Genomic DNA, 55,023 nt, shown 5'->3' with positions numbered 1-55,023 from the left:
AGCTCATCCTCACGAGGAAGACGGCCCTCAAATGAGCCTGACGATCGACGGCATCGAGTTCGCCTACGGCAAGCACAAGGTGCTGAAGGGCGTGAGCCTCGAGGTGCAGGACGGAACGTTCTGCGCGCTCCTCGGCCCCAACGGCTCCGGCAAGTCGACGCTGACGAAGGTCATCGCCCGCGTGCACAAGCCGAGCGAGGGCACCGTGACGTTCGACGGCACGGACGTGCTGAGCCTCGGCAGGCGCGAGCACGCCAGGACGGTGGCCTACGTGCCGCAGTCCGGCGAAGCTCCGTTCGACCTGACCGTCCGGGAGGCGGTGCTCCTCGGCCGGACCCCCCACTACGGCATGGCCCCCGGCGCCGAGGACTGGCGGCACGTGCAGGACGCCATCACGCTGCTCAACCTCGACGAGCTCGTCGACCGCAACATGTCGGAGCTGTCCGGCGGGCAGGCGCAGCGTGTGCTCGTGGCCAGGGCGCTCGCGCAGGACCCGAAGGTGCTGCTGCTCGACGAGCCGACCAGCGCCCTCGACCTGCGCTACCAGATCGAGACGCTGCAGATCGTGCGCCGCATCACCCGCACGAAAGGCATCACCGCGCTCATCGCCATCCACGACCTGAACCACGCCGGTCGCTTCTGCGACCAGATCGTCATGCTCGACCAGGGCACGATCATCAAGAGCGGCACTCCAGCCGAGGCGCTGCAGGAGGACACGCTCAAGCAGGTCTACGGACTGCGCGTGACCGTCGAGGAGCGCGAGGGCTTCGTCGAGGTGCGCCCCGTCGTCGAGGACGACCTGGAGTACCGCATCTGATGTTCGACGCCGTCATCGTCGGGGGAGGGCCGCGCGCCGTCGCCACGGCGCTCCGGGTGGCGGCTCGCCGGCCCGCGACGCGCATCCGCATCGCCATCGTCGACGCGATCGACGTCGGCGCCGGGGCGACCTGGCGCATCGACCAGCCGGCCGAGTTCCTCAACAACACGACGTCCGGCTCGACGACCATCCACGCCGATGAGTCGACCAGGATGTCCGGGCCGGTCGTGCCCGGCCCAGACCTCGTCGACTGGGCGGCGGCGATCGTGGAGCGCGGTGCGCACCCGACCCCATGGGTTCTCGAGGAGGCCCGGGGCGTCCGGCCCGGGAGCTTCCCTTCGAGACGCCTGCAGGGCGTCTACTTCCGCGAGCAGCTGGACGCCGCCGAAGCGAGCGGAGACGTCAGCGTCACCCGCATCGACGGGACGGCAGTGGATCTGCGAGCCGATGACGCCGAGACGCGCACCGTGGTCCTCGCCGACGGCACCGAGCTGACGGCATCGGTCGTGGTGCTCGCCCAGGGCATGGTGCAAGCTCTGCCGAGCGAGGAGACGGAGCGGTTCGAGCGAGCCGCTCGCGAGCGGGGCCTCGTCTACATTGCGCCGGGAATGCCGGCCGAGCAGGACTGGTCGGCCGTCCCCCGGGGTGAGCACGTCATCGTCCGCGGACTCGGAGCGAACTTCTTCGATGTCGTCGCCGTGCTCACGGCGGGCCGGGGCGGCAGGTTCGAGCCCATCGCGGGCGACACGAGGGGCAGACTGCGGTACCTGCCCTCCGGCCGCGAGCCGATCCTGCACGCCGGCTCGCGCCGCGGCGTGCCGTATCGCGCGAAGGCCGACGGCTGGGCGGAAGCGACGCCCTTCTCCGCCCGCGTAGCTGACCGCGCCTGGTTCGACGCGCTCGCCGCGGCGGAACCCGCGTCGCTCGACTTCCGCCGAGACGTGTGGCCCGGGATCGCCCGGGAGCTCGCCGTCGCGTACCTGACGGCACTCGCCGGGTGGGCCCCGGAAGCGATGCTGGTGCCGTTGCAAGCCGCCCTCGAGGAACTCGACGGTGCGCAGGACGTGGCCGCTCTCGACGCGGTGCTCACCGCATCGATCGACCAGGACCTGGACGATGGAGCGCACGCCTTCACGATCGACTCCCTTCGCCGGCCCACGCGAGGCGAGCAGGTCACAGCAGAGCAGTGGGCACGGCAGGTCGCGCAGCTCGTCGAAGCGGAACTCGGCTCGATGTCCACACCGGACACGCACCCGCGCGCCGCCGTCAACCGCGCGATGGGCGCGCTCCGGGGCCAGGCCGGACGCCTCTCCGCCGCCGGCGTCCTCGAGGGGCGATCGGCAGTCCTGGACTTCGAGGGGTGGTTCAACGCCGACGGCTTGTTCCTCGCATCCGGTCCGCCCTCAGGGCGCACCCGCGAGGTCCTCTCGCTCATCGACGCCGGGATCCTCCACCTCACCGGACCCGAGACCGAGGTCTGGCTCGACGAGGCGGCTGGCGAGTTCGTAGCGCGCTCGGCGATCACCGGCATCGTCGTCCGGGCACGTGCGCTCATCGAGCCCCGAATGTCGAAGGGCAAGGTGCCGGCGACCAACGACCCGCTGCTCCGAGTACTGCTCGACTCGGGCCGCGCCCGCGTGCACACGCGGCGCTCCCGGGACGGCGTCGACGTGGAGACGGACAGCATGGAGGCGACGGGGGCAGCGCTGGACGATCAAGCGCCAGGCCTCAACCTCGTGGGTCGCGACGGCGCCGTGGACGAGCGTGTCGTCGTGCTCGGGATACCGGCGCTCAGCACGCAGCCTGGCAGTGCGATCGGCGCGACCCCGGGCAAGCCGTCGCCGCTGCTTGCGGGTGCGGATGTCGCGGCCAGGCAGATTATCGCCGCCGCGCAGTCGCAGTCGCAGGATGTGGGACAGCTGCGGGCCTGAGACGGGCCCAGCCGCGCCGCGCATCCACCCATCCCGAGACCGAGACCGAGCCCAGCGCGGGCTCAGACCTGGACGGGCTCCGGGCGTCGATCGTGCGCGCCCCGGCTGGCCCAGGTCAGTGCGGCGATGACCGTCGCGACAAGACTCAGCCCGCCGAGTACCGCGGCGGTCGGCGCGAGTCCGAGCCAGGCGCCGAGGAGTCCCGCCGCCGGGTAGCAGAGTATGTAGCAGGCATGCGAGAGCGAGAACTGGGCCGCGAAGACGGCCGGCCGCTCATCGCTCGTCGCCGCTCGGCGCAGCAGGCGAGACGACGGGGTCAGCACGAGTGAAGTGGCCGCGCCAAGGAGCCCCCACACGGGGAGGGAGAGTAACCACCCCAGCTCGCTCGACGTCGAGAGGGTGCCAGCCGCAGCGAGGAGCCCGACGGGGACCAACGCGGCTCCTGTGAGCATCACGCTGCGGTCGGAGACTCGCTCGAGCACGCGAGGCAGGCCGAGGGCGACGAGCATGGACCCCGCGCCTGAGCACGCGAGGAGCACGGCGAGGTCGGACTGCGGCCGCCCGAGCTGCGCCTGCACGAACACGACGGAGTTGACGATGACCATCGCCGTCCCCGCGGCGACCGCGAGGTTCAGAGCCAGGAGCGCCCTGAGGTCTCGGGTGCGCCAGAAGACCCGGATGCCGGAGGTCAGGCGAGCGAGGAAGGGGCTCGGCACGGCGGGCGCAACGCTCGGGAACCTGGTCGCGGCGACGAGCGTCGCCGAGACGAGGAAGCCGACGACAGTGCCGACGAACAGCGAGTTGTAGGTGACCACCGTCAGCAGCAGGGCAGCGAGGACTGGGCTTGCGAGCGCCTCGAGGTCGTAGGCGAGGCGGGAGAGCGAGAGTGCGCGTGTGTAGCGGCGCTCGTCCGGGAGCACGTCGGGGATCACAGCCTGGAACGTCGGCGTGAAGGTCGCCGACGCCGCCTGCAGCACGAAGATCAGCAGGTAGACCTGCCAGACCTCGCCGACGAACGGCAGCCCGAGGGCGATGGTGGCGCGGATGAGGTCGGCTGAGATGAGAACTCGCTTCCTCGACCACCGGCTCGTCACTGCGGCCATGACTGGAGAGACCACGACGTAGGCGATCATCTTGATCGTGAGGGCCGTGCCGAGCACGATGCCGGCGTCGCCGCCCGCGAGGTCGAAGGCGAGGAGGCCGAGCGCGACCGTGAGGAGGCCCGTCCCGACGAGGGCGACGACCTGCGCCCCGAAGAGGTGCCGGAACGCCCGGTTCGCGAGCAGCTCAGGCATCGGAGTCCCCATCGGCGACCAGGCCGCGCGCGGCGCCGTTCCGGTGGTGCGGCGGGATGGCGTCGGCGCCGCCGACTCCAGCGACGGAGTGCTCGGCCTGGAAGATGGCGTCCGCGACGAGACGCCTGGCGTGCCCGTTGATGAGCCGGTAGAAGACGCGTGTGCCCTCCTGTCTGGTGGCGACGATCCTCGCGAGTCGCAGCTTCGCGAGGTGCTGCGAGACGCTCGCCGGCGTCTTCCCGACGGCTTCGGCGAGGTCGTTGACCGCGTGCTCACCGGTGTCCAGGATCAGCACGATGCGCACGCGGGTCGCGTCGGCGAGCATCCCGAAGACCTCGGCCGCGAGTTCGACGGTGGGGCTGTCCAGCTCGACGAGCGGTGAGGTGTCGGCGGGACCGAGTGATGCGCTCGGCCCTGCCTGCTTATCTGCATGCATACGCAGATAGTGTCACACGATCTACGCTTGGTCCAACGCGACAGCGGCACCGCACCGGCGCGCGATCCGGCGCGCCGCGCCAGAACGTGCTCAGGAGCCGCGCGCCTCGCGGGACCTACGCTGGAGGCATGTCCGCAGTTGAAGATTTCACGCGTTTCCCGATCGACGAGACCTCGAGGGCGAGGCTCGCCGAATCCGGCCTGCGCTACGAGACGCTGGAGGCGAGCGACGTGGCTGGCTTCGCGGCCTGGGCGCGGGCGGACCTGCGCGGGTTCCTCGCCGCAGAGCCCAGCGAGAAGTACCTCGAGGGCATGCGGGCATCGCTCGGCTACCGGCGCACGACTGGCGTCTGGGACGATTCCGCTCCCCAAGCGGATGAGCCCGTCGCGACCACGAGCTCGTGGCCGGCCGAGCTCACACTGCCCGGCTGCACCCAGCTTCGGGTGTGGGCCATCAGCTCGGTCACCGTCTCGCAGGCGCGCCGCAGGCGGGGGATCGCCAGGAACCTGCTCGAAGGCGAGCTGCGCACGGCGGCTGCGCTCGGCATCCCGCTCGCGGCGCTCACCGTCTCCGAGTCGACGATCTACGGGCGCTTCGGGTTCGGGCCCGCGACCTTCGCGTCGAATCTCAGCATCGACACCCGTCGTGTGCGATGGAGCGGCCCCACGCCGAGCGGCCGCGTCGACGACGTGACCCGCGAGCAGTGGGCGGGTCAGATCGCGGGCCTCTTCGACAGCGTCCGCACGTCGACGGTCGGCGAGATCGAGGGCTGGGACGGCATGTGGCCGCGCCTGGCAGGTACCGTGCACGACGAGGAGGGCGAGGGCAAGAAGCTTCGAGCCGTCACCTACACCTCGGAGTCCGGCGAGCTGCAGGGGGCGGCGCTCTTCAAGTACGAGGGCGGCGACCACGACTACGCGAGCCACACGCTCAGCGTCGAGTTCCTCCGCACGGTGAGCGACGACGCGTACGCGGCACTCTGGCGCTTCTTCCTCGAAGCCGACCTCGTCTCCACCGTCAAGGCGGAGCACGTCGCCGTCGACGAGCCGGTCAGGTGGATGCTCGGCGACCAGCGGGCGGCGACCGTCACGACGACGGATCACCAGTGGCTGCGCATCCTCGACGCCAAGGCGGCGCTCGAGGCCAGAAGCTACGCGTCGCCAGGAGTGCTCGGCCTCGAGGTCGAGGATGCGCTCGGATTCGCGGACGGGGCGTTCCTCCTCACGGTCGCCTCGGACGGGGTCGGACGCGTCGAAGCGGTCGAGCGCCTCCCGGAGGAGGTGCCCGCCGTGCGCCTGCGCGTGGATGCTCTCTCGTCGCTCCTGCTCGGTGGGGTCGCGCCCGCCGCGCTTCGCGCAGCGGGTGTGCTCAGCGAGCTCACGGAGGGGGCGAGCGCTCAGGCCGCGCGCCTGCTGCGGGTCTCGCCGGAACCTGCTCCCGGCATCTGGTATTGAGCCGAGCCGCCTGGCGCTCCGCCGGCGGTGAACATCGCCAGCTTCCCCCGGTGACGCGCAACTAGAATCTGCGGCATGGCATCTGGATTCTGGGGGCGCGCTCGCCGCGCGAAGCAAGCGCAGCAGGCCGAGATCGACGCTCACGATAAGGACCTGGCGATGAAGGCGGGAGTCGCGCTCGTCGACGCCGACGAGCGCATCCGCCTCATGAACGACGAGCTGTCGTTCGCGGAGGCGGAGCTCGGCTCCGGTGCCACGCAGGATCTGAAGGACACGCTCGTCAACGTGCGGAAGTACATGGGCGAGGCCTTCCATCTGAACCAGCTCAACGTCGACGACATCCCGGACACGCCAGAGGAGCTGCGCACCAGGAACGCGCGCATCGTGCAGATCTGCGAGTGGGCGATGGGCCTGCTCGAGGAGAAGTCGTCGGTGCTCGAGGAGGCCGTCGCGGTGGTTCGCCAGACACCGGCCGTGCTCGAGGGCGTCAAGCGCGACTCGGAGCGCCTTCGTGCCCGCATCCCTGACGCGCAGGCCAGCATCGATCGGCTGGCGCTCCGGTACTCGGATGCCGCACTCCATCAGGTCGGCGACAACCCGGCTGAGGCGGCGCAGCTGCTCACCTTCGCCGAGCACAGCGCCGACGTGTCGCTGCGCCGACGCGAGGCTGGGCAGAACGAGCAGTCCCGGCTCGCGCTCGAGGCGGCGACGGAGGCCGTGCGTCGGGTGCACACGCTGCTGGATGCCGTGGAGAACTACGAGATCGAGGCGCTTCGTGCCGAGTCGACGCTCGCAGCGGTCATCGCCGACTCCCGCGGCGACCTCGTCGCGGCGCGCGACGTGCCGCGCAGTCGCGAGGTCGAGGAGGCCGCCGAGCGGCTCACCGATGCGCTCGCCTCGCTTCCTCCGGCGGGGGAGCGCACTGACCCGTTCGCGTCGCTCTCGCGACTCCGAGCTGCGAACACGGCGCTCGACGAGGCGGTTGCGAAGGCAAGAGATCGAGCGGCGCGCCCCATCCCGTCGCAGACGCAGGTTGCGACGGCGATCGACGACGCGGACCGGCAGATCGCGGTCGCGAACGATGTGATCTCCGGACACCGAGGGTGGATCGGCTCCGCGCCGCGCACGCGCCTGGCTGAGGCCGAGCGCATCCGGAACGAGCTCGTCAGCTATCGAGGCGGGGAGGATGAGCGTGAGCAGGCCCTCGCCCTGGCACGGCGCGCGGGGTCGCTGGCGAGTGAGGCGCTGCAGCTCGCGCAGCGCGACATCGACCAGTCGCGCCCGCAACAGCAGCAGGGGTACGACGAGTGGGGGCAGCCGCGCGGTGGCGGATACCAGGGTGGCTACGGCGGTCGCGGTGGTCGGCGTGGCGGCGACATGGGCGACGTCGTCGGCGGTGTCCTCGGCGGCCTGATGATCGGCGGACTGCTCGATGGCATGTTCGACTAGCGAGACCGCGAGGGTCTCCGTGCCCGGACGCTACTTGGCGGAGCGGACCGAGAGCAGCTCGTACCCCTCCGGCACCATGGACTCGATCTTCGACTTCGCCTCCTCGTAGGAGTCGGCTTCCGCCTCGATCGTCTCGCTCGCGACGGGACGGATGACTGCAATGACCTTGACCATCCGCTGATCATAAGGCGGGCGGCAACCGCTTTCGGGCAGGACGCGACTCCCGCTAGCCCGAGTCGGCGTCGCGGAGGATGCGCTGCGTCGCTCTCGCCCGCCACGCCTCCTCCAGAACCTCGGCGAGTCTCACCGCGGTCACCGCCTCGAGCCGCACGAGCACGCTCGGATGCCCGTCGTAGTGCGGGGTGGTGAAGAACTCCTCCGGCTCGCCCTGCAGGAGCGCGTCGCGCTCGCCCAGGTCCGCGCGCCAGCAGACGAGCACACCCGGCTGTTCGTGGAGGCGCGCGAACATCTTCCGCCCGACGTAGAACGCGGGAGTGCCGTAGGCGGTGCGCTCCTGCGTCTCGGGGAGCTCCAGCGCCATCCGTCGAACGTCGTCTTCGCTGATCATGGCCCCATCGTGCCACCGCTGCGATCTCGCGGCCAGGGGTGGGCGTGCGACGCGTGCACGGGGGTAGCCGGTCGGCGCGCCCGGCGGGGGAATAGCTCGAGTCCGCGACGTGCTGGACCAGGTATGAAGGCAATCGTCTACGCATCCACCGGCCCGTCCGACGTCCTCACCCTGGTCGAGCGCGAGGTCGCGCAACCGGGTTCCGGGGAGGTGCGGGTCAGAGTCGTCGCCTCCGGCGTGAACCCGACGGACTGGAAGGCTCGCGAAGGAGGCGGAGCCGGAAGCGCGCTCGGCTTCGACGAGGTCGTCCCGAACCAGGACGGCGCCGGGGTCGTGGATGCGCTGGGCGAGGGGGTCACGGGCCTGACGGTCGGCGACCGCGTCTGGCTGTACCTCGCGGCGCACCAGCGTCCGACCGGAACCGCGCAGGAGTTCACGGTGCTGCCCGCCGACCGCGTCGTCGCCCTCCCGGATGGCATCGACTTCGATGTGGCTGCGAGCCTCGGCGTACCGGCCATGACGGCGCACCGGGCACTGACCGTGCACGAGCACGGGCCCGCACGCCTCTCGCCCGAGGCGCTCGCTGGCCGCACCGTGCTCGTGCACGGTGGTGCCGGCGCGGTCGGTCACGCGGCGATCCAGCTCTCGGCGTGGGCAGGCGCGACGGTCATCACCTCGGTCAGCAGTGACGAGAAGGAGGCACTGGCCCGTGCTGCCGGGGCGCACCACGTGGTTCGCTACCCCGACCCCGCGCTCGCCGAGCGCATCCAGGAACTCGCTCCGAACGGCGTCGACCACATCGTGGAGGTCTCGCCGACGCAGAACGCGGCGCTCGACGTCGAGGTCGTCGCCAACCACGGCAGCATCGCCTACTACGCGAACAACAACGGGGACGACTTCACGGTGCCCATCATCGCGAGCTTCGCGAAGAACGTCCGCTGGCAGGGCTTGCTGCTCTACACGGTGGGGCCGGATGCGCTGCACGCGGCCGCCGAGGACGTGACGGCGGCGCTGATCGACGGCGCGCTGCCCGTGGGGGAATCGGCAGGTCTGCCCATCACGTGGTTCCCGCTGGAGGACACCGCGGCGGCGCACGACGCGGTCGAGGGTGGCGCGGTCGGGAAGGTGCTGATCCGCGTGGCCGCCGACGCCTAGCAGTTCGATGTGCATCGTCCGTATTCGCAGGGCGCGTGCGGTACACGGGACTCCGAAGTTCATGTTCGTTCACTGAGCTGACTACAGTCGTCACCAGGCTCCCCGGCTTTCTGTTGCTGATGCACATGCCTGAGGAGAACCTCGATGAACTCACCCGTCTCACGTCGATCGGTCCTAGCCGGTGCCGCTGCCGCCGCTGGACTCGCCGTCGCAACGTCGGTCGCGGGCGCCGCGCCCGTCGCGGCCAGACCGCTGCCAGGCGGAACACCCCACCCGGATGGCCGGTACCGCCTCCTTGTCCCGGGGCTCTACAAGGCGCCCCCAACGGTCGCCGATCACGTCCCGGTGCTCGTGATCGGGTCCGGCTTCGGCGCGAGCGTGGCGGCGCTGAGGTTGGCGCAGGCGGGGGAATCGGTCGCGATGCTCGAACGCGGCTCGCGCTGGCCGCGCGACAACTGGCGCCAGATTTTCTCGGATGACGCGATTCCAGATGGTCGCGCGCAATGGTTCCGCACCTCCTTCACCGGCGTCAGCGGCACTCCCTCGTACTTCGACCGCTTCGGCGGCGTCCTCGATGTCACCGACTATGCGGGCATCTCGGTGTGGCGCGGAGCGGCTGTCGGGGGAGGCTCCGTCGTCTTCACGGGCGCACTCGTACAACCCGAGCAGCGATTCTTCGACCACGTCTTCAACGGTGCCGTTCCTTACGAAGAGATGAACTCCGTCTACTACCCGAGAGCCCTCGCGATGCTGCGTGGCAGCACCATGCCGGATGACGTGTACCAGAGCGCACCGTTCGGGCATTCGCGCCGATGGGACAGTGACGTCGCCAAGGCCGGCTACACCTCGCAGCGAATCAAGTCGATCTTCTCCTGGGACGTCGTTCGCAAGGAGCTCCGGTTCCAGAGCCGCCGCTCGGCCGTGCGAGGTGAGAGCAACTATGGCAACTCCAACGGAGCGAAGTACGACCTCACGCAGAACTACCTGGCGCAGGCTGAGGCGACCGGGCGAGTCACCATCCACTTCCGCCACGTCGTCCAAGCGATCGGCCAGCAGGCAGACGGTCGCTATTGGCTGAGGATCGACCTCATCGAGCCGAACGGCGCGGTGGTCTTGTCGAAGACGATCACGTGCGACAGGCTCTTCCTCGGGGCGGGCTCCGTCGGCACATCCGAACTGCTCGTCCGTGCCCGCGCAGACGGATCCCTGCCGAACCTCAACGAGCATGTCGGCGAGGGCTGGGGCAGCAACGGCGACGCGGCGGTCACACGAAGCTTCCAGCTGTCCAGCGGATTCGTGCAAGGCGCCCCGTCCGCGTCCAGAATCCTGGACGAGTCGGGAATGCCGGTCACGCTCGAGAACTGGTACGTGCCCGGCCTGCCTACCAACCTCGGCATCATCGGCTCGCTCGGCATGACACTCGACGACACCCGAGCGGCGTTCCGCTACGACGCTGCGACCGACAACGTCGTCCTCGACTGGCCGAAGACCGGCAACGACGAGAGCGTCAAGGCGCTCCGTGCCGTGAACAACCGCATCGTCTCAGCGGCGGGCGGCGTGGCGGGCTTCCCGCTCCTGGCTCCCGACGTCAACGCATCCTTCACCGCGCATCCGCTGGGCGGGGCGGTGCTGGGCAAGGCGACCGACTCGTATGGGCGCGTTGCGGGGCACGCGGGGCTGTACGTTGTCGATGCTGCCGCCATCCCAGGGTCGACGGGCACGGTGAACCCCTCGCTCACCATCACTGCCCTCGCCGAACGGGCCATCGAGCGCATCATCGCGGATGGGAGCTGATCGCGCCGCCTGCTACTCGCCCACGCTTCCGTCGATGGCCTGGCGAAGCAGATCGGCGTGCCCGTTGTGCCGCGAGTACTCCTCCACCATGTGGATGAGGATCCACCGCAGCCGCGGGATGCGCCCGTCCGAGAAGCCGCTCGCCGCGGGGTGCTCGAGGCCGCCGAGCTGGAAGGCGCGCTCGGCCGCGGCTCGTGACCGCGACACGGCGGCCTCCCACGCTGCGAGGAGCTCGGAGGGCTCGCTGTCTCGCGCGGTGTCCCATTCCCAGTCGGGCGTGGCCTTCCAGTCGATCGAGGCCCACGGTTCGCGCGGCTCCTCCCCGAGGAGGACGACGCCGAACCAGTCGTCCGCGACGTACGTGAGGTGCTTGACGAGGCCACCGAGGGTCATGGTGCTGGGTGGCAGCGTCTTCGCAAGGTCATCCGCGGTGGGTCCTGACACCTTCCAGGCGAGTGTGGCCCGGTGGAAGTCGAGGAAGCCGTTCAACGTCGACCACTCATCCTCACCGAGCGGCGGCTCCGGGCGATGCTGCTCGTCGAAGATCGTCGTCATGGTCCGATCCTACGGACCAACTCGTGCCGGCACGGGATAGCGACCGCTGCGATGCACCGAAGAACTGGTGCCCCTGGAGGGACTCGAACCCCCAACCGTTTGCTTAGGACGCAACTGCTCTTCCATTGAGCTACAGAGGCTGGCGCGACAATGCTACCGGTGCTCGCGGACTTCCGCGCGCACCGCGCGTCCCTGCAGTCTGGGAGCAGCCGCAAGTTCATCGGGAGCAGGTCAGGTACCGCCGCACGGCATCGACCCCGAGTCGCGTGAAAACGAGGCCAAGCTCGACGCAACCCACGCGCGCCTCCACCCCCCGACCGGCCGAGACACTTACAGTGTCACGCGTGTGGGGTCTGTTTCGTAAACGAGGTTCAGAGCCGGGCGACGCGAAGAGCGACGATCACGGCTCCGGCAAGGGTGCGCCCACAAACAATGAGACGGAGCCGATTCCCGACCTGAGTCCGGTGCGGGAACGCCTCGAGCGCGAGCGTGCCGAGCGCGAGGGCGACCGCGAAGACCGCGACGACGGCCAGTCCCTCGACCTCGGACGCGACCACGAAGACGGGGTGCGCGCACGAAACGCCGACGGTCCGAGTCTCACTCGCGGCCGCTCCTGGGTTGCGGATGCGGTAGCTCACGAACGCAAGACCCACCCGGTGCCATCCGCGGACGAGCAGGCGCTCACCGCGCTGGACCTCGAACGCGCCGAGCAGGCGCGGGCGCTCGAAGCGGCCGTCGACGCGGCCCAGGACGCCTGGCTGCACGAGCTCGCGCAACTCGGCGGACCATCCCCGCTCCTCGACTTCGCCGACGAGCCGGGCACGTCCGTCGAGCTCACCAGCGCGCACCCCGGGGGGATCGCGCCATTCGCCGCGGGCAAGACCGTGCTGCTGTCGGCGCTCGTGCGCGAGAACTCCTCGTTCCGTGGCGCTCGGGACGCCGCCGACCTCATCGCGCAGAAGGGCACCGAGCTGCTCGCCGGCCGCGGCATGAGCACGATTCAGCTCGCTACGGGCTTCGCCGAGTGGACGCAGGACGGGAAGCACTTCCGCGCGCCCATCCTCACCCGCACGGTCGACCTGCGCCGCGCGGGTCGCGACTACGAGTTCACGCTCAAGGGCCCGAGTCGCGTGAACGCCTCCCTCGTGCGCCACCTCGCGCAGCACTTCGGCGTGCGTCTCCCAGTGGCCGAGGTCCTCGAGCTCGCGAAGTCCAACGACGCCTTCCTGCCGCAGCAGGTCTTCGACCGCATGCGAGCGCTCGGCGCGTCCATTCCGCAGTTCACGGTCTCGGCTCGCGCGGTCATCTCGAGCTTCGGCGAGGTGGCGAGCGCCATGCTCCGCGACACGAACGAGCTCACCCACCCGGTGCTTCGCGCCCTCGCGGGCGACGAGGAGGCACGCCGCCAGGTCGCCGCGCCGCGGCCCGCCACGCAGCGACCCAGCCCGGACCGTCGTGACCCGGTCGGGGACCGGTTCCTGCTGGACGCGGACACCGAGCAGGAGCGCGTCGTCGACGCGATCGCGGCCGGCAACTCAGCCGTCATCAACACGATGCCGGGCACCGGCCTCACGCAGACCGTCATCAACGCGCTCGGTCTGCTCGTCTCCGACGGCAAGCGCGTCCTCGTCGTCACGCCACGCTCAGCGAGCATCCGCGCCATCAGGGCTCGCCTCAAGAGCGTGGGACTCGAGGGCCTCGCCGTGACGCCTCGAACCCTCCGCCGGGACGCCATCGCATCCATCTCGCGCAACGAGAAGGCCCGCAAGCCCGCGATGCACGAGCTCGACGACGCCCTCGTCCGTCTGCGCCACGTGCTCGCCGACTACCGGGACGCACTCGTGCACCCTGACCCGGCACTCGGCGTCTCCGCGCTCGACGCCCTCGAAGAACTCTCCCGCCTCGAACTGCGAGAGCACCCACCCATCACGACGGCGCGCCTCGACCGCGACGCCATCGAGGCGATCGCCACGGGCCGCGACGCCATCGCACGTCAGCTTCGCGCCGCCGGGGAGCTCGGCCAGTTCAAGTACGGCCCGGACGACTCGCCCTGGTACGGCGTCTCGTTCGAGTCGACCGACGAAGCGAACCGGGCGCAAGAGGCCGCGGTCGAGCTCGACGCGGGAGTGCTGGTCGAGGTCATCGACCGGGCGCAGGAGCTCGTCGGCCGAACCCGGATGCGCCCCGCCGAGACCTACGGCGAGCTGGGCATCTACCTCCGACTGCTGCTCGACCTGCGCGAGACGCTCGACCGGTTCCGCCCGGCGGTCTTCGACCACTCGCTGACGGACGTCATCCACGCCACGAACCCCAAGCGGGAGGGCAGCGACCTGACGTCCGCGCGCCGCCGCCAGCTGCGGCAGCTCGCGAAGGACTACGTGCGGCCCGGCGTCGTCGTGGAGGACCTCCACGAGTCGCTCAAGCTGGCCCAGCGCCAGCGCATCCTCTGGCACCGCTACGTCACCGATGGCTCAACCCCCACCGTCCCCACCGGCATCTCCGACGTCAGGAAGTTCCACCGCGAGGTCGCCGAGAAGCTGCGCCTCCTCGACGAGCCGCTCGTCGACGCCGGTGCCGTCTCGCTGAGCGAGCTGCCGCTTGCCGACCTCCCGGCCCGCATCACGGAGCTCGCGGCCGACAGCGAGGTGCTGCACAACATCGTCGAGCGCCTCACCATCATCGAGCGCCTCGAGAACCTCGGCCTCACCCCGCTGCTCGAAGACCTCTCCGAGCGTCACGTCGAGGCGGATGCGCTCGGCGACGAGCTCGAGCTGGCCTGGTGGCAGTCGGTGCTGGAGGACCTCCTCGACCGCGACAAGGCCCTCCTCAACGCCAACACCCGCGTCGTGACGCGACTCGAGAGCGACTTCAGGGTCGTCGACCAGGCGCACACCGATCACTCGGCCGCGCAGCTCGCCTGGCAGCTCGCCGAGGCGTGGAAGGTCGCGATCGTCGACTACAGCGAGCAGGCGGATGCGTTGCGGCAGCTGCTGCGACGCCCCGGCGTGCCCTCCACGAAGCTCGCCCTCGAAGCGGGCGACGTCTCGAAGAGCATCGCTCAGCTGTGGCTCACGACTCCGTACGATGTGCCGCTGGTCAGCGAGCGCATCCACTTCGACACCGTCGTCCTGGTGGATGCGGGAACGATGTCGATCGCCGAGAGCATCGGGGCGATCCGTCGAGGCGACCAGGTCGTCGCGTTCGGAGACCCCGTCACCCAGTACCCGACGCCGTTCACGGTCGCCGTGACCCGGCCCTCGGCCGACAGCACGGACACGTGGGGCCTGCGGCACACCGACCAGGTCGGCGAGTCCGTGTACTCGCGGCTCGCCGAGTTCCTGCCGGAGCATGCGCTCACGCGCAGCTACCGCGCGGGCGGCGAGGACCTCGCTGAACTCGTCAACCGGCGCTTCTACAAGGGTCGCATCCGCTCCATGCCCTGGGCCGGAACGTTGCTCGGACACTCGAGCCTCAGCTTCTCGTTCGTGGAGAACGGAACGGGGCTTCCCGACCCGATAACCGGTGGCGTCGAATCGACGGACGCCGAGGTGAGCCGCGTCGTCGAGCTCGTCGTCGACCACGCCGTGCACCGCCCCCGCGAATCGCTCATGGTCGTCACCGCGTCAGCCCTGCACGCCCGCCGAGTCGAGCAGGCCGTCTACTCGGCGGCTTCCCGACGGAGCGACATCGCCGAGTTCTTCACGGCAGCCCGCGGCGAGCCGTTCACCGTCACGACGATCGAGCTGGCCACCGCCCAGTCGCGCGACCGCGTGATCTTCTCGATCGGCTTCGGCCGAACGCCGCACGGCCGCGTCCTCGCGAACTTCGGAGTGCTCGGCACGGAGCTCGGCGAGCGTGCGCTTGCCGTCGCCATGACGCGTGCCCGCCGGTCTCTCGTGGTCGTCTCCTGCATCCGGCCCGGCGAGCTCGACCCGTCGCGCATGTCGCGGGGCGTCCTCGGCCTGGCGCAGATCCTCGGTGAAGCCGACCCGGACGCCGCCAAGTCAGGCGCGCCCGCTGGCACCCCCGCACCGTCTGAGTCCACGGCGGGAGAATCCGTGCCCGACGAGGAGGGTGACGGCGAGGCACGCGACGTCGAGGCGCCTCCCATGCTGCTCGACCTCGCGAACCGACTCGAGTCCTTCGGCATGACCGTCGAGCTCTTCCACCGCGGACGCATCCCGCTGGCCGCCGCCTACCGCGGCCGGGCGATCGCGATCGACACGGACGGCCTCGACCTGCGCATCGCCGGCTCTGCGGATGCGACGCTGCGCGAGACGCTGCGCCTCCGCCCAGAACTCCTCAAGCGCCTCGGCTGGTACTACCTCCGCGTGCACTCCTTCGAGCTGTTCGCGCACCCGGAGGCCGTCGCGCGTCGCATCGGCAAGGCCCTCAAGGTGCCGCTGCCCGCTGAGTCGGCCGGGATCGCGGCTGGCTCGATGCAGGGAGAGCTGGGGGAGCTGACGTCAGGCCGGTCGAAGACGGATGCGGGCGCCGCGGCAAGCGCGAGCCTCGCGTCGGTCACGTTGCCGGATGGCAATCAGCAGATCGCGATCGCTCGCCCGGGCGAGCCCGGCGGTGCGAGCTGAGCGTGACCCACTCGAACGACCAGGACGAGACGGCAGGAACTCGCATCGGGCGCAAGCCGCGCCGCCGCGTGACGACGACGCCGCCGCCCGGCAGCGACCCAGCACCACAGTCGGCTGACGGCAGGCGCGAGCCCGCCGTGCTCGCCGGCGAGGACTCTCCGAGCGCCTGGGGTGACACCGACGTGCGCTACGCGGACGACCGTGCTGCGAGCCCCAGGGGGCCGAACGACGACCGGCTGCGCGCCGACAAGCCACCGCACTATGGCTGAGCGGGCCATCGAACCGAACGACCCCAACGTGCCTGGTTCGGATCCCGAGCATCCCACCACCGGGCAGACCCCCGTCATCTCGAGCGTGGATGGGCCCAGGCCTCCGATCCCCGCAGAGATCTGGGTGCTGCTCGTCGCCACGTTCTTCATCGCGATCGGCTTCGCGCTCATCGTGCCGGTGCTGCCGCAGTACGCCCTGAGCTTCGGGGTCGGTGCGACGCTGGTCTCGGTTGTCGTGAGCGCGTTCGCGTTCATGAGGCTCGTGTTCGCCCCCGGTGCGGGCGCCCTCATCAACAAGCTGGGGGAGCGGCGCATCTACGTCGCGGGACTTCTTATCGTGGCGGCGTCGACGGCCGCCGTGGCGTTCGCTCAGGACTACTGGCAGCTGCTCGTCTTCCGGGGGCTCGGCGGCGTCGGGTCCGTGATGTTCACGATCTCCGCCGCCGGCATGATCGCCCGCTACTCGCCGCCGCAGATCCGCGGGCGCATCTCGGCCCTCTGGGGCGGCATCTTCCTCGTCGGCAACATCGCCGGCCCCGCGGTCGGCGGGGCGCTCGCGCAGTTCGGCATCGGCGTGCCGTTCCTCGTCTACTCGGGCACCCTCGTCATCGCCGCGGCCATCGTCGGGGTCATGATGGGGCGCGCGCATCGCGTCACCGCGAGGAAGGCGGCCGAGGAGGCCGGACTGCACGACGCCGGCGACGACCGTGCCCCCGGCATGAGGAAGCTCGAGCCGAAGTCCCTGCGCGAGGCGCTCCAGGACTCCGCCTATCGTGCCTCGCTCGTGTTCGGCTTCGCGAACGGATGGGCGAACTTCGGGGTGCGGACGGCGATCCTTCCGCTGTTCGTCGCGACCAGCATCAGCCAGGAGCCCTGGGTGATCGGGGTCGTCATCGCCGTCGGCGCGGTCGGCAACGTCGTCTCGCTGCAGTATGCGGGGCGGAAGACGGACCGTGTCGGGCGTCGCCCGTTCATCCTCATCGGCCTCGGCGTCTCGGCGGTGGCGATGTTCGCGACGGCGTTCGCCAGCGATATCGTCACGATGCTCGCGCTGAGCTTCGTACTCGGACTGGGCTCGGGGCTCGCGGCCCCGGCGGAGCAGGCCGTGATCTCCGACATCATCGGCTATGGACGCAGCGGCGGCCAGGTGCTCTCCACGTACCAGATGACGCAGGACGGCGGGAGCATCCTCGGGCCGATCGTGGCCGGCGTCATCGCCGACCTCTTCGGGTTCACCTGGGCGATCATCGTCTCGTCGCTGATGCTCGCCATCGCGTGTCTCTCCTGGGTGTGGGGCCGCGAGACGTTCCGTTCGTCCTGATCGGCCGATCGATCGCCTGCCCCTGAGACGGTGCGGAGACGCAGGAACGCCGCCGGGGTGACCGGCGGCGTTCCTGCGCAGCGCTTCAGACTGCGAGACTGCGGTGGTGTGGCGCTTCTTACCTAGGCGCGCGTCTCGGGGCCTTCGCCCTGGAGCTTCGCGGGCGACTCCTGCTGCGCCTTGAGGAGGTCGCGGATCTCCTCGAGGATGTCCTTCTCGGTGACGGCGGCCTCGACGGCGGGCTTCGGCTTGCCGTGGATGAGGCGGTAGCTCATGTCGTTGAGCTTGTTGATCGGCACGATGATCGCGAAGTACACGACCGCGGCGATCAGGACGAACTGGATGATCGCGGCGATGACCGCGCCGAAGCCGATCTGAGCCCCGGCGATGTTGACGGTCGCGGCTGCGATGTCGTCAGCCTGGAAGATGGTGGCGATGATCGGGTTGAAGATGCCATCGACGATGGCGGTGACGATGCCGGTGAACGCGGCACCGATGATGACGGCGACGGCAAGCTCGATGACGTTGCCACGCATGATGAATTCGCGGAATCCCTTCACGGGTCCCCTTTCGTCTTGTACTCGCGTACGGAGAGGTCGTCAGTTCAGGAAGAAGCTGAAGTGCTGCTGCTGGATGCCGCAGCTGGTGCCGGGTCCTTCTTGGCGGGTGCGGGCTTCGACTCCGAGGTGGCTCCCGAGGAGGAAGCGGAGCCGGAGCTCTTCTTGGCGCTGGCCGCGGAGTCGGTCCGGTAGAAGCCGGATCCCTTGAAGGAGACACCGACGGCACCGAAGACCTTGCGCAGCTTGCCTCCGCACGCGTCGCAGACCGTGAGGCTTGCGTCGGCGAACCCCTGCTGGATGTCGAAGGCGTTGTCACATTCGGTGCAACGGTAGGAATAGGTAGGCATAATCTCGCTTTCGGGGACCAGGACAGCATAAACGCGCTGGAAGGCCCGCGGGGTAATGCGTCAGAAACGTCTGATCCCGGAGGGCGTGACGACGCCATCCACCCGTTCGTCGTGCACCTCTCGGGGGACGGCGCCGACGAGTTCGTCGTCGAAGACCACGGCGAAGATGGGCGGCCTGTCGGCCATCGAGCCGAGCGTCCGGTCGTAGTAGCCGCGCCCCCAGCCCATCCGGTAGCCCTCCAGGTCGATGGATGCGGCGGGCACGATGAGCAGGTCCGCGTCGCCGAGCGCGATGGGCCCGAGGAGCTCGCCGATGGCTTCGGGGAAGCCGAGTTCGTGCGCGTGCTCCGACTCGCCGTCGGAGACGACCCAGTCGAGGAGTCCGTCTTCACGTGTGACGGGGAGCAGCACGGTGATGCCCGCCTCGCTTGCCCAGCTGAGGAACGGTCTCGTGCTCGGCTCGAACTCGCCGGAGAGGTAGCAGGAGATGCGGGTCGCGCCGTGGGCGACGACGAGCTCTCGCAGGTGGTGCGAGAGGTGTTCGGCGTGCTCCGAGAGCTGCAGCTCTCCGTGACTGCGTCGTCGCTGTCGGATCTCCGCGCGGAGGGCGCGCTTCTCGGTCTTCGCGTCGGTCGCCATGACAGGGAGCCTAGCGAAACGCCCTGGAGTCGCTTGTGCAGAACTGGGGCGGGAACCCGCAGATGTGCCCCAACCCGCGCGCCTTCGGCCCTCCGTTTCTCCAGAGCACGCGGGGGCCATACGATACGGCCTATGTCCTCGCGCATCACAAAGGCCGTTATTCCTGCTGCGGGTCTCGGGACGAGGTTCCTGCCCGCGACGAAAGCCATACCGAAGGAGATGCTGCCGGTGGTCGACCGGCCGGCGATCCAGTACGTGGTCGAGGAAGCAGTCGACGCGGGGCTGACCGACGTGCTCATGATCACCGGACGCAACAAGACGACCCTCGAGAACCACTTCGATCGGGTCGCCGAGATCGAGGCGCTGCTCGAGGCGCGGGGCGAGACGGAGAAGCTCGCGAGGGTGCGGGCCGCGACGAATCTCGCCGACGTGCACTATCTGCGTCAGGGGGACCCGCTCGGGCTTGGGCACGCGGTGCTGCGCGCGCGTCAGCACGTCGGTGACGAGGCGTTCGCTGTGCTGCTCGGTGACGACATCATGGCGGGTGGCGGTTCGCTGCTCACGCGCATGGTCCGGGTCCACGAGGCGACGGGCGCGAGCGTCGTCGCCCTGCAGGAGGTCGACCCGGCCATGATCTCCTCCTATGGTGTCGTCGCCTACGATGCGGCCTCGAGCGTCGCGGAGGGTGTGCCTGGCGCCGGTCCGGACACGATTCAGATCACGGGTCTCGTCGAGAAGCCGTCTCTCGAGGACGCCCCCTCGAACTTCGCGGTCATCGGCCGGTACCTGCTGCGCCCCGAGGTCTTCGCCGTGCTCGAGCAGACGAAGCCGGGCGCCGGGGGAGAGATCCAGCTCACCGACGCCCTCCAGGTGCTCGCCGCGAACCGCGAGGAGCTCGGCGGTGTCGTGGGCGTGGTCTACCGCGAGCGTCGCTTCGACACGGGCAACAAGCTCGACTACATCAAGGCGATCGTCGAGCTCGCCATCGACGACCCCAAGCTGGGGCCGGCGCTCAGCCCGTGGCTGCAGCAGTTCGCGAGGTCGCTCGCAGAGTAGACTCCGCTTCCTATGAGCGCTTCCGTTCCCACGCTGACGCACGGCCCGGTGTCGCTGCGTCCCATCAGGGTCAGGGATGCGCGTGAGCTCGAGTCCGTCCTGCTCGCGAACCGCGAGTGGCTGCAGCCGTGGGAGGCGACGAGCCCGGGTGGTGGCGGTCGCTGGGACGTGCGCGGCGGCATCCGTTCTCTGCTGTCCCAGGCCTCGGCGCACACCGCCCTGCCGTTCGTGATCACGTACGAGGGTCGATTCGCCGGCCAGCTCACGGTGTCGGGCATCAGCTACGGCGCTCTCTCCTCGGCGACGCTCGGCTACTGGGTCGCCCGCGACTTCGCGGGGAAGGGGCTCGCGACGATCGCGACGGCGATGGCCACCGACCACTGCCTGCAGGGGCTCGGGCTGCACCGCATGGAGGTGTGCATCAGGCCGGAAAACGCGAAGTCTCTGCGGGTTGTCGAGAAGCTGGGCTTCCGATACGAAGGATTGCGCCGTCGGTACATCCATATCGACGGCGACTGGCGCGACCACTTCTGCTTCGCCGTCGTGCGCGAGGAGGTGCCGCAGGGCGTGTTGCGACGGTGGCGCGAGGGTGGCGCTGACGAGCGCGAGGCGCAGGTGCCCGAGGCTGATTGGGAGCGGACGTCGCAGCCTCTTCGCTGAGGTTCCGCCCGCGCGTCGCAAGAAGTTCCGATTCCCGAATCTGACACTCCGCAGCAATCGGCGGCCGCGGGTGCGTCCGCGCTTAATGTTGACGCCATGCAGTTCGGCAGCAGTCTCGTCCTCGCCCTGGCGGTGACGCTCTGGCTTGCCTATTTCGTGCCGACGTGGGTGCGCCGCCGCAACTACCTCGCCACCGAGCAGAACGCCATCCGCATGCAGCAGGCGCTGCATTCGCTCGCGACCACGAGCGATCTCAGCGGGGCTCGCGTGCGGGCCGACGGGCGTGGCGTGAGCGAGCAGGAGCGTCGCATCAAGCGTGCGAGGGCCGAGGCCGAGCGCGCGGAACGTGAACGCGATGAGGCGGCTCGTCGGGCCCTGCCCGCCGTGACCGTGCCTCGCTCTGCGGAAGACCGCCAGCGCGCCGCGCGTGCGACCCGGCGCGGTCGTCTCGTCACCTCGCTGGTGACGCTCCTGGGCATTGTCGCGGTCGGAGTGGGCATCTCGCTCGGCGCGACCGCCGGGTTCTGGTGGGTGCTGGTCGCCGGTGTCGTGACGGTGCTTGCCGGCGTCGCGGGCCTGCAGCGCCTCGCTCGCATCGCGAACGCGCAGCGTCTCGCGGCTCGGGTCGCGGTTGCTGCCGAGCGCCAGCCGAGGGCTGAACGACAGGCTGACGCAACGATCGATTTCTCGGTGAGCGACGCGGCCCGTCCCGCAGCTCAGCCGACCGCCGAGGCCCAGGTCACTGAGTCACTTGATGGCTGGGTACCCGTTCCGGTGCCGAAGCCCCTGTATCTCGAGCGTTCGTCCTCGGAGTCGCTGGCTGCTCTTGAAGAGGAGTCGGGGACACCCGGGCGACCCGGTCCGGACGGTCCTGGAGGTGGGGTGGAAGTCGAGAAGGTCGACCATCTCGAGCTGCTTCGCGAGGCGGCCCGTCGGTCCGAGCAGAAGATCCGGGATGCGCACGCGCAGCCAGGGATCGCGACGTTCTCGACCCGCGCGTCCGCAGCGATGCAGGGAGTGCCCCTCGCGCAGACCGCAGCAACTCGTGCCGGGCTGGCCCAGTCGTCCCCGCAACTGAGCGAAGCCGTGCTGAACCCCATCGTCGTGGCCCCGGTCGAGAAACGACCGAGCCGCTGGGCCAGCATGGGCGTCCTGGACGAGGTCGAGCCTGGCATGGGCGATCTTGACGCTGCGCTGCGGCGGCGTCGCGTCGGCTAGTCGCCGCTGGGTGGTGCGGGCGATCCACTAGTGTGGTCGGATCATGGCAACACCAGTAGACGGCGACCCGTTCGCGAAGACCGACGACTCATCGATCGATGTGCCGAACGGGATCTTCGCTGCCGGAGACGAGACGCTCGACCGCACCGGCGCGACGAACGCTCGTCTGCTCCTCGGCGGTCCTTTCGCGCGGTTCCGCGCCGCTCCGGCTGCTGCTCGGGTGAGCTGGTTCCTGGCTGCCGTCGCACTTGTTGTCGTCGTCGTGGTGATCCCCGTCTCGATCGGCTCATTCGCCGCGGTTCGCAAGGAGTCGCTGGCGGCGTCCACGGCTGCGCCCGCCCAGCCGGCTGTCGTTGTCCTGAGTCCGGAGACGCTCGCCGTGAGTGCCCAGGTGGACGCGATCGAGCCGGCGTACGTCATGTCGAACGGTCTTGTGACGGACGAGTCGAAGAGCAAGATGGGCGACCTGCTCGCCACGGCTCGGGATCAGATCGACGCGAACGACGCGGCCGGTGCCACTTCGACGATGCAATCCGCCGTGCCGTACTTCGTCGCGGAGTACTCGCAGCGTGTTGCGACCGCCGCGGAGACCGAGGTCGAAGAGTACGACCAGTCCGAGTGGGAGACCGATGAGCGGCTCGCTGAGCTCATCGAGATCGTCCGCGCGAACGCGCAGGGTCAGGACCTGACGGCGCTGGTCGCCGCGGTCATCGAGATCCCGCAGGTGGTGGGCGATGCCCGAGCCGAGCACTTCGGCAACCGTCGCACGTATGTCCCGCCTGCTCCGACGACCGCTGCGCCTGCCCCGTCGGCGCCGGCAGCGACGCAGCCGCCGGCGACCGAGGCACCGCAGATGACGCAGGCGCCTGCGCCGTCGCAGGCTCCGGAGCCGGAAGAGACGAAGCCCCCGGAGCCGAAGCCCGAGCCGCAGCCCAGCGGCGGCCCCAACTTCACGTCAGCCCCCAACGGCGACTGACGCGACAGGGCCTCAGTTCTCTGCGCGGCCGATCTTCCAGTATCCGGAGAAGGTGATCGAGCTCGGCGGCAGGTCGCATTGGCGGACGAGGTGCCGGCGGATGACCTTCACCGTCGACGATTCGCCGGCCAGCCACGCGTAGAACGAACCCGAGATCTCCGTCGCTACGGCCCAGGCATCCACGGCTTGCGTGAGCCGCTCGCCGTATGGGTGCTCTCCTCGTACGAGCCACGTGACGACGACGTCCGCGTTGCCGGTGGGGAGGGGGACGCAGTCGGCTGCTGACGGGACTTCGAGGAACACGCTCGCCGCGGTGGTCTTCGGGAGGCGCTGCAGGATGTTGCGCACGGCTGGTAGCCCCGTCTCGTCGGCGGCGAGCAGGAGGCGCCGCGCCCCGTGGGGTTGGAAGTCCATGCCGCCGGTCGAATCCTCCGCCCGGATGTCGGGGCCGACGACGATGAGCTCGTCCCCGGGCCTGGCGTTCGCCGCCCACGCGGTGGCGGGGCCGGCTGGCTGGTGGAGGACGAAGTCGATGTCGATCTCCCGGAGGGACGGGCGCGTCGCACTGGGCGTGTAGGTGCGGATGGGGTTGCGCTGCTCGTCTGGCAGCGTGCGCCACTTCGAGTGCCAGTCGGTGAGCGCGGGCGCTGGTGAGTCGGTGATGCCGAAGTCGCCGTAGGTGCCATCGGCGTGCTGGAAGACGAGCTTGATCCGGTGGTCGTTGCCGTGCGGCGCGAAGTGCTGGAGGCTGTCGGCGCCGAGCGTGATCCGGACGTAGCTGGGGGAGACGCGGGTCACCCGCTTGACCTGGGTGACGAACGGCGGGAATGGCGTGTATGCCTCGGTCATGCAGGCGTCGTCGTGGGAGAGCGTTGCACGATGGCGGAGTGCGCGAGCGGAACGACGAGCGGAGTGCCCGTCTCGGGGTCCGGGACGATTCGTGCTCGGACGCCGAAGACGTCAGCGACGAGCTCCTCGGTGACCACGTCTGCCGGCGGCCCTTCGGCGACGAGCTCGCCTGCCTTCAACGCGATGAGGTGCGTCGCGTAGCGTGCTGCCTGATTGAGGTCGTGCAGGACTGCGATGAGGGTCTTGCCTTGGCGGTGCAGCTCGGCGCAGAGCTCGAGGACGTCGATCTGGTGCGCCAGGTCGAGGTACGTGGTCGGCTCGTCGAGGAGCACGACGGGGGTGTCCTGTGCCAGCACCATGGCGATCCACACGCGCTGGCGCTGACCGCCAGACAGTTCGTCGACGCTGCGGTCCGCGAGGTCGGTGAGGCCGGTCCGCACGAGGGCTTCCTCGACGGCCTCGTCGTCGTCATGAGACCACCGCTGGAGGATGCCCTGGTGCGGGTGGCGGCCGCGCGACACGAGGTCGGCGACGGTGATGGTGTCGGGGGCGATCGAGGACTGGGGGAGCAGGCCTATGCGCTTGGCGAGCTCCCTGGCCTTGAGGGTTCGGATGTCGGTGGAGTCGAGGAGCACGCTGCCGCCGGCCGCGGGGAGCAGGCGGGCGAGCGAGCGCAAGAGAGTGGATTTGCCGCACGCGTTTGGCCCGACGATGACGGTGAAGGAGTTCGCGGGGATGGTGACGTCGAACCCATCGAGGATGGTGCGCTGGTCGTAGGCAACCGTGAGGTCTGCGGCGCGGAGCTCTCCGCTCACGCGAGGCTGCGCCTGCGGGCGTCGGCGATCGGTGATCGACTCGCGAGGGCGAGCTCGGTGGGGTCTCTCATGTCGTGGACCTACTTCGTCTGAAGGGCACAGGCAAGGCTTGCCTTGCTCCCGAGTATCCCACGGTTCGGCTGTGTCCGGTGTTGAGCGTCCGGTCCTGTGCCTCTCGGGACGCTCCGCGGTTCAGGCGATGAGGGCGTGCGCGCGGTACTGGCCCGGGGTCATCGCGAGCACTCGCCTGAAGGCGTCGATGAACGTGCTGGTCTGCGCGTATCCCAGTGATCGTGCGACGAGCGCGACGCTCTGCCCGTGCGAGAGCTGCTCAAGCGCCGATTGCACGCGGACCAGCTGGCGCCAGCCGTGGAACGAGACGCCCGTCTCGTTCTGGAAGATCCTGGCGAGCGTCTTGCTGCTCACCTCGAGCGATGCCGCCCATTCGTCGAGCGATCGGCGGTCGCCCGGGTCTGCGTTCAGCACGTCGGCGATGGGCAGGATGCGCTGGTCGCGTGGCATGCGGACGCGGAGGTCGTGCGACGTGGGGGCGAGGTTGTCGAACAGGACCCGCTCGATGTTGCGGCGCTGCACCTGCGTGAGGTCGGCGGCCTGGAGGCGGGCCAGCAGCTCTTGCAGCAGCGGAGTGACCGTCACTCCGTAGGCGTCTCGGGGGCGGAGGAACGACTCCCGCTCCGAGAAGAACGTCGCCTGGAACTCGCAGTCCGCGGAGACTCGACTCGTGTGGACGATGCCTGCAGGCACCCAGACGGCGAAGTGAGGCGGCACCACCCAGACGCTTCGTTCCACCACGAGCTTCATGATCCCGCGCTGCACGGAGAGGAGCTGGCTCACGGGATGCGAGTGCGGCTCCCACTGGACTGCGTGGCCCTGCTCTTGCCTTGGAAGGGTTCTCGCGGCGGGAAGCAAGGCGAGAGGCGGGGAGACGTCCGGCTCGATCACGGCGGCGTTCGAGTCACGTTGCCACGTAGGTGGGAGTCCGGCGGTGCGCATACCTCGAGATGGTACACACTCTGGGACCGTTCCAAAGGATACGTATGAGTAGTCAAGAAGTTCATGAGGATTCCTCCAGTGGTGGCGTTCGAAATTATGGATTGGAGAAGCAGATTCGGGATGCACGGTTGCCTGGATTCGGCGACGGCTCGCGCGGGTCGCGTTGGCAGTCCGCGCTGCCCAGTGGTAATGTTTCCTCCCGTCAGGGCCTATGGCGCAGTTGGTAGCGCGCCTCGTTCGCATCGAGGAGGTCAGGAGTTCGAATCTCCTTAGGTCCACAGCAATGAGGGCCCGATCACTCGATCGGGCCCTCATTCCTTTCACGGAGGTCGCGTTGCTGGTCCTTCGCGGAAGTGGCGTTGCTGGTATCAGCTGAGGTCGCGGTATCGCTTGGCCTCGGCGAGCGCCGCCACCAGCTGGGGTTCCGTGGTGCGGGCGCCGTATCCCGGGGTGTCGCGTTGGATGCGCCATCCCTCGGCGAGCGGTGTCACCTCGACCGTGTCGAAGCCGAACTGGTCGTAGAGCCCGCGGACGACGTCGAGGGCGTCCTGGCTGTCACTGGCGGCGACCAGCGCGCGCCGATCGGCGGCCCCCGCCGGGCGACCATCCGAGGTGATGTCGGCGGCTCCGATGTGATTGAACGCCTTGACGACCTGCGACTGTGAGAGGTGCTGCTGGAGCAGCTCGGACGTCGTCGTCGTCTCGTCGTCGAGCTCGGCGATGGCACCATCACGTTGCGGGTAGTAGTTGTTGGTGTCGAGCACGATCTTGCCGGCGAGCGCCTCGACGGGCACGGAGTCGTAGGCGTGCAGGGGAATGGTCACGACGGCCACATCTGCCGCTTCTGCGGCCTCGATGGCCGTCGCCGCGCGGGCCGCCGGCCCGAGTTCCGCGACGAGCGACGCGAGGGTCGCCGGGCCGCGAGAGTTGCTGATGACGACGTCGTACCCCGCCTCCACCGCCTTCCGAGCGATCTGGCTGCCGATATTGCCTGCACCGATGATTCCGAGAGTTGTCATGCTCGAGCCAACCCCGGAAGGGTGCGGGATCTTCCGATGTGACAGCACGTGACGGCAGGTGACGTCGCTAGAATCTGCACAACACGAGGGAGCTGACATGGCAGGCCATCGCATCTACGGGACAGCGTTCGCGGACGTCTACCCGCATTACGTCACGAAGGCGGAGCGGAAGGGGCGCACGAAGGCCGAGGTCGACGAGATCATCCGCTGGCTCACCGGGTACTCCGACGAGCAGCTCGACGGGACCATCGAGCGTCGCGTCGACTTCGAGGGCTTCTTCGGGGATGCGCCGCTCATGCAGCCGAACCGCGCCCTCATCAAGGGCGTCGTCTGCGGCATCCGGGTGGAGGAGATCGAGGAGCCCCTCATGCAGGAGATCCGCTACCTCGACAAGCTCGTCGACGAGCTCGCGAAGGGGAAAGCGATGGAGAAGATCCTCCGGAGCTGACTCCGCCCCTGCGCCGGGACGTGCGCGTCGGCGCGCCGTGACGGTAGCGTGAATGCGTGAGCGCCCAGAGCATGCCAGGCAAGCCGGCCGCACCCCTCCGTGATGGTGGGCCTGCGGGCGAGGGCGCTCGGCGCACGGGACGCATCACGGGCCTCGACCTCGCGCGCTTCCTGGCGCTCATCGGCATGATGGCAACGCACGTGTGGGTCACCAACTCCGACGGATCCACGCCTGCCCTCGCCGCGTTCCTCGGAGGCAAGGCGGCCGCCCTCTTCGCCGTGCTCGCCGGGATCGGCGTCGTGCTCACGACGAGGAAGCAGCGGGACCGCCGCGCCTTCGGGGCGGCTGCACTCAACGTCGTCGGGCGAGGCCTGGCCCTCATGGTGATCGGTATGACCCTCGGCCTCGTACCCGGGCCGATCGCCGTGATCCTGGTCTACTACGGGCTCGTGTTCTGGCTCGTCGCGCCGCTCCTCCGGCTCTCGAACGTGTCGCTGCTCATGGTCGCTACCGCCTGGGCCGGGCTGTGGCCGTTCCTCTCCATGCTCCTGCGCGCGCCCCTCAACGTCGGCTCCGAGCTCGGCACACCCAGCTGGCTCGACCTCGCGCATCCGCTCGAGCTGCTCCGTGGGCTCTTCGTCACGGGCACCTACCCGGTGCTGACCTGGGTGGTCTACGCGATCGTCGGCATGGTGGTCGGGCGGATGCTCGTCGTCGCCCGCGAACGCGGCACCATCCTGCAGCTGAGCCTCGGACTCACGGCCGTGGGCTCAGTGCTCGCGCTCCTGGGTGTCGGCATCAGCATGCTGCTCGCCGGGCCGTTCGGCGGCCTCAGCTCGATCAGCGCCTCGACGGGTGCCGGAGATCGAGCGTCCGAGCTTTTCTACTCTGCCGCATTCGGCACCACCCCGACGGAGAGCGGCTGGTTCCTGGCCTCGCCCGCCCCTCACTCCGGGACGACGTTCGACCTCGCGATCACGGCGGGCACCTCGCTCATCGCCATCGGCCTCTGCCTGGCCGTCTGCCTGCGACTCAGCGAGGCGCCGCTCCGCGTGCTCGGACCGGCTCTCGGCGCGGGGGCGACACCGCTGACGATCTACACCCTGCACGTCATCGTGGCAGGGGCCACCTATACGGCGCTCGTCCACGGCGGTGCGCTCGCGGATGCCCCAGAGCTGTTCTGGCTCGTCTCGAGCGCCCCGATCTGGCTCATCCATGTCGCGTGCGCGCTCGCCGTCGGCGCCGTCTTCTTCTGGTGGCGGCGTCGCGGACCGCTCGAAGCGGCCGTGACCTGGACAGGGCAGCGATTCGCGTCGCTCATGGATGCGCGTCGCGAGTGAGCGCGCCGAAGTTGCGCAGACGGAGACGGCGCCCGCCACCGGGACTCGGTGGACGGGCGCCGTCTGCGTCAGGCTACGCGCTACTTGCCGGCAAGCGCCGTCTCGATCTGCGGCGCGACCTGGTCGATGGCGTACTGCACTGCGAGCGTCGTGCCGAGCGAGTACGCCGAGGCGACGTCGCCGTCGATGACGACGGCACGGCCGTCCGCGACTGCGGGAATCTGCTGCCACTGCGCGTCATCGGTGATGGCCGACTTCTCGATGAAGATCGGGAACGCGACGATCAGGTCTGCGTCGAGCAGGTCGAGCTGCTCGTTGGAGACGGTCGAGGTGAAGCCGGACTCGGCGACAGGGAGCTCGGCGATCTTCGGGCTCTGCACGAAGCCGAGGTTCTCGAGGAACGCGACGCGCTCGCTGCCGTCGATGTACGCGCCCCAGCCCTCTGACGTCTTCGTGGCGGCCGTTGCCGTCTTGCCAGCCCACTCCGGGTTGGCGTCTGCGACAGCCGCGAAGGCCGCGTCGACGTCCGCGAGCAGCTCGTCACCCTTCTCGGGGACGCCCAGTGCGCTCGAGATGAGCTGCATCTGCTGCTCGGTCGACGTCAGGTAGCTGTCGCCTCCCTCCGGCACGCCCACCGTGGTGGTGATCGAGGAGAGACGGTCGTAGCGGTCCTGGTCTCCGGAGCTCTTCGTATCGAGGATGAGGTCCGGTTCGAGGGCAGCGATCGCCTCGTAGTCGGGCTCCATGGTCTCGATGATGACGGGAGCCGTGTCGTACAGACCCTCAGCCCAGGGGCCGACACCTTCGCCGCCGAACGCCAGCCAGTCCGACGCGCCGACAGGCTGGACGCCAAGCGCGAGCGCGGTCTCGGCATCGCCCCATCCGAGTGCGACGATGCGGGTCGGTGCCTCCTCGATCGTGACCTCGCCGAACTTGGTGTCGACGACCGCTGGGAACGTGCCATCGGCTGCCGGGGCGGCCGTCTCTCCGGCATTCGTGTCGGCGGTCGCGGAGCAACCCGTCAGCAGGAGCGCGGCTGCGGAAGCGAGGGCGAGGCCCTTGGCGAGGTGTTTCATGGAGACCTTCTGTCTGAGTGAACGGCAGTCGACGTAGGTTAGCCTAAACTCGGTTCTCGTGACGACAGAAGTGAAAGCCGGGCCACCCGGCGGCGTGGTGCGTTCCGCCGCAGGCTCGGCCAGGCACGTCTCGAGGGCGCGGCGAAGCCTGATGCTCCTGATCTCCACGCTCCTGCTCGCCGTCACCTGCACCCTCAGCATCGCGATCGGCTCGCGGGAAGTGCCGCTCGACCAGGTCTGGGCCGCGGTCACCGGGGGAGACGTCGACCAGGCCACGCGCACGGCGATTCTCGACCTTCGCGTCACGCGGACCATCATCGGCCTGCTGGTGGGCGCTGGCCTCGCGGTCGCTGGAGCGATCATCCAATCCGTCACCAGGAACCCCCTCGCCGACCCCGGCATCCTCGGCGTCACCGCGGGCGCGTCCTTCGCCGTCGCGCTCGCCGTGGCGGTGCTCGGTGTGACCAACCCGAACGGCTACGTGTGGTTCGCTTTCCTGGGTGCCGCGGCGACGACCGTGCTCGTCTACTTCCTCGGCAGCGGAAAAGGCGGGCCGAACCCGCTCAGGCTCACGCTCGCAGGTATGGCCTTCGGGGCCGTGCTGAGCGGCATCATCGTCGCGATCCGATTCAGCGACCCGCAGCGGTTCAACGCCCTGCTCGTGTGGGAGTCCGGCTCCTTCCAGCTGCGAACGCTGGACACGACTCTGCCGGTCGCGCCGTTCGTCGTCGCTGGAGTGGTGCTGGCGCTCGCGCTGGGCCGCTCGCTCAACGCGCTCGCGCTCGGAGACGACCTCGCCCACTCGCTCGGCTCCTCGGTCGCGCGCACCAGGGTGCTGTCCATCGTCGCCGTCACGCTGCTCGCGGGAGGGGCCACGGCAATTGCCGGCCCGATCGCGTTCGTGGGCCTCATGGTGCCGCACCTCGCACGCGCGATGGTTGGTCAGGACCAGCGCTGGATCCTCGGACTCAGCGTCCTCCTCGGTCCCTCGCTCATGCTCGTCGCAGACGTGCTCGGCCGGGTCGTGCTCCGGCCAGGCGAGCTCCCCGTCGGCATCGTCACGGCGTTCATCGGCGCTCCGGTGCTGATTGCGCTGGCACGCCGGAAGAAGGTGAGCGGCCTGTGACCGGACAGGACGTCACGGCGCGGCGCGGTCATCGAACGGCGCCGTCCGGGCCCGGAGGTCCTGCGAGGGTCGCGCGCGAGCTCCGACTGCGGCGCACCGTCGTGGTCACGCTCATCCTCAGCAGCATCGCCATCGTGCTTGCCGTCGTGGCGCTCGGACTCGGCAAGTACCCGCTCACCCCCATCGAAGTGCTCGAGGCGGTCTTCGTTCCCGACGGCGGCTTCGCAACGACCGTCGTGCTCGAGTGGCGGGCACCGCGAGTCGTCGCGGCACTCGTGTTCGGGGCAGCGCTCGCCGTCTCCGGTGCGCTCTTCCAGTCGCTCACGAGGAATCCGCTCGGCTCGCCGGACGTCATCGGGTTCTCGACCGGCGCCTACACGGGCGCCGTCGTCGTCATCATCGCCGGCGCGGGCACCTTCGTCGGGACGGCACTCGGAGCACTCGCCGGCGGCCTGCTCACAGCCATCCTCGTCTACGCGCTCGCACGTCGCGGAGGCGTCAGCAGCTTCCGCCTCATCGTGGTCGGCATCGGCGTGACGGCCTTCCTGCACGCCCTCAACACGTGGATGCTGCTGCGCGCACAGACGGAGGTCGCGATGACGGCATCCATCTGGGGTGCCGGATCGCTTGCCCTCGCCCAGTGGTCGCAGCTCGTGCCTGCCGCGGTCATCCTGATCCTCCTCGTGCCCGCGGTCGCCCTGCTCGCCGGCCCGCTCCGACAGCTCGAACTCGGCGACGAGACCGCGAGGAGCCACGGTGTGCGGGTCGAGCCGACACGCTTCGCCGTGCTCATCGTCGGCGTCATGCTGACGGCCGTCGTGACCGCCGCGACGGGGCCCATCGCGTTCGTCGCGCTCTCGGCGCCGCAGCTCGCGCTGCGTCTCGAGCGTGGGCCGGGTGTGCCGATCCTGTCCTCGGCGGTCCTCGGCGCAGTGCTGCTGCTCGCGGCCGACCTCGTCGCGCAGCACGCGCTCGGCGGCGCTGTCCCGGTGGGAGTCGTGACGATCGTCATGGGCGGTGCCTACCTGGTTGTCCTGCTGGCGCTGCAGACCCGACGGTAGGGCGAGGCTCGCCTGCTGTGCTTGGATTGCATCATGCTCAGCAAGCACCACGACGACGCGGTCGGGGAGTGACCTCCCAGGCTGACCGGCGGGCGCGCGTCGCCGTCGCCGTCATGTTCCTCACCAACGGGGCGCTCTTCGCGAACCTCCTCCCTCGGTATCCGGGGCTCAAGGCCGAGCTCGCGCTCAGCAACGTCGAGTTCGGGCTCGTCGTCGCCGCCTATCCGAGTGGCGCGCTGCTCGCAGGCCTCGCCGCGGCCTCGCTCATCCGCCGCTTCTGGTCGTCACGCCTCGCGGTGGCTGGCACGACGATCACCAGCATCGCCTTGTTTGCGGCGAGCTTCGCGCCGAACGGGCTGCTGCTTGCAGCGGCCTTCGCGCTCGGTGGCGCAGCGGATGCGCTCACCGACGTCGCGCAGAACTCGCACGGACTGCGCGTTCAGCGCCGCTTCGGGCGCTCCATCATCAACGGATTCCATGCGATCTGGTCCATTGGCGCCGTGCTCGGCGGGCTCATGGGGGCGGCGGCCGTGGCACTGCACGTGCCCTTCCCGCTGCACCTCGGCATCAGCGGTGCGCTCTTCACGATCGTCGCGATTCTCGCGTACCGGTGGATGATCCCGGGCCCAGAGCACGACGATGTCGAGGTGTCGACTGCCGGAATCAGGGTCGTGCAGGAGGGCACGGCGCCGCGGGGTGGGTCGGCGAAGTACGTCGTGCTCCTGGCGCTTGTCCTCCTGACGGTGGCGGGCTCGGTGGTCGAGGACTCGGGCAGCACCTGGGCTGCCCTCTACCTCGCCGGTTCGCTCGACGCCCCGCAAGCGCTCGCCGCGTTCGGCTTCGTCGCGCTCGTGGGCGCGCAGTTCGTCGGTCGGATGCTGGGGGACCGCCTCGTCGACCGGTTCGGGGAGCGCCGAGTCGCGCAGGCTGGTGGGCTCGTGACGGCGCTCGGCATGGGGGTCGCCCTGCTGTTCCCGAGCGTTGGCGGGACGATCGCGGGGTTCGCTGCTGCAGGCCTGGGCATCGCGACGCTCGTGCCTGCCGCGTTGCACACGGCCGATGAGCTGCCCGGGTTCAAGCCGGGCACGGCCATCACGCTCGTCTCCTGGCTCATGCGCCTCGGGTTCCTTGCGGCACCACCCCTCGTCGGGCTGCTTGCCGACGCGACCTCGCTCCGGGTGGGTCTCATCGTGGTGCCGGTCGCGGGTATCGTCGCGTTCCTGTGCGCTGGTGTGCTCGCCGGACGCCACCGCAGGCACGAATAGGCAGGTAGGGGAGCTGGGATGCAGGAATCCATGGACCGCGTGTTCGAGATCGTCGCGGTCGTCGTCGAGGTCCTCGGCGCCGTCGCGATCGTCATCGGCATCCTCGTGGCGATCGTGCTCGCCGGCTTGGCGCTCCTCCGCGGGCGTGGCGGCACGGTAGCTCTCGCGACGTTGCGCACGTCGCTCGGCGCTGGCATCCTGCTGGGGCTCGAGGTGCTCGTCGCCGCCGACCTCGTGCGCACCATCACGTCGAAGCCCTCGTTGGAGGACGCGCTCATCCTCGGACTCATCGTGGTGATCCGCACGGTGCTGAGCATGTCGATCCAGATCGAGATCGAGGGGGTGCTGCCGTGGCGCCGGGCCCTGACCACGAGCGGCGCGCAGGTGCTCGCCGATCAGGTGCGAGCTGCGCGGCGCCCGCCCATCGGCGAAGACGGAGCGGCGGGAGTCCGCGGCATCGACCCGCGATGACGGCTGCGGCCCGCGCCATTTCCAGGCGCGGGCCGCAGACCGCAGTGCGGGTCAGACGCCCAGGATGGCGCGCAGCATGTGCGCGACGCGCGCGCGGTTGCTCGGCGTGTCCTGCCAGGCGAGCACGCGTCCGAGCGAATCGACGACGTGGAAACCCGCATGGGCGATGCAGCGGGCTTCGGACGCGGAGAACTGCGGCTTGACCGCGCGAAGCAGGCCAGCCCACTCCTCGATGTGATCCCGCTGCAGGGCCAGCAGGCGCTCTCGCTCTTCGTCGCTGAGGTTCGTCGACTCGGCGATGTAGACCTGGAGCAGCTTGTGGTGCGCGAGCTGCGCTTCGACGTAGGCGTCGATCAGGCCGTCCAACGCGGCTTCGTTGGAATCGACGGCCGCGAAGACGTCACGCGTCACCTGTCCGAGGTATTCGGCGGCCCGAGAGCAGGCGGCTGCGAGGATTCCACTCTTGCTCTCGAAGTGCCGGTAGACCCCGGAGGCAGTGATGCCGACGGCACCGCCGATCTCCTCGATGCTGACGAGGTTGTATCCCCGCGCGAAGAACAGGTCGATCGAGTGCGCCACGATCTGCTCGCGCTTGGCGGTCGACGGGATCCCCGTGGCGGAGGGGGCGACGTACGCCTCCGTTTCGGGGAGGTCCGCTTCGAGGGCACGCTGTGAGGCGGCGCGCAGGTAGTCTGCGGCCGCTGCGGAGATGCTCGTCCGGTGCATTGACACGCTTGCGAGCACCGCGAATGCCGCACGGCTCTGCAGTGCGCGGTCTTCGTCGCGCAGATCCGGACGCAGCTCCTTCAGCACGGTGGAAAAGCGTCCATAGACCTTCGCGAGGCGCCGGTCCACGGAAGCGCGGTCGGCGGGTTCGAGGTAGCGAGACTCCCAGCGGATGATCTCGCCGGTCCCTCGGCACTTGATGAGGCTGTCGAGCGTCGCGTTGATGAGCGCTGAGGCCCGCTCCGTGGCGGGGGCACCCGCGGCGACGGTCGTCTCGGTGACCTCGTCCGTTGCGCCTTCGACGGCTTCGACGATGCCGAAGGCCGTGTGCTTGAACAGGTCGTACTTGTTGGCGAAGTGGCGGTACAGGGCGGGGGCGGAGATGCCGACCGAGGCGGCCACGTCGCTCATACTCACCTGGTGGTAGCCCCGAAGCGCGAACGCCTGCGTGGCGGCGGACTCGATGCGCTGCTTGCGGTCCTTGGGGCGGATGGTCGGAGTGTGAGGCCACGTGGGGGGAGTGGTCATGGAGGGGGTGTTGCTCCGTTCAAGATCTGGTGCTGGTAGTGAACGAGGTCTTCGGCGCTCGGGGGTTCGCCTCTCGCCCCAGAAGGATACCCGTCCTACCGGTGGTTCTTCTTCGAACACACCCGATCTGCGGAGCGCGAACGGTGTCGTCCGTGAACGACGAATGCCACCCTGTCGAGGACAGGGTGGCATTCGAGAACTCGGGCCCTAGGGCTGTGAGCGCTTGGTACGTGCAAGGAGCATTGCACCGGCCGCTAGGAGCAAGGCCGCGGCAGCCGCTGCGAACGGTGCGAGAGTCTCGGCTCCGGTCGTCGCGAGGCTGCTCTCCGGAGCAGGCGTGATCGTCGGCGTCACAGGAGGATGCGAGGCATTCGTTGGCGTCGGCGTGAGGTCCGGTGTAGGTGTAGGTGTAGGTGTAGGTGTAGGTGTGGGCGTGGCGGTTGCTGTTGGTGTCGGTGTCGGCGTTGACGTTGGCGTTGGCGTGGCAGTCGGAGTCGGCGTCGGCGTGGCAGTCGGAGTCGGCGTCGTTGGAGGCGTTCCCGTGCCGTTCCCGCCGCCCTGCTGTTCGACGGTCGTGACGTGCTCGATGGTGCTGCCGTCGACGTTCGCGCTGTTGCCGAACGTCTGCCCGAGCACGAGAGGGCCCGTTGCCGTGGTCCTGTACATGAGGCGGTATCGAGCGTCGGCCGGGATCGGCCCCGCGAACGTGAAGGTGTAGCTCAGCAGGTCATCACTCACCGAGACGGAGTACTCGGACGGGTCGACATCCGTGAGTTCGCCGTCCCCCGTGGCTGCGGCGAACGAGAACGACCCTGGATCGATCTCGTGCGGCGCGAATCCTGCGCCCACCTTGAGCGCATCCGAGATCGTCAACGTTTCTTGGCCGGCGAACTGCGAACCTGGCACGTAGATCCGCCACGTCATGCTGCCACTGGCCGTGATCGGGAAGGAGTCCTTGATCAGCGACGTCACCGGCGGCTCATTGGCCGGGACGCCGATACCGCCGCCGGGGAGGGGGACGACCGTCACGACGCCGTCGATCACGAAGTCCAATCCGTCGTTCTCCGTGACCTCGCTCGCCTCGACCCAGAACCACAGGTCGCCGGCAACGTCCTGGAGGGCATCGACGTGGTCGGTGAGGGTGCAGGTCACCACCGGGGCGTCATCGTCGCTGACGGTGCAGTTCGCGACGGCCGTGTCAGGGGCCTCTGGCGCGGAGATCGAGAAGGTGCCGGCGCCCGCCATGCCGAATTCCGGGGGGAGCGTGAGACCGAACGTCTCACCGGCCGCTGCGCCAGTTGGGACTGACCATTCTGCGTCGATGCGCAGCCAATCCCACTTCTTCGCTTCGTCCGACGATGAGCCGCTGTTGGTCGTGATCGTGATCGACGAGGGATCGATCGCGCTCGGGTAGGTGAAGTCCGCTTCCTCGGCACCCGCCGTGGTGATGCCACCGCCGATGGCGAGTGTGCTCCCGGCGAGCAGTGTCGCGAGAAGGAGGCTGGTTCTGCGGTCTCCCGCTCTGTTCGTATGCGTTGCCCTGTTCGTATGCTCTGCGCTCAATCTTCCCCCTGAAGTCGGTGTGGTGCGCGCGGCATGGCGCGCGGCCCGATCAGCGTAGGCAGGAGGGTCGTCGAGCAGGCGCATCTCCGGGAGCGTGGTGCCGGATTTAGTCCGCTTCGATAGCTCACAGACCCGGAGATGCGCCGCATACAAACACAGCGAGTGCGACCCGAAGGTCGCACTCGCTGGGCGTGGTCAGCTCGTCGGAGGACGAGGACCGCTGAGAGCCTGTATTTAGAGCGGGCGGATGCTCTCGGCCTGGAGACCCTTGGGTCCCTGGGTCACATCGAACTCCACGCGCTGGTTCTCTTCAAGCGTGCGGAAACCCTGGACGTCGATTGCGGAGTGGTGCGCGAAGACGTCGGGCGTTCCGTCGTCCGGAGCGATGAAGCCGTAGCCCTTGTCTGCGTTGAACCACTTCACGATGCCAGTTGCCATGTTTTTCTTCCTTCATTGTTATGCAGCCCGTACTTCGGGCGATTGATCCGCGTACGGATCTGTGCTTATTAGGCACGGTCTATTTCGCGCAGGACTGCGCTGTCCGAATCTGAAGAGATTCGGGTTGCTGTTCACGACAGCGTGAACGAGCAAAGATCAGGGGTGGATAAGAACGTGGGTCGGTGCTGTCTGGGGGGCAGTTCCGATTCGGATGGGGCGCGCGCTCGACCCGTATTCACTGCGGTGCTACTGGACGGCTTGCCGACACTCAGCGCGTGAGCCCAACGCTATCACGCTCTGCGCCCGCTATAGCGGGCGAATTCCGGCGAAAAGTGTCACGCGGGGTCATGGGCCGGAAACCCACCGTCTGGTCAGCTCGCAGCGGCGTCGACATTGCCGAGTTTCCGGTGCCCGCCGAAGGTGAGCTGGGCTTTCGTGAATCCGTACGAGACTGAGATGGACTGCTCGACGAGGCGCGCCCTCTGAGCTGGAACGGTCGGGCGGTCATCACCGCGTCTACGCTTGAGCGTGAGTGCGTACCATGGAGAGCCAGTGAAGGAGTGGATCGCATGACGGGTGATGAGGCAATCTCGCCCGTGCGCGCGCTCCGAGCCCTCAACGCGGCACGGCGATACGACGGCTCATCCGGGTCCGGAGGGCGGCGCGTAGACCTCGATGGGGGTCCTGTCGAGGTCCTCGAGTGGCTCTCGTCTCAAGGACGCAAGTACGACAACCTCCTGGTCCTGGATGAGCCATGTTCGGCGACCGCCGGAGCCCTCGCCGAGCTGCTTCCGGACGCCCACGTGCTCGCGCCGTCCCTCGACGACCTCGGCTGGGCCCAGAGCTCGGAGGCCGCGGCGTCGACCAGCATCCCGGCTGTGGTTCAGGTGCTCGACCACTTCTCCATCGAGCGGGCGGTGCTCGTCGGTGCTGCGGACGCCGCAGATCTCGCCGTCGCCGTCGCCGTCGCGCATCCGGATCGTGTGGGAGCGCTCGTGCTGATCAACGGCGGTATCGGGGCTTCTGAGAAGCGTGCCGACGTGACGCCGAGCACTGGATCCGGGTCGCGCGACGCGCTGTCGGGGCTGCGCGTCCCCGTTGCGTTCCTGTTCGGCGGGTCCGTGGCCGAGTCAATGGGCTACACACCTGCGTCCGTCCGAGCGATCACGTCCTGGCTGCGGCACGTTGACGCGCAGCATGTGGCTGCGGATGAGAACGAGCAGTTCGAGGAGCGCGCGCTTGCTCTGGTCGCCGACATCGTCGAGGCACAGCTCGCCGCGGTGCGTGCGAGAGCTGCACATCCGGCGACCGGCTCCCACCGCGTGATCACGCCGGTCGACGACGCGAACTGACCTCCGCCCGTCCGCTGTCTGGGCGACGGCCCGCGACGTCGTCGTATGCTGGACAGTTGCACACACGGGCGCGTCGAGCCCGAAGAGGTATTGGATGGTCTATGAGCGTCGCAGCTAGCGTCGAGCCACGCACGAACACGAACCCGGACAGTTTCATCGTCCGAGAAGCCCGAACGGACGAATTCGAGGCCATTGGGGCTCTGACGGTTCGGTCCTTCGACGCCGGTTCCCGCGGCAGTGCGCGGTGGCGTGAGTGGCGTCGACCCGCGGAGCGTGACGTCTCCGCACGAAGCGAGGCTGGCACGGTGCTCGTGGCTGTTGCCGATGGCAGCGAATCGCAGGCTTCCGCGGTGATCGGGACGACGACGGTGCTTCGAGCCGGAACGGACCCCGCACGTCTCGCGCGCGGTGACGAGGCCGAGCTGCGCTTCACCGCGGTGGCTCCCGAAGCGCGCGGTGCAGGAGTCGCGGATGCGCTGGTCCACGCGGGCCTCGAGCTCGCCCGACGAGGTGGCGCGAGGGCGGTCGTCCTCGACGTGGGTGCCGCGAACACGCAGGCCCGACGGCTTGCCGAGCGCGTCGGATTCGCCAGGGTGAAGGGCCGGGACACTGAGGACGAGACCGCCGGCGTGGAGCTGGCCTACCGCTACGACCTGACGCAGACCGAGGGGATCCGCATCCGCCTGGTCAGACATGGTGAGATCGAAGCCATCGGCAGGCTCACCGAGCGCGCCTACAGCAACGACTACGAGGTGACCCCCAGCTACGCGGAGGACCTGCGCGACGCCGCCAGCCGCGCGCGACGCGATGAGGTCTGGGTGGCCGAGGACATAGCTACGGGGCAGATCCTGGGTTCGGTGTGGACGCCGAGGCCTGGAGAGCGGATCTCCCAGCTCGCCCGGCCCGGAGAATTGGACTTCCGCATGCTCGCGGTGGCTCCTGAAGCCCGAGGTCGAGGCATCGGTCAGGCGCTCGCGGGTCACGTCATCGCGCTTGGCCGAGACCGTGGGGCATCGCGCGTGGTCATGAACAGCGGGCCGGAGATGCTCGGCGCCCATCGCCTCTACGAACGGCTCGGCTTCGTTCATCTCACCGACCGTGAGGGCCCGAAGGAAGTGGCCCCCGGCATCGTCGTGCACCTCTCCGCCTTCGGCTACGACCTCAGCGCCTCACCGGCAGTGGAGATCTGACGCTCCTAGACTCTGACGCGTCGGATCTCTCGTTCAGCGGTGAGGAGCAGATGATGCCAAGGTACGACCACTTCGAGGCGAACCACGCACGCGCCATCGGCGCGGGCGCGTCATCGCTGGGCGACCCGAGCGATGTCATGGTGCAGGGGCGGATGGCGCTGCTCGCCGACCGTCAAGGGGCGACGTTCGGGCTCTGGCAGCCCGGTGGCCGCCGCGACTTCGATGCCTGGGGTGAGCCCGCTACCACCGCGTGGTTCGAGCTGCACACGACCGAGCTGGACGAGGCGACCGAGTTCTACGCGGCGGCCACGGGCTTCGACCCGCACCCCATGGCTGGACCGCCCGAGTTCCGGTACACGCAGTTCGGCCCGAGGCCGGGTGGCGAGGATGCACGCTTCGGTGCCTTCGAGGAGTCCGCCGGCAGGGGGACCGGCGCCAGGGGAGCAGCGCAGCGGCCGGACGCTGAGTGGGTCGTGTACTTCGTGACGCCCGCTGTCGATGAAGCCACGTCCAGTGCTCGCAGCCTCGGGGCAGACGTGCTCGGCGAGCCCGCGGACAGCCTCTTCGGAAGGATGGCGAACCTCGTCGATCCGTTCGGCGTGGGCTTCTGCCTGGTCGAGGCGATGGAAGGGGCTGGAGAGTGAGGGCACCCACCGAGTACGGGCCGCACGACCTCACGGGCCGCCGCTACCTAATCACCGGGGCCTCGACGGGGCTCGGCTTCTTCACGGCAAGGAGCCTCGTCGGACGGGGCGCGGACGTGGTCATCACGGGCCGCAGCGCCACGCGGCTCGCTGCGGCTGCAGCCGGGACCGGACGTCCTGACCTCACCACCACGCTGCCGTTCGACATCGCCGAGCTGGGGGAGGTCGAAGCTGCCGCGCAGACGCTGCTCGATGGGCAGAGCGGCCGAGGCGGGTTCGACGGCGTCGTGCTCAACGCCGGTGTCGTTCATCCGCCCGCAGATCGCGAGACGACGAGCGACGGCATAGAGCGGGTCTTCGCGACCAACGTGCTCGGACACTTCGCCCTGCTGAGCCGCCTGACGGCCGGGGCAGCGCTCCGCGAGAGCGCGGCGGTCGTGTGGCTCGGCAGCATCGCCCCCGCCCTGACACGCGCGCACCTGCAGGACGTGCAGCTGCGCGGCGCTTACACGTCGTGGAACGCGTATGCGCAGTCGAAGCTCGCGACGCAGGTGCTCGCCATCGAGGGCGATCGGCGGGCGCGCGCCGCCGGAGGGCACGTGCGGAGCCTCGTCGCGCATCCGGGATACTCGACCGGCGGACTGACGCCGACGGTGGCTGGCGTGCACGAACCCTCGCTCGGCAAGCGAGCCCTCGACGGACTGCTCGCCTTCGCTGCCCAGGGTAAGGACGATGGCGCCCTGTGCCAGCTCCGGGCCGTGACCGACCCGGAGCTCTGTGGCGGGGAGACCATCGTCCCGGCCCGTCTCACGCGAGGCCGCCCGGTGCTGGGCGCCTCGCAGTGGCGCAGCTACGACAGCGAGCTGGGCGAGCGCCTCTGGGGCTACTGCGCGTCGCTTGCGGGCGCCGCGCCCGACTTCTCGGCGATCTCCGCGCGAACCTGATCCATGTCGACGTTCTCGAGTGCCTCGATGAGCTTCTCCACCCCGGCGAGAGGCATCGCACCGGGCTCGCGGTACAGCAGCACGCCGTCACGGAATGCCATCAGCGTCGGAATCGACGTGATCTGCAGGCCAGCGGACAGCTCCTGGTTGCTCTCGGTGTCGACCTTCGCGAACGTGATGTCCTCGTGGCGCTCGGACGCGGCGGAGTAGATCGGACCGAACTGACGGCACGGGCCGCACCATTCAGCCCAGAAGTCCACGAGCACGATGCCCGAGGAGTCGACCGTGTCCTTGAACGTCTCAGTGGTGATGTCGATGGTTGCCATGCGTCTCCTATCTCGGGGCGTACGGGGAGCACAACGCCCCACGGATGCACGCTATTCCGTCGGCGCTGAGCGTGGCATCTGCAAGGGGCGTAGCATCCACCCTCGTGGAAACTGTCTCCCGCCCCTGGCCCGCCCTCTGGGCCCTCGTCATCGGCTTCTTCATGATCCTGGTCGACTCGACGATCGTCTCCATCGCGAACCCGGCGATCCTGCGGGACCTGCAGACCGACATCACCGCCGTCATCTGGGTCACCAGCGCCTACCTGCTCAGCTACGCCGTGCCGCTCCTCATCACCGGCCGGCTCGGCGACCGCTTCGGGCCCAAGCGCATCTACCTCATCGGCCTCGTCGTGTTCACGCTCGCCTCACTCTGGTGCGGCCTGTCGGGTGACATCGGGACCCTGATCGCCGCCCGCGCAGTTCAGGGCCTCGGCGCCGCGCTCATGACACCACAGACCATGTCCGTCATCACCCGGATCTTCGCGCCCGACAAGCGCGGCGCAGCGATGGGCCTCTGGGGTGCGGTCGCCGGCGTCGCCACGCTGGTCGGGCCCATCCTCGGAGGGTTCCTGGTCGACAGCCTCGGGTGGGAATGGATCTTCTTCGTGAACGTGCCTGTCGGCGTCGTCGCGTTCATCCTGGCCTGGCGCCTCGTGCCGAGCCTCGAGACGAAAGCGCACTCCTTCGACTGGCTCGGGGTCGTGCTGAGCGCCGTCGGCCTCTTCCTGCTTGTGTTCGGCATCCAGGAAGGCCAGACCTTCGACTGGGGTCAGATCGCCGGGCCCATCTCCGTCTGGAGCCTCATCATCGCCGGCGGGGTCGTGCTCGCCGGTTTCGTGGTCTGGCAGCGATTCAACCGGAGGGAGCCCCTCCTGCCGCTCGGCCTGTTCCGGGACCGGAACTTCACGGTCGCGAATCTCGGCATCTCGGTGCTGGGGCTCGCCATCGTGTCGATGCCGCTCCCCATCGCCTTCTACTTCCAGACAGCGCGCGCCCTCGAACCCACGCAGGCCGCGCTCATGCTCGTGCCCATGGCGGTCGTCTCCGGTGCCATGGCACCCTTCGTTGGCCGGCTCACCGACCGAACCCAGCCGCGCTGGATCGCCTTCGCCGGCTTCCTCATCGTCGCCGCGTCGCTCACCTGGCTGTCTCTGCTCATGACGGCAGACCGGCCGCTCTGGCAACTGCTGATCCCGCCCGCATTCCTCGGCCTCGGACTCTCGGGCCTCTGGGCTCCGCTTGCGACCAGCGCGACGAGGAACCTCCCGCCGGCGCTCGCGGGGGCAGGGTCGGGGGTCTACAACATGACGCGCCAGGTCGGGTCCGTGCTCGGCTCGGCCGCGATCGCGGCCCTCATCAGCTCGCGCCTCGCCGCGGAACTGCCTGGAATGCCGGCGGAGGCGGCCGAGCAGAGCAGCGGCGAGCTGCCCGCCGCAGTCGCCGAGGGGTTCTCGACCGCGATGGGGCAGGCGCTGCTGCTGCCGATCGCCGCGTTCCTCATGGGGGCGGTCATCGTCCTCTTCTTCGAGAAGCCGCGAGTCGAGGAGACCGCGCGGGCCGAGAACCGCGCGTAGACGACGCACCGAGACGAAGCCGGCCGCCGCGAGTGCGGCGACCGGCTTCGTCTGGCGAGGTGCGTGCGGTTACGGGACGAACGGACCGAAGACCGGGGTCCACTCGTAGACATCGGTCTGGCGGATGACGCCGACCTGCGCGAACGGGTCGGCGGGGATCAGCTCGCGCAGCGATGCTTCGTCGTCGCTCTCCCAGAGGAGCAGCGCGCCGGCGTGGGGTGCCGCCCACGGGCCAGAGGCCTTCAGGATGCCAGCATCCTTCTGCTCGCCGAGCCAGGCCCGGTGCGCGGGGCGGTGCTCATCGCGGGTCGCGTCTGAATCGTCTTCATAGTGGTAGATCGTGGCAAAGATAGGCACGGATGCTCCTAGTTGCGGTCGGCGGTGCTCGGGTCGGTCGTCTCGTCGTCTGGACGCTGGAAGCTGATCTCTTCCCACTCGTTGACGGTTGGCGCCTCGAACTCGTCATCGTCGGCCGCTGCCTCGGCCGTCGCGATGAGGCGCGTGTCGTCGTCATCAGCCGTGAGCAGCGGTGCCGCGGTCTCGTGGGCATCGAGGCTGGCTTCCGTGTCGAACGCCGAATCCGAGACGGACTCCGCGAGCAGCGCATCCTCGGCCAGGGTCGCCTCGTCGGTCTCGCCGAGGTCGTCGGCGTGTTCTTCGAAGACGACCGGGGCGCTGCCGGGGCGCAGCTCGCTCCCACCCTCGACGAGGCTCGTCTCCGTTCCGTTCTCCGGCATGCGCCCGGGAACCTCGTAGTGCACGTAGAGGGCGTCCTCCTCGGCGGGGCTGAGGTTCTGGTCGACCTCCGTGCTCGGCGCGCTGGTCACGAGCGACTTCGTGTACGGCACGAGGATCCGCTTCTCGTCGAGCTCCGCGAGGTCGAGCGGGATGAAGTACTCCTTGGTGCCGAAGAGGCCCGTCTTCACGGTGACCCAGTTCGGGTCGCGCGTCTGGTCGTCGAGGTACACCTGGCCGACACGGCCGATGCGCTCGTCGCCGGGGCCGAAGACGGTCGCCTGGAAGATGCGGGTGAGCTTCGCCTCGTGCGCTTTCAGCTCGGCGGCGGCGTTGCTCTCCCCGTTGACCGCGGAGCCCTCCCCGGTCAGGGAGTCGGAGTCCTCGTCGACCTGTTGAGGGGGCGCGATCGGGTCGTCCTCGAGCCCGCCAGGGACCTCGGCGTCGGACAGGGCCCGGTCGGGGGCCTCGGTGGCGTCGATGCGCGTCGTGTCGTCGTCGCCCGGCTCGAAATCAGGGTCGAACTTGGTGTTCGTGTCGTCGGCAGCCATGCTGTGCTCCTCGGTCAACGTGGATGTGGCGGGTCGCCCGCGCCGGCCTGCGCGCGAGAGACCTGCACAAGACTAGCGATCGCGGCGGTGCGCTGGCCGAGTCGTCGCTAGGACGCGGCTCCGGGCGGTGCCGCATCCCCGGAGGCCGACGGCCCCGTCGAGGTCTGTCTGCCGGCAGGGGCGGGTTGCGGGACGGCCGGCGCTGTGGTTCGCCTGGCGGCCCTCGTCCTGGCGCCCTTGACGCTGAGCCGAACGATGAGCCATGCCGCGGCGCCGAGGACGGTCAGGAGCACGAGGCCGGGCAACGCGAAGCCGAACGCGGTCCAGAAGGCCGCGAACCCGCGGAACAGGGCAGCCATGCCATCGCGAAGCCCGGCCAAGAACCCGGCTGGCTCACCGCCGGGCGATGGTGCGTCGCTCGAGATCGAGATCGACACGGTCGAGGAGGCGATGCTCTCCTCAAGCACCTCGAGCTGTGCGCGCAGGCTCTGCAGCTCGCCGGTGCGCTCGGTGAGCGTCGTCTCGATGGCAAGGAGGTCGTCCACCTCCGTCGCCGAGGAGAGCATTCCCCGCAGGGAGGTGACCGAGGCCTCCAGCGTCGCCACCCGGGAGGCCATGTCGGTCTTCTGCAGGGTCACGTCGACCGCCGAGGTCTCGACCGAGACGACCTCGCCGACCTCGCGCAGCTCGGTGATGAACGCGTCGTAGTCCTCAGCCGGGACGCGGGCCGTCAGCTGCGCGGAGATGACGTCGCCACCGGTCTCCGAGCGAGCGTCGATGCGGCCGTCGCGTGCCTCCACGAGAGCTTCGACCTGCTCTCGAACGCCCGGCACGTCGCCTGTCTGGATCCCCACGTATCCCGTCGTCACGACATCGCGATTCTCTTCGGCTGCGCCCGCCATGGGGGCCTGGCCGGCGTCTTCCTGCGCGACACCCTGCGGGGCCCCGGCGGACTCGGTCGAGGAGTAGCCGTTGGCGCATCCGGCGAGCAGGAGGGCCGTCAGGGTGAGGGCGGTCGCGGCTCCGAGCCGCCTCAATGTGGTGCGCATAGGTGTCATGCAAGCACCTGCCGGGGTCGGGTGCGCTCCGAGTTCCCCCAGAGAACGCGCGTCGAGGGGTGCGCTGCGATCGACCTGCGCCGAGGCGAGGCGCTCAGAAGAAGAGGTCGGGGTCCTTGCCGGTTCGTTCGCCGGATTCGAGTGCGGCGATCACTGCGAGGTCGTCGGCGTCCAGGCTGAAGTCGAAGACCTCGAGGTTCGAGGCGAGCCGGTCGCGGTGGACGGACTTGGGGATGACGACGTTGCCGAGGTCCAGCTGCCAGCGCAGCACCACCTGAGCGACGGTCCTGTCGTGCTTCTCGGCAAGTGCGACGAGCGCGGGCTCCTGGAGCAGCGTGCCTCTGGCGAGTGGGGACCACGCCTCCGTCAGGATGCTGTGCGTGCTGTTGTACGCGCGCGTCTCGGTCTGTGGCAGGCGGGGGTGCAGCTCGATCTGGTTGACGGCTGGAACCGTGCCGGTCTCTGCCGCCAGGCGGTCGAGGTGATGCCCCTTGAAGTTCGAGACGCCGATCGAGCGTGCACGGCCCTCGTCGCGCAGTCGCTCGAGTGCTCGCCACGTCTCGACGTACCTGTCTTGCGCGGGGGCTGGCCAGTGGATGAGGTAGAGGTCCACGTAGTCCAGCCCGAGCCGCTCGAGGCTCTCGTCGAACGAGGCGAGCGTCTCGTCGAAGCCGTGCCGGTCGTGCCAGACCTTCGTCGCGACGAAGAGATCAGTGCGACGTGCTCCGCTCTCGCGGATTCCGCGCCCCACGCCCACCTCGTTGTCGTAGAACGCGGCGGTGTCGATGTGGCGGTAGCCGAGGTCGATGGCGTCGACGACGACTCTTGTCGCCTCCTCGTCGGGCACCTTGTAGACCCCGAGCCCCAGCTGCGGGATCTCGATGCCGTCGTTCATGGTCAGGCTGGGGGAGAGCGGCGAGGTCATGGAGGCCTTTCGTTCGGCGTGCGGCTGAGCGAGGGTCGATCAGGAGGGCGCGTTCAGGATGTTCATCGGCTCGGTGTCGGGGCGCGGAGCGATGTCGGTGCCGCGCAGGTCCGGGATGCTTCGACGCCAGATGAGCGCGACGGCCGCGCCGAGGAGCGCGAACGCCGCGCTGACCAGGAACCCGCCGAGTGAGCCAGCGAGGTCGTTGGCGATGCCTGCGAGCGCGGATCCTGCGGCCGCCCCGATGAGCTGGCCAGTCGCCATCCACCCGTACGACTCTGCGCTCTCGCTGAACCTGACGCTCGAGGACACGGCCGAGAAGCTGCCGGAGAAGACCGGCGCGATGCCGAGGCCGCTCACGAAGAACGCCGCGCCGAGCCAGATCGGGTTCGTCGAGATGAGCGCGAGACCGATGCCGAGGAACACGATGCCCATGCGGCGCGCGAGGGACACGGGGGCCAGCGGGAGGTGTCCGAATGCGAGGCCTCCGACGAGCGAGCCGACGGCGAACACCGCCAGCAGCACCCCGGTCTCGGCTCGTTCGTGCCCGAACTCGGCGACGACGGCTGCCTCGATGGCGGAACAGGCGCCGACGAGCAGCGCGCCGATGATCGACATGAGCACGACCACGGGGTTGCGGAGCACCGCCCCGGCTCTCCTCCTTGACTTCGGGATGCGGACCTTTCCCACCTCGGGAGCCGCGACGAACCAGAGTCCGCCGAGGAGCAGGATGCCGGCCGCGACGAGAATGCCGGCGGCGGGGGAGATCGCGAACGCGACGGCCGTGGTGGCGACCGGGCCGATGACCCAGATGACCTCCTGGAGGGAGGCGTCGAGGGAGAAGAGCCGAGAGAGGAGGGCAGCGTTGACGACCTTGGGGTAGATGGTCCTGACGGCCGGGGACACGGGAGGGATGCTCAGTCCGGCCAGGACGGCGATGATCGCGGCCTGCCAGAGCACCGGCGGCCAGAGGGCCAAGGCCGTGAGCGAGACGGAGCAGGCGACCATCGTCGCGATGAGAACGGGGCGCATGCCCCAGAACGTCATGAGGCGACCGGCCACCGGTCCGGAGACCGCCTGGCCGAGGCTCAGCGCTGCGAGGACGACGCCGGCCGAGGTGAAGTTGCTGTACGTGTCCTCGATGTGCATGAGGATCGCGAGCGAGAGCATGCCGGCGGGGAACCTGGCGACGAGCTGCGAGAGCAGGAGTCGTGTCAGGCCTGGGGTTCTGAGTACAGTCGCATAGTTCGTCACAGCGCCGACAATCGTACGCCCCAGACACAGAATGTCGGTGGTTGGGGACAGACTGTGCACAACCGCCGAAAACCGGTGGAGAAACGCCGGAAACAGGGGCATTTTCTGTGGAGGACTTGTGGAGAACTACACGGTTGTAACACCGCATCTAGTGGTGGTAGCCTCATCGAGCACAAGATGTAGTGGCCGCGGGAAACTGCGACACAACGGGGGTTCATCCGCCTGGCACCGCGTGAGACTGCTCCGGCAGGGCCGCGGAAGACCGGGCGAGACGCGTTCACCGCACTGCACGAATAGCACTCCCCACAGCACTTAGGAACCAGGAGAAGACCATGGCAATCGCCGTCTACAGCAAGCCGTCATGCGTGCAGTGCACCGCCACCTACCGTGCCCTCGACAAGCAGGGCATCGAGTACGAGATCTTCGACGTCTCCGCCGACGAGAAGGCACTCCAGACCGTCAAGGAGCTCGGCTACATGCAGGCTCCCGTCGTCATCGCCGGTGACGACCACTGGTCGGGGTTCCGTCCCGACAAGATCAGCCAGTTGGCTGCTCTCGCCACGGCCTAGCCGTCGCACCTCGCTGCTCTCGCCGCTGCTGAAGAAGGGACTGCACCCATGACCGGGCTCATCTACTTCTCGAGCGTCTCCGAGAACACGCGTCGCTTCGTCGAGAAGCTCGATCGGCCAGCGAGTCGCATCCCGCTCTTCCCGAGCGAACCCCAGCTTGTCGCGGACGAGCCCTACGTGCTCATCCTCCCCACCTACGGCGGGGGAGATGGGCGCGGGGCCGTCCCCAAGCAGGTCATCAGGTTCCTGAACGAGCCGCGCAACCGCGAGCTCCTCCGCGGCGTCATCGCCGGCGGGAACACGAACTTCGGCAAGGGCTACGGCCTGGCTGCCGACATCATCTCTGCGAAGTGCGGCGTACCCACGCTCTACCGCTTCGAACTCTTCGGCACGCCAGACGACGTCGCCGCAGTCAACTCTGGATTGGACAGGTTTTGGCAGCAACAACCGCTCTCGACGACGCAAGTGTCATTACGATGAACGCACCAACGGCGGCGAACACGCTCGACTACCACTCGCTGAACGCGATGCTCAACCTGTACGACGAGAACGGCCAGATCCAGTTCGACAAGGACCGCGAAGCCGCTCACCAGTACTTCATCCAGCACGTCAACCAGAACACGGTCTTCTTCCACGATCTCGAAGAGCGCCTCGAGTACCTCGTCGAGAACGAGTACTACGAGCCCGAGACGCTCGCGATGTACTCCCACTCGTTCATCGAGCAGCTCCGCAACCGCCTCTACGCGAAGAAGTTCCGCTTCCCCACGTTCCTCGGCGCGTTCAAGTTCTACACCTCGTACGCCCTCAAGACGTTCGATGGCAAGCGCTACCTCGAGCGCTTCGAGGACCGCGTGCTCATGGTCGCGCTCGGCCTCGCACAGGGGGAAGAGGCGCTCGCGACGTCGCTCGCCGACGAGATGATCGCCGGCCGATTCCAGCCGGCGACCCCAACGTTCCTCAACACGGGCAAGAAGCAGCGCGGCGAGCTCGTCTCCTGCTTCCTCCTCCGCATCGAGGACAACATGGAGTCCATAGGCCGCTCCATCAACTCCGCGCTGCAGCTCTCCAAGCGCGGCGGAGGCGTCGCGTTCAACCTCTCCAACATCCGCGAGTCCGGCGCCCCGATCAAGCAGATCCAGAACCAGTCCTCTGGCATCATCCCGATCATGAAGCTGCTGGAGGACTCCTTCTCCTACGCGAACCAGCTCGGCGCGCGCCAGGGTGCGGGAGCCGTGTACCTCAACGTGCACCACCCGGACATCATGCGGTTCCTCGACACGAAGCGCGAGAACGCCGACGAGAAGATCCGCATCAAGACGCTCTCGCTGGGCGTCGTCGTCCCCGACATCACGTTCGAGCTCGCCAAGCGCGGCGAGGACATGTACCTCTTCTCCCCGTACGACGTCGAGCGCGTCTACGGCAAGCCGTTCGGCGACATCTCCGTCACGGAGAAGTACTACGAGATGGTCGACGACGCGCGCATCCAGAAGACGAAGATCAGCGCTCGCCAGCTGTTCCAGACGCTCGCCGAGATCCAGTTCGAGTCCGGCTACCCGTACATCATGTACGAGGACACGGTGAACCGTGCGAACCCCATCGAGGGACGCATCAACATGTCGAACCTGTGCTCGGAGATCCTCCAGGTCAACTCGCCGACGACCTACACCGACGACCTCGGCTACGAGACCATCGGCAACGACATCTCCTGCAACCTGGGTTCGATGAACATCGCGGCCGCCATGGATTCGCGCGACCTGGCGACGGCCGTCGAGACGGCGATCCGCGGCCTCACCGCCGTGAGCGACATGAGCCACATCGCCTCGGTGCCGTCCATCGCGAAGGGCAACGACGAGTCGCACGCCATCGGCCTCGGCCAGATGAACCTCCACGGATTCCTGGGACGCGAGCGCATCTTCTACGGTTCGGAAGAAGCTCTCGACTTCACGAACATCTACTTCTACACGGTGGTGTTCCACGCGATCCGTGCCTCGAACCTCATCGCGACCGAGCGTGGCCGCTCCTTCGCCGGCTTCGAGCGCTCCACCTACGCGACCGGCGAGTTCTTCGACAAGTACGTCGACGTCGAGTGGGCTCCCAAGACGGAACGCGTCCGCGAGCTCTTCGAGGGCATGCACATCCCGACTCAGGCTGACTGGGCCGAGCTGCGCGAGCTCGTGCAGAAGCACGGCATGTACAACCGCAACCTGCAGGCCGTGCCGCCGACCGGGTCGATCAGCTACATCAACCACTCGACCTCGTCGATCCACCCGATCGCGTCGAAGATCGAGATCCGCAAGGAAGGCAAGCTCGGCCGCGTCTACTACCCGGCGCCGTACCTCTCGAACGACAACCTCGAGTACTTCGAGGACGCCTACGAGATCGGCTACGAGAAGATCATCGACACGTACGCCGAGGCGACGCAGCACGTCGACCAGGGCCTGTCGCTGACGCTCTTCTTCAAGGACACGGCGACGACCCGCGACATCAACCGCGCGCAGATCTACGCGTGGAAGAAGGGCATCAAGACGATCTACTACATCCGTCTTCGTCAGCTCGCGCTCGAGGGTACCGAGGTCGACGGCTGCGTCAGCTGCATGCTGTAACAGCCCCTCCTCGGCCAGGCCGGCCTCTGGGCGAATGCCCGACCATTCCCGCACGAACGCGACAGAAAAGAACTCACGCAGATGAACCCGCAGGTCGAGACGAGCCACCTTCTCGAGAAGGTCCAGGCGATCAACTGGAACCGCATCCCAGATGAGAAGGATGTCGAGGTCTGGAACCGACTCGTCAACAACTTCTGGCTGCCGGAGAAGGTGCCGCTGTCGAACGACGTGCAGTCGTGGAACACGCTCACGCCGGCCGAGCAGACGCTCACCATGCGCGTCTTCACGGGGCTCACGCTGCTCGACACGATCCAGGGAACCGTCGGCGCCGTCAGCCTCATCCCGGACTCGCTGACGCCGCACGAGGAGGCCGTGTACACGAACATCGCGTTCATGGAGTCGGTGCACGCGAAGAGCTACTCGTCGATCTTCTCGACCCTCTCGAGCACGCCGCAGATCGACGACGCGTTCCGCTGGTCCACGGAGAACGAGAACCTGCAGCGCAAGGCGCAGATCGTCATGAACTACTACCACGGCAACGACCCGCTCAAGCGGAAGATCGCGTCGACGCTGCTGGAGTCGTTCCTGTTCTACTCGGGCTTCTACCTGCCCATGTACTGGTCGAGCCACGCGAAGCTGACCAACACGGCCGACCTCATCCGCCTCATCATCCGTGACGAGGCAGTGCACGGCTACTACATCGGGTACAAGTTCCAGAAGGGCCTCGAGCTCGTCGACGAGGCCAAGCGCCAGGAGCTCAAGGACTACACGTTCGAGCTGCTCTTCGAGCTGTACGAGAACGAGGTGCAGTACACGCACGACCTTTACGACGAAGTCGGCCTGGCCGAGGACGTCAAGAAGTTCCTGCACTACAACGCCAACAAGGCGCTCATGAACCTCGGCTACGAGCCCATGTTCCCCTCCAGCGTCACCGACGTGAACCCGGCGATCCTGTCGGCCCTCTCGCCGAACGCTGACGAGAACCACGACTTCTTCTCCGGGTCGGGTTCCTCCTACGTCATCGGCAAGGCCGTCAACACCGAAGACGAGGACTGGGACTTCTAACCCCGCGCCCCGCAGCGCCACCTTGAGGCGGCACCGACCAGAACCTGGCCGGTGCCGCCTCGACGCATCTCACGCGACAACGCGTTGCGCCGCGCCGTCGCCGCTCGAGGGCGGACTTGTGGTCGCTTCCGACGCGTTCGGACGACCACAACACCGCGGTGGGTCTCGGAGGCCTCGCCCGGGGAGGAGTTGGGGTCGTTTCCCTGGTGAACACGGAGCAGATCTTGCCGCGATCCGGGCCGCGCGCGCTACGCTCTGGGCAGCGGCGCCCCGCCGCCAGAGGGCGAGCACGGTCCCCGAGCACGATCGAAGGAGATGTCATGGGACACGACAAGAACGAGGAACTTCGCGAGGAGCACGAGCACCAGGAGGAGCACCGCCAGGTGCGCCGCGACGAGACCATCGAGGCTGGCGACGGTGCCGTCGACGACGAGGGCTCGCAGGACCGCCGACGCCAGGACGGCGTCAGCGACCTGTCCTGACCGCTGAGTCCGGCGCGTCCCCGGCCCTCGGCTCGGGGGTTGGCCGGACTCGCCAGCACGACGAAACACCCGGCACCTCCAGGAACGCAGGAGAAGTCATGGTCGACAACGAGGTCACCACCACGCCTGACGACGGCCGGGACGAGACTCCCAACGAACGCTACGACCGCAACTGGAACGAGCTCATGCAGGAGTTTCGTGTCCTGCAGACGGGGACGCAGATCATGGCCGGCTTCCTCTTGACGCTGCCGTTCCAGCAGCGCTTCACGGAGCTGGGGCCGTTCGACCACGTGCTCTACCTGTGTCTCGTCATCTTCGCCGTCGTCGTCACCCTGCTGGCCCTGGCACCGGTCATGTTGCACCGGGTGCTCTTCCAGGAGCGAGCGAAGGCGCAGCTGGTGCACGCGGCGAGTGTGATCCTCCTGGTCTGCCTCGTCGCCGCGACGCTGCTGTTCGTCGGCATCGTGCTCTTCGTCTTCGACTTCGTCGTCTCGCCCACTGCCGGTCTGTGGGCCGGGGGAGGGATCGCCGTGCTCGCCGTCCTGCTGTGGACCTTCGGCCCCAAGCTCCTCAGGGCGGCGCGCGACCGAGCCGCGCGTGATTACCCCAGCGGGAACGCGTCGAACAGCTGAGCGGGAGCCTCCGGGGTGCACGAGTCGACCACGTAGCTCTCGACCACGGCGCCCGCATCCGCTGACACGGTCAGGACGCTGAAGACGCTCAGCGTCGGGTCGGCGACGTACGGGAGCGGTGGCCCTTCGTGTCCCAACTGCGGGCGGATGCTCGGCACGATGGGGGCGAGGCCGCCCGGGTCGCCCTGCGCGAGGGTGTCATAAGAGTTCCAGAGGCGGGGCGGGCGGGCGCGGCGACGTCCGCCGCCGCTCTCGAACGCTCCGTGGGTGCTGCCCGCGTGCGAGGTCTCGAGGTAGTGCACGCCCGCGGGCGACGTGAACCTGGACCAGAGGTGGGAGTGCCCGCCGATCACGAGCTCCACGCCTGCCGCTTCCAGCAACGGCGCGACGTCGCGCAGCAGGATGTTCTCGCTCGACGGGTAGTCGTAGCGGACCCCGGTCGCCTGCCCAGTCGCGTCCCTCTCCTCGAGGCGAACCGGATGCGCGAAGTGCGGCATCGCGTTCACGCCGATGCTGTGCGGGCTCTCGTGCATGACGACGACCCGCAACCTCGCCTCAGCGAACTCCGGACTCTGCAGTTCGCGTCGCAGCCAGATGTGCTGGGTGCTGCCGACGCTCAGGTCGTCGATGATGTGCGAACCGTAGCGCTGGGCGAGGGGGTCGTCGAGCACGTCGCGTGACTCCTGGTACCTGCTCGAGACGTTGCGGGCCTCGGGGCGCTCGTCGGCTCGGCCCGACCGCCAGACGCGTGCCGCGCTGAGCGCGATGATGCGCACGCCGCCGAACGTGACGGCGTAGTAGCGCTGCCCGGACACTGAGGGGAACAGCCCCTCGTAGTTGGACAGGCTGTGGCCATCGGCGGAGACGGCGAGCGGCAACGCGTTGTCGAACGATGCAGTCAGCCCGGCCCCCGCCGCCCTCCTGCCTTGGACCTCGTGGTTGCCGACCACGGGAAAGATCGGGGTGCTCGGCAGGATGCTCCGCATTGCCGGGAAGAACGCTGACCCTCCGGCATCGTCGAACCATTCGGAGGCGCGGTCGGGAACGTTCACGAAGTCGCCCGCGTAGAAGACTGCGTCGAACGGGCCGACCACGGCTGAGGCCTGCTGCATCGCGGCCGGCACGGTCGCGCCGAGCTGATGATCGCTGGTGAGCAGGATGCGCAGGAGCGGCGCGTCGGGCGGGGGAGCGGCCGTGAGGCGAGCGACCGCGGACGTGGCTCCGTCGCTGACGACTCGGTACGCGTAGTCCTGGCCCGGCACGAGACCAGTGGCGTCGGCAGAGACGCGCCACACCTCGCGCGACACGATGACCTCGGTCTCGAGGGCCCGACGCAGCTCGACCAGCTCGGTCGGGAGCGCGCTGTCGCGATCCTCCGCCATGGCGGGGAGGCGAGTGCAGACGGTTTCGACCGAGGTTGCCCCTGGCAGGAGGGCACCGAGGTCGGCGCGGTGAAGTTCGTCCGGCGTGAGGCGCGCAAGGCGCTCCGCGCGCTCGATCGGCGCGAAGACCAGGCGGCTCGCGCGCGGCCTCCGGTCGGTGACCCAGGCGACCTCGACGCCGGTCTCGTCCGGCCGCAGAAGATACGGCTCGCACAGCATCCCGACGTCGTCGCTCATCCACGTGCCTCCATCTTCGCGCCGGTCTGGCTCTTGCGGCCCTGCCCACCAGTGGCAAGAGTAAGCACATGGACACTCCCGTGACGCCTCCCGCCGACGAGAATCCCTTGACGATCTTCAGCAGCGTCGATGAGCTCAGACCGCTTCCGAAGCTGGAGCTGCCCGAGAGCGGGACGAGGAGCGAGGTCGCGTACCAGCTCGTCCGCGACGACGCGATGCTCGACGGCAACGCCAGGCAGAACCTCGCCACCTTCGTGAGCACCTACATGGACGAGCACGCCGATCGCCTCTACTCGGCGACGTTCGACAAGAACATCGTCGACAAGGACGAGTACCGACGGACGGCCGAGATCGAGCAGCGATGCTGGAAGATGATCGCGAACTTGTGGCACGTGCCCGACGTGACCACGGCCATCGGGACGAGCACGGTCGGCTCATCAGAGGCATCCATGCTGGCAGGCCTCGCCCTGAAGAAGCGGTGGGCTTCGGCGCGCAAGGCCAAGGGACAAGCGGTGGATGCACCCAACATCGTGATGTCGAGTGCCGTGCAGGTGTGCTGGGAGAAGTTCTGCGTCTACTGGGATGTGGAGGCTCGCTTCGTACCCATCGACGACACGCATCCGACGCTCACGGGCGAATAGCTCGACGCCATCGTCGACGAGAACACCATCG

Annotated in this window: 55 protein-coding genes, 2 tRNA genes and 1 pseudogene (2 of these 58 cut by a window edge); 33 read left to right on the top strand and 25 right to left on the bottom strand. The window is 68.7% G+C overall.

Features of this window, described 5'->3' with window-relative positions:
* The 3 genes in view from C5C17_RS13165 to C5C17_RS13155 are tightly spaced (each overlapping or abutting the next) and all read left to right on the top strand, a layout consistent with a single transcriptional unit that may run on beyond the window.
* Window positions 1–35, top strand: partial view of an iron ABC transporter permease gene (locus tag C5C17_RS13165; protein WP_104253795.1) — the 3' portion only. 1,066 nt of this gene lie to the left of the window's left edge; the window shows 35 of its 1,101 coding nt (coding positions 1,067–1,101); its start codon lies beyond the left edge, outside the window; its stop codon occupies window positions 33–35.
* A complete protein-coding gene (locus C5C17_RS13160) occupies window positions 32–817 on the top strand; it encodes an ABC transporter ATP-binding protein (protein ID WP_104253794.1) in 786 nt (261 codons plus the stop codon). The genes C5C17_RS13165 and C5C17_RS13160 overlap by 4 nt, the downstream gene beginning before the upstream one ends.
* Window positions 817–2,748 (top strand): FAD/NAD(P)-binding protein, encoded by a 1,932-nt coding sequence (locus tag C5C17_RS13155; protein ID WP_104253793.1) that lies wholly within the window; start codon window positions 817–819, stop codon window positions 2,746–2,748. Before C5C17_RS13160 ends, C5C17_RS13155 begins: the two co-directional genes overlap by 1 nt.
* A 62-nt stretch (window positions 2,749–2,810) precedes the next feature.
* Here the strand turns inward: C5C17_RS13155 and C5C17_RS13150 are convergent, their stop codons facing one another.
* Together C5C17_RS13150 and C5C17_RS13145 are read right to left on the bottom strand one after the other, a co-directional pair.
* Window positions 2,811–4,043, bottom strand: a complete 1,233-nt coding sequence (locus C5C17_RS13150) for an MFS transporter (RefSeq protein WP_104253792.1) — start codon at window positions 4,041–4,043, stop codon at window positions 2,811–2,813.
* A complete protein-coding gene (locus C5C17_RS13145) occupies window positions 4,036–4,479 on the bottom strand; it encodes a metalloregulator ArsR/SmtB family transcription factor (RefSeq protein ID WP_104253791.1) in 444 nt (147 codons plus the stop codon). Before C5C17_RS13145 ends, C5C17_RS13150 begins: the two co-directional genes overlap by 8 nt.
* 128 nt (window positions 4,480–4,607) lie before the next feature.
* Between C5C17_RS13145 and C5C17_RS13140 the strand changes: the two genes are divergently transcribed.
* Both C5C17_RS13140 and C5C17_RS13135 read left to right on the top strand, forming a co-directional pair.
* Window positions 4,608–5,933 (top strand): GNAT family N-acetyltransferase, encoded by a 1,326-nt coding sequence (locus C5C17_RS13140; protein WP_181028594.1) that lies wholly within the window; start codon window positions 4,608–4,610, stop codon window positions 5,931–5,933.
* 75 nt (window positions 5,934–6,008) lie between these two features.
* Window positions 6,009–7,382, top strand: coding sequence for a hypothetical protein (locus C5C17_RS13135; protein ID WP_104253789.1), 1,374 nt, complete (start codon window positions 6,009–6,011; stop codon window positions 7,380–7,382).
* A gap of 30 nt (window positions 7,383–7,412) precedes the next feature.
* Here the strand turns inward: C5C17_RS13135 and C5C17_RS18655 are convergent, their stop codons facing one another.
* Complete coding sequence (locus C5C17_RS18655) at window positions 7,413–7,556, bottom strand: hypothetical protein (RefSeq protein WP_181028593.1); 144 nt, start codon at window positions 7,554–7,556, stop codon at window positions 7,413–7,415.
* 52 nt (window positions 7,557–7,608) lie between these two features.
* Window positions 7,609–7,950, bottom strand: a complete 342-nt coding sequence (locus C5C17_RS13130; RefSeq protein WP_104253788.1) for an MmcQ/YjbR family DNA-binding protein — start codon at window positions 7,948–7,950, stop codon at window positions 7,609–7,611.
* A gap of 123 nt (window positions 7,951–8,073) precedes the next feature.
* Between C5C17_RS13130 and C5C17_RS13125 the strand changes: the two genes are divergently transcribed.
* Together C5C17_RS13125 and C5C17_RS13120 are read left to right on the top strand one after the other, a co-directional pair.
* Window positions 8,074–9,105, top strand: a complete 1,032-nt coding sequence (locus tag C5C17_RS13125) for an NADPH:quinone reductase (RefSeq protein WP_104253787.1) — start codon at window positions 8,074–8,076, stop codon at window positions 9,103–9,105.
* Between the two features lie 144 nt (window positions 9,106–9,249).
* The gene (locus tag C5C17_RS13120) at window positions 9,250–10,899 is read left to right on the top strand and encodes a GMC oxidoreductase (RefSeq protein ID WP_104253786.1); all 1,650 of its coding nucleotides are present in this window, start codon (window positions 9,250–9,252) and stop codon (window positions 10,897–10,899) included.
* A 12-nt stretch (window positions 10,900–10,911) separates the two neighbouring features.
* On the opposite strand, the gene C5C17_RS13115 is transcribed toward C5C17_RS13120, so the two are convergent.
* From C5C17_RS13115 to C5C17_RS13105, 3 genes are all read right to left on the bottom strand, one after another.
* Complete coding sequence (locus tag C5C17_RS13115; protein WP_104253785.1) at window positions 10,912–11,454, bottom strand: DinB family protein; 543 nt, start codon at window positions 11,452–11,454, stop codon at window positions 10,912–10,914.
* A 65-nt stretch (window positions 11,455–11,519) separates the two neighbouring features.
* Window positions 11,520–11,594: transfer RNA gene (locus C5C17_RS13110), tRNA-Arg, on the bottom strand.
* Window positions 11,595–11,825: 231 nt separating this feature from the next.
* On the bottom strand, window positions 11,826–12,107 hold the full coding sequence (locus C5C17_RS13105; RefSeq protein WP_104253784.1) for a hypothetical protein: 282 nt from the start codon (window positions 12,105–12,107) through the stop codon (window positions 11,826–11,828).
* A gap of 3 nt (window positions 12,108–12,110) precedes the next feature.
* On the opposite strand from C5C17_RS13105, the gene C5C17_RS13100 reads away from it, so the two are divergent.
* Genes C5C17_RS13100 through C5C17_RS13090 form a run of 3 tightly spaced genes read left to right on the top strand, consistent with a single transcriptional unit; the run spans window position 12,111 to window position 17,633 of the window.
* Entirely contained in the window at window positions 12,111–16,043 is a 3,933-nt protein-coding gene (locus C5C17_RS13100; protein ID WP_104253783.1) for an ATP-binding protein, read from the top strand.
* Window positions 16,044–16,045: 2 nt separating this feature from the next.
* Complete coding sequence (locus tag C5C17_RS13095) at window positions 16,046–16,312, top strand: hypothetical protein (protein ID WP_258066200.1); 267 nt, start codon at window positions 16,046–16,048, stop codon at window positions 16,310–16,312.
* The gene (locus C5C17_RS13090) at window positions 16,305–17,633 is read left to right on the top strand and encodes an MFS transporter (RefSeq protein WP_104253782.1); all 1,329 of its coding nucleotides are present in this window, start codon (window positions 16,305–16,307) and stop codon (window positions 17,631–17,633) included. Before C5C17_RS13095 ends, C5C17_RS13090 begins: the two co-directional genes overlap by 8 nt.
* A 122-nt stretch (window positions 17,634–17,755) precedes the next feature.
* Here C5C17_RS13090 and mscL read toward each other — a convergent pair whose 3' ends face one another.
* The 3 genes from mscL to C5C17_RS13075 are packed head-to-tail and all read right to left on the bottom strand — an operon-like array spanning window position 17,756 to window position 19,179.
* Complete coding sequence (mscL, locus tag C5C17_RS13085) at window positions 17,756–18,193, bottom strand: large conductance mechanosensitive channel protein MscL (RefSeq protein WP_104253781.1); 438 nt, start codon at window positions 18,191–18,193, stop codon at window positions 17,756–17,758.
* 44 nt (window positions 18,194–18,237) lie between these two features.
* The gene (locus C5C17_RS13080; RefSeq protein WP_104253780.1) at window positions 18,238–18,540 is read right to left on the bottom strand and encodes an FmdB family zinc ribbon protein; all 303 of its coding nucleotides are present in this window, start codon (window positions 18,538–18,540) and stop codon (window positions 18,238–18,240) included.
* Window positions 18,541–18,600: 60 nt separating this feature from the next.
* Complete coding sequence (locus C5C17_RS13075; protein WP_104253779.1) at window positions 18,601–19,179, bottom strand: 5-formyltetrahydrofolate cyclo-ligase; 579 nt, start codon at window positions 19,177–19,179, stop codon at window positions 18,601–18,603.
* A gap of 132 nt (window positions 19,180–19,311) precedes the next feature.
* On the opposite strand from C5C17_RS13075, the gene C5C17_RS13070 reads away from it, so the two are divergent.
* The 4 genes from C5C17_RS13070 to C5C17_RS13055 all read left to right on the top strand — a co-directional run bounded on the left by C5C17_RS13070 (window position 19,312) and on the right by C5C17_RS13055 (window position 23,089).
* A complete protein-coding gene (locus C5C17_RS13070) occupies window positions 19,312–20,235 on the top strand; it encodes a UTP--glucose-1-phosphate uridylyltransferase (protein WP_104253778.1) in 924 nt (307 codons plus the stop codon).
* A gap of 12 nt (window positions 20,236–20,247) precedes the next feature.
* Entirely contained in the window at window positions 20,248–20,895 is a 648-nt protein-coding gene (locus tag C5C17_RS13065; RefSeq protein ID WP_104253777.1) for a GNAT family N-acetyltransferase, read from the top strand.
* A gap of 96 nt (window positions 20,896–20,991) precedes the next feature.
* Complete coding sequence (locus C5C17_RS13060) at window positions 20,992–22,113, top strand: hypothetical protein (protein ID WP_104253776.1); 1,122 nt, start codon at window positions 20,992–20,994, stop codon at window positions 22,111–22,113.
* Between the two features lie 43 nt (window positions 22,114–22,156).
* Entirely contained in the window at window positions 22,157–23,089 is a 933-nt protein-coding gene (locus C5C17_RS13055) for a hypothetical protein (RefSeq protein WP_104253775.1), read from the top strand.
* Window positions 23,090–23,101: 12 nt separating this feature from the next.
* On the opposite strand, the gene C5C17_RS13050 is transcribed toward C5C17_RS13055, so the two are convergent.
* The 3 genes from C5C17_RS13050 to C5C17_RS13040 all read right to left on the bottom strand — a co-directional run bounded on the left by C5C17_RS13050 (window position 23,102) and on the right by C5C17_RS13040 (window position 25,767).
* A complete protein-coding gene (locus tag C5C17_RS13050) occupies window positions 23,102–23,938 on the bottom strand; it encodes a siderophore-interacting protein (protein ID WP_104253774.1) in 837 nt (278 codons plus the stop codon).
* Window positions 23,935–24,753, bottom strand: coding sequence for an ABC transporter ATP-binding protein (locus C5C17_RS13045; RefSeq protein ID WP_104253773.1), 819 nt, complete (start codon window positions 24,751–24,753; stop codon window positions 23,935–23,937). Before C5C17_RS13045 ends, C5C17_RS13050 begins: the two co-directional genes overlap by 4 nt.
* Window positions 24,754–24,945: 192 nt before the next feature.
* Window positions 24,946–25,767, bottom strand: a complete 822-nt coding sequence (locus tag C5C17_RS13040) for an AraC family transcriptional regulator (protein WP_181028592.1) — start codon at window positions 25,765–25,767, stop codon at window positions 24,946–24,948.
* A gap of 205 nt (window positions 25,768–25,972) precedes the next feature.
* Between C5C17_RS13040 and C5C17_RS13035 the strand changes: the two genes are divergently transcribed.
* Window positions 25,973–26,045: transfer RNA gene (locus C5C17_RS13035), tRNA-Ala, on the top strand.
* A 90-nt stretch (window positions 26,046–26,135) separates the two neighbouring features.
* On the opposite strand, the gene C5C17_RS13030 is transcribed toward C5C17_RS13035, so the two are convergent.
* Window positions 26,136–26,885 carry an NADPH-dependent F420 reductase gene (locus C5C17_RS13030; protein ID WP_374953917.1) on the bottom strand — a complete coding sequence of 250 codons (750 nt, stop codon included), beginning with the start codon at window positions 26,883–26,885 and terminating at the stop codon, window positions 26,136–26,138.
* Between C5C17_RS13030 and C5C17_RS13025 the strand changes: the two genes are divergently transcribed.
* Together C5C17_RS13025 and C5C17_RS13020 are read left to right on the top strand one after the other, a co-directional pair.
* The gene (locus C5C17_RS13025; protein WP_104253770.1) at window positions 26,884–27,234 is read left to right on the top strand and encodes a DUF2200 domain-containing protein; all 351 of its coding nucleotides are present in this window, start codon (window positions 26,884–26,886) and stop codon (window positions 27,232–27,234) included. The two genes, C5C17_RS13030 and C5C17_RS13025, sit on opposite strands and share 2 nt — an antisense overlap.
* Before the next feature lie 56 nt (window positions 27,235–27,290).
* Window positions 27,291–28,574: a heparan-alpha-glucosaminide N-acetyltransferase domain-containing protein gene (locus tag C5C17_RS13020; protein ID WP_104253769.1), complete on the top strand. Its 1,284-nt coding sequence runs from the start codon at window positions 27,291–27,293 to the stop codon at window positions 28,572–28,574.
* Between the two features lie 80 nt (window positions 28,575–28,654).
* Here C5C17_RS13020 and C5C17_RS13015 read toward each other — a convergent pair whose 3' ends face one another.
* The gene (locus C5C17_RS13015) at window positions 28,655–29,650 is read right to left on the bottom strand and encodes an ABC transporter substrate-binding protein (RefSeq protein WP_104253768.1); all 996 of its coding nucleotides are present in this window, start codon (window positions 29,648–29,650) and stop codon (window positions 28,655–28,657) included.
* Window positions 29,651–29,708: 58 nt separating this feature from the next.
* Here C5C17_RS13015 and C5C17_RS13010 point away from each other — a divergent pair, with 58 nt between their 5' ends.
* From C5C17_RS13010 to C5C17_RS12995, 4 genes are all read left to right on the top strand, one after another.
* Complete coding sequence (locus tag C5C17_RS13010) at window positions 29,709–30,776, top strand: iron ABC transporter permease (protein WP_258066199.1); 1,068 nt, start codon at window positions 29,709–29,711, stop codon at window positions 30,774–30,776.
* Window positions 30,773–31,837 carry an iron chelate uptake ABC transporter family permease subunit gene (locus C5C17_RS13005; RefSeq protein WP_104253766.1) on the top strand — a complete coding sequence of 355 codons (1,065 nt, stop codon included), beginning with the start codon at window positions 30,773–30,775 and terminating at the stop codon, window positions 31,835–31,837. Before C5C17_RS13010 ends, C5C17_RS13005 begins: the two co-directional genes overlap by 4 nt.
* A 68-nt stretch (window positions 31,838–31,905) precedes the next feature.
* Window positions 31,906–33,102, top strand: a complete 1,197-nt coding sequence (locus tag C5C17_RS13000) for an MFS transporter (protein WP_258066198.1) — start codon at window positions 31,906–31,908, stop codon at window positions 33,100–33,102.
* An 18-nt stretch (window positions 33,103–33,120) separates the two neighbouring features.
* Window positions 33,121–33,573 (top strand): DUF1622 domain-containing protein, encoded by a 453-nt coding sequence (locus C5C17_RS12995; RefSeq protein ID WP_104253765.1) that lies wholly within the window; start codon window positions 33,121–33,123, stop codon window positions 33,571–33,573.
* Between the two features lie 51 nt (window positions 33,574–33,624).
* Here C5C17_RS12995 and C5C17_RS12990 read toward each other — a convergent pair whose 3' ends face one another.
* The 3 genes from C5C17_RS12990 to C5C17_RS12980 form a co-directional block, all read right to left on the bottom strand.
* Complete coding sequence (locus tag C5C17_RS12990) at window positions 33,625–34,827, bottom strand: TetR/AcrR family transcriptional regulator (protein WP_181028591.1); 1,203 nt, start codon at window positions 34,825–34,827, stop codon at window positions 33,625–33,627.
* Between the two features lie 207 nt (window positions 34,828–35,034).
* A complete protein-coding gene (locus C5C17_RS12985) occupies window positions 35,035–36,390 on the bottom strand; it encodes an Ig-like domain-containing protein (RefSeq protein ID WP_146079176.1) in 1,356 nt (451 codons plus the stop codon).
* A gap of 234 nt (window positions 36,391–36,624) precedes the next feature.
* Window positions 36,625–36,828, bottom strand: coding sequence for a cold-shock protein (locus C5C17_RS12980; RefSeq protein WP_068478769.1), 204 nt, complete (start codon window positions 36,826–36,828; stop codon window positions 36,625–36,627).
* Window positions 36,829–37,397: 569 nt separating this feature from the next.
* On the opposite strand from C5C17_RS12980, the gene C5C17_RS12975 reads away from it, so the two are divergent.
* The 4 genes from C5C17_RS12975 (at window position 37,398) to C5C17_RS12960 (ending at window position 40,958) form a co-directional block, all read left to right on the top strand.
* On the top strand, window positions 37,398–38,180 hold the full coding sequence (locus tag C5C17_RS12975; RefSeq protein ID WP_104253762.1) for an alpha/beta fold hydrolase: 783 nt from the start codon (window positions 37,398–37,400) through the stop codon (window positions 38,178–38,180).
* Between the two features lie 101 nt (window positions 38,181–38,281).
* Complete coding sequence (locus C5C17_RS12970) at window positions 38,282–39,370, top strand: GNAT family N-acetyltransferase (protein ID WP_104253761.1); 1,089 nt, start codon at window positions 38,282–38,284, stop codon at window positions 39,368–39,370.
* Between the two features lie 53 nt (window positions 39,371–39,423).
* Entirely contained in the window at window positions 39,424–40,014 is a 591-nt protein-coding gene (locus C5C17_RS12965) for a VOC family protein (RefSeq protein WP_146079175.1), read from the top strand.
* Window positions 40,011–40,958: an SDR family NAD(P)-dependent oxidoreductase gene (locus C5C17_RS12960; RefSeq protein WP_181028590.1), complete on the top strand. Its 948-nt coding sequence runs from the start codon at window positions 40,011–40,013 to the stop codon at window positions 40,956–40,958. The genes C5C17_RS12965 and C5C17_RS12960 overlap by 4 nt, the downstream gene beginning before the upstream one ends.
* Here the strand turns inward: C5C17_RS12960 and C5C17_RS12955 are convergent.
* Window positions 40,898–41,284 (bottom strand): co-chaperone YbbN, encoded by a 387-nt coding sequence (locus tag C5C17_RS12955; RefSeq protein ID WP_104253758.1) that lies wholly within the window; start codon window positions 41,282–41,284, stop codon window positions 40,898–40,900. The genes C5C17_RS12960 and C5C17_RS12955 overlap by 61 nt on opposite strands.
* Window positions 41,285–41,388: 104 nt before the next feature.
* Between C5C17_RS12955 and C5C17_RS12950 the strand changes: the two genes are divergently transcribed.
* Complete coding sequence (locus C5C17_RS12950; protein WP_104253757.1) at window positions 41,389–42,858, top strand: DHA2 family efflux MFS transporter permease subunit; 1,470 nt, start codon at window positions 41,389–41,391, stop codon at window positions 42,856–42,858.
* Window positions 42,859–42,927: 69 nt separating this feature from the next.
* Here C5C17_RS12950 and C5C17_RS12945 read toward each other — a convergent pair whose 3' ends face one another.
* The 5 genes from C5C17_RS12945 to C5C17_RS12925 form a co-directional block, all read right to left on the bottom strand.
* On the bottom strand, window positions 42,928–43,215 hold the full coding sequence (locus C5C17_RS12945) for a YciI family protein (RefSeq protein ID WP_104253756.1): 288 nt from the start codon (window positions 43,213–43,215) through the stop codon (window positions 42,928–42,930).
* Window positions 43,216–43,223: 8 nt separating this feature from the next.
* On the bottom strand, window positions 43,224–44,144 hold the full coding sequence (locus C5C17_RS12940) for a PRC-barrel domain-containing protein (RefSeq protein WP_104253755.1): 921 nt from the start codon (window positions 44,142–44,144) through the stop codon (window positions 43,224–43,226).
* Between the two features lie 107 nt (window positions 44,145–44,251).
* The gene (locus tag C5C17_RS12935) at window positions 44,252–45,193 is read right to left on the bottom strand and encodes a DUF4349 domain-containing protein (RefSeq protein WP_181028589.1); all 942 of its coding nucleotides are present in this window, start codon (window positions 45,191–45,193) and stop codon (window positions 44,252–44,254) included.
* Window positions 45,194–45,296: 103 nt separating this feature from the next.
* Entirely contained in the window at window positions 45,297–46,127 is an 831-nt protein-coding gene (locus C5C17_RS12930) for an aldo/keto reductase (RefSeq protein ID WP_104253753.1), read from the bottom strand.
* Window positions 46,128–46,166: 39 nt separating this feature from the next.
* Window positions 46,167–47,381 (bottom strand): MFS transporter, encoded by a 1,215-nt coding sequence (locus tag C5C17_RS12925; protein WP_181028588.1) that lies wholly within the window; start codon window positions 47,379–47,381, stop codon window positions 46,167–46,169.
* A gap of 332 nt (window positions 47,382–47,713) precedes the next feature.
* On the opposite strand from C5C17_RS12925, the gene nrdH reads away from it, so the two are divergent.
* The 6 genes from nrdH to C5C17_RS12900 all read left to right on the top strand — a co-directional run bounded on the left by nrdH (window position 47,714) and on the right by C5C17_RS12900 (window position 52,732).
* On the top strand, window positions 47,714–47,950 hold the full coding sequence (nrdH, locus tag C5C17_RS12920) for a glutaredoxin-like protein NrdH (RefSeq protein WP_068478736.1): 237 nt from the start codon (window positions 47,714–47,716) through the stop codon (window positions 47,948–47,950).
* A 48-nt stretch (window positions 47,951–47,998) separates the two neighbouring features.
* The gene (gene nrdI, locus C5C17_RS12915) at window positions 47,999–48,430 is read left to right on the top strand and encodes a class Ib ribonucleoside-diphosphate reductase assembly flavoprotein NrdI (RefSeq protein ID WP_104253751.1); all 432 of its coding nucleotides are present in this window, start codon (window positions 47,999–48,001) and stop codon (window positions 48,428–48,430) included.
* Window positions 48,427–50,553: a class 1b ribonucleoside-diphosphate reductase subunit alpha gene (gene nrdE / locus C5C17_RS12910; RefSeq protein WP_104253750.1), complete on the top strand. Its 2,127-nt coding sequence runs from the start codon at window positions 48,427–48,429 to the stop codon at window positions 50,551–50,553. The genes nrdI and nrdE overlap by 4 nt, the downstream gene beginning before the upstream one ends.
* An 81-nt stretch (window positions 50,554–50,634) precedes the next feature.
* The gene (gene nrdF, locus C5C17_RS12905; RefSeq protein ID WP_104253749.1) at window positions 50,635–51,618 is read left to right on the top strand and encodes a class 1b ribonucleoside-diphosphate reductase subunit beta; all 984 of its coding nucleotides are present in this window, start codon (window positions 50,635–50,637) and stop codon (window positions 51,616–51,618) included.
* Between the two features lie 320 nt (window positions 51,619–51,938).
* Window positions 51,939–52,100 (top strand): hypothetical protein, encoded by a 162-nt coding sequence (locus C5C17_RS18650; protein ID WP_181028587.1) that lies wholly within the window; start codon window positions 51,939–51,941, stop codon window positions 52,098–52,100.
* Between the two features lie 98 nt (window positions 52,101–52,198).
* On the top strand, window positions 52,199–52,732 hold the full coding sequence (locus C5C17_RS12900; RefSeq protein WP_104253748.1) for a DUF6328 family protein: 534 nt from the start codon (window positions 52,199–52,201) through the stop codon (window positions 52,730–52,732).
* Here C5C17_RS12900 and C5C17_RS12895 read toward each other — a convergent pair.
* Window positions 52,702–54,351, bottom strand: a complete 1,650-nt coding sequence (locus tag C5C17_RS12895) for a metallophosphoesterase (RefSeq protein ID WP_104253747.1) — start codon at window positions 54,349–54,351, stop codon at window positions 52,702–52,704. The two genes, C5C17_RS12900 and C5C17_RS12895, sit on opposite strands and share 31 nt — an antisense overlap.
* A gap of 68 nt (window positions 54,352–54,419) precedes the next feature.
* On the opposite strand from C5C17_RS12895, the pseudogene C5C17_RS12890 reads away from it, so the two are divergent.
* Window positions 54,420–55,023: pseudogene (locus C5C17_RS12890) on the top strand (glutamate decarboxylase) (it continues 782 nt past the right edge of the window).

This window comes from Pseudoclavibacter sp. RFBA6, assembly GCF_002931575.1.
Taxonomy (GTDB): Bacteria; Actinomycetota; Actinomycetes; order Actinomycetales; family Microbacteriaceae; genus Pseudoclavibacter; species Pseudoclavibacter terrae.
Note: the sequence above shows the minus strand (reverse complement) of the source record. Positions and strands in the feature narration are given on the sequence as shown.

Excerpts from the sequence above, each read along its gene's own strand:
- C5C17_RS12995 (WP_104253765.1), top strand. The coding sequence starts at position 33,121 with ATGCAGGAATCCATGGACCGCGTGTTCGAGATCGTCGCGGTCGTCGTC.
- C5C17_RS12955 (WP_104253758.1), bottom strand. The coding sequence starts at position 41,284 with ATGGCAACCATCGACATCACCACTGAGACGTTCAAGGACACGGTCGAC.
- nrdF (WP_104253749.1), top strand. The coding sequence starts at position 50,635 with ATGAACCCGCAGGTCGAGACGAGCCACCTTCTCGAGAAGGTCCAGGCG.
- C5C17_RS13155 (WP_104253793.1), top strand. The coding sequence starts at position 817 with ATGTTCGACGCCGTCATCGTCGGGGGAGGGCCGCGCGCCGTCGCCACG.
- C5C17_RS13030 (WP_374953917.1), bottom strand. The coding sequence starts at position 26,885 with ATGTCAGCTCCCTCGTGTTGTGCAGATTCTAGCGACGTCACCTGCCGT.
- C5C17_RS13065 (WP_104253777.1), top strand. The coding sequence starts at position 20,248 with ATGAGCGCTTCCGTTCCCACGCTGACGCACGGCCCGGTGTCGCTGCGT.
- C5C17_RS13055 (WP_104253775.1), top strand. The coding sequence starts at position 22,157 with ATGGCAACACCAGTAGACGGCGACCCGTTCGCGAAGACCGACGACTCA.
- C5C17_RS18650 (WP_181028587.1), top strand. The coding sequence starts at position 51,939 with ATGGGACACGACAAGAACGAGGAACTTCGCGAGGAGCACGAGCACCAG.
- C5C17_RS13135 (WP_104253789.1), top strand. The coding sequence starts at position 6,009 with ATGGCATCTGGATTCTGGGGGCGCGCTCGCCGCGCGAAGCAAGCGCAG.
- C5C17_RS12900 (WP_104253748.1), top strand. The coding sequence starts at position 52,199 with ATGGTCGACAACGAGGTCACCACCACGCCTGACGACGGCCGGGACGAG.
- C5C17_RS12975 (WP_104253762.1), top strand. The coding sequence starts at position 37,398 with ATGACGGGTGATGAGGCAATCTCGCCCGTGCGCGCGCTCCGAGCCCTC.
- C5C17_RS13125 (WP_104253787.1), top strand. The coding sequence starts at position 8,074 with ATGAAGGCAATCGTCTACGCATCCACCGGCCCGTCCGACGTCCTCACC.
- C5C17_RS12990 (WP_181028591.1), bottom strand. The coding sequence starts at position 34,827 with ATGACCACTCCCCCCACGTGGCCTCACACTCCGACCATCCGCCCCAAG.
- C5C17_RS12935 (WP_181028589.1), bottom strand. The coding sequence starts at position 45,193 with ATGCGCACCACATTGAGGCGGCTCGGAGCCGCGACCGCCCTCACCCTG.
- C5C17_RS12980 (WP_068478769.1), bottom strand. The coding sequence starts at position 36,828 with ATGGCAACTGGCATCGTGAAGTGGTTCAACGCAGACAAGGGCTACGGC.
- C5C17_RS18655 (WP_181028593.1), bottom strand. The coding sequence starts at position 7,556 with ATGGTCAAGGTCATTGCAGTCATCCGTCCCGTCGCGAGCGAGACGATC.
- nrdI (WP_104253751.1), top strand. The coding sequence starts at position 47,999 with ATGACCGGGCTCATCTACTTCTCGAGCGTCTCCGAGAACACGCGTCGC.
- C5C17_RS12895 (WP_104253747.1), bottom strand. The coding sequence starts at position 54,351 with ATGAGCGACGACGTCGGGATGCTGTGCGAGCCGTATCTTCTGCGGCCG.
- C5C17_RS13145 (WP_104253791.1), bottom strand. The coding sequence starts at position 4,479 with ATGCATGCAGATAAGCAGGCAGGGCCGAGCGCATCACTCGGTCCCGCC.
- C5C17_RS13115 (WP_104253785.1), bottom strand. The coding sequence starts at position 11,454 with ATGACGACGATCTTCGACGAGCAGCATCGCCCGGAGCCGCCGCTCGGT.
- C5C17_RS12965 (WP_146079175.1), top strand. The coding sequence starts at position 39,424 with ATGCCAAGGTACGACCACTTCGAGGCGAACCACGCACGCGCCATCGGC.
- C5C17_RS13070 (WP_104253778.1), top strand. The coding sequence starts at position 19,312 with ATGTCCTCGCGCATCACAAAGGCCGTTATTCCTGCTGCGGGTCTCGGG.
- C5C17_RS13090 (WP_104253782.1), top strand. The coding sequence starts at position 16,305 with ATGGCTGAGCGGGCCATCGAACCGAACGACCCCAACGTGCCTGGTTCG.
- C5C17_RS13160 (WP_104253794.1), top strand. The coding sequence starts at position 32 with ATGAGCCTGACGATCGACGGCATCGAGTTCGCCTACGGCAAGCACAAG.
- nrdH (WP_068478736.1), top strand. The coding sequence starts at position 47,714 with ATGGCAATCGCCGTCTACAGCAAGCCGTCATGCGTGCAGTGCACCGCC.
- C5C17_RS12930 (WP_104253753.1), bottom strand. The coding sequence starts at position 46,127 with ATGACCTCGCCGCTCTCCCCCAGCCTGACCATGAACGACGGCATCGAG.
- C5C17_RS13130 (WP_104253788.1), bottom strand. The coding sequence starts at position 7,950 with ATGATCAGCGAAGACGACGTTCGACGGATGGCGCTGGAGCTCCCCGAG.
- C5C17_RS13025 (WP_104253770.1), top strand. The coding sequence starts at position 26,884 with ATGGCAGGCCATCGCATCTACGGGACAGCGTTCGCGGACGTCTACCCG.
- nrdE (WP_104253750.1), top strand. The coding sequence starts at position 48,427 with ATGAACGCACCAACGGCGGCGAACACGCTCGACTACCACTCGCTGAAC.
- C5C17_RS13040 (WP_181028592.1), bottom strand. The coding sequence starts at position 25,767 with ATGCGCACCGCCGGACTCCCACCTACGTGGCAACGTGACTCGAACGCC.
- C5C17_RS12970 (WP_104253761.1), top strand. The coding sequence starts at position 38,282 with ATGAGCGTCGCAGCTAGCGTCGAGCCACGCACGAACACGAACCCGGAC.
- C5C17_RS13140 (WP_181028594.1), top strand. The coding sequence starts at position 4,608 with ATGTCCGCAGTTGAAGATTTCACGCGTTTCCCGATCGACGAGACCTCG.
- C5C17_RS13015 (WP_104253768.1), bottom strand. The coding sequence starts at position 29,650 with ATGAAACACCTCGCCAAGGGCCTCGCCCTCGCTTCCGCAGCCGCGCTC.
- C5C17_RS13050 (WP_104253774.1), bottom strand. The coding sequence starts at position 23,938 with ATGACCGAGGCATACACGCCATTCCCGCCGTTCGTCACCCAGGTCAAG.
- C5C17_RS13075 (WP_104253779.1), bottom strand. The coding sequence starts at position 19,179 with ATGGCGACCGACGCGAAGACCGAGAAGCGCGCCCTCCGCGCGGAGATC.
- C5C17_RS13080 (WP_104253780.1), bottom strand. The coding sequence starts at position 18,540 with ATGCCTACCTATTCCTACCGTTGCACCGAATGTGACAACGCCTTCGAC.
- C5C17_RS12940 (WP_104253755.1), bottom strand. The coding sequence starts at position 44,144 with ATGGCTGCCGACGACACGAACACCAAGTTCGACCCTGATTTCGAGCCG.
- C5C17_RS13060 (WP_104253776.1), top strand. The coding sequence starts at position 20,992 with ATGCAGTTCGGCAGCAGTCTCGTCCTCGCCCTGGCGGTGACGCTCTGG.
- C5C17_RS13120 (WP_104253786.1), top strand. The coding sequence starts at position 9,250 with ATGAACTCACCCGTCTCACGTCGATCGGTCCTAGCCGGTGCCGCTGCC.
- C5C17_RS13150 (WP_104253792.1), bottom strand. The coding sequence starts at position 4,043 with ATGCCTGAGCTGCTCGCGAACCGGGCGTTCCGGCACCTCTTCGGGGCG.